The 55,562-nt window shown below is 65.4% G+C and carries 54 protein-coding genes and 1 pseudogene (1 of these 55 running past the window's edge); 30 read left to right on the top strand and 25 right to left on the bottom strand.

What is annotated here, in order from left to right; genetic code table 11:
- On the top strand, positions 1-224 hold the 3' portion of the coding sequence (gene ppnP / locus ACLMAJ_RS08060; RefSeq protein WP_412012900.1) for a pyrimidine/purine nucleoside phosphorylase. It extends 58 nt beyond the left edge of the window; 224 of the gene's 282 nt are visible here — the last part of the coding sequence; its start codon lies beyond the left edge, outside the window; the stop codon is at positions 222-224.
- A 17-nt stretch (positions 225-241) separates the two neighbouring features.
- Here ppnP and ACLMAJ_RS08055 read toward each other — a convergent pair whose 3' ends face one another.
- Positions 242-595, bottom strand: coding sequence for a winged helix-turn-helix transcriptional regulator (locus ACLMAJ_RS08055; protein WP_412012899.1), 354 nt, complete (start codon positions 593-595; stop codon positions 242-244).
- Positions 596-693: 98 nt separating this feature from the next.
- Here ACLMAJ_RS08055 and ACLMAJ_RS08050 point away from each other — a divergent pair, with 98 nt between their 5' ends.
- A complete protein-coding gene (locus tag ACLMAJ_RS08050; protein ID WP_412013253.1) occupies positions 694-1,629 on the top strand; it encodes an NAD(P)-dependent oxidoreductase in 936 nt (311 codons plus the stop codon).
- 3 nt (positions 1,630-1,632) lie between these two features.
- On the opposite strand, the gene ACLMAJ_RS08045 is transcribed toward ACLMAJ_RS08050, so the two are convergent.
- Genes ACLMAJ_RS08045 through ACLMAJ_RS08035 form a run of 3 tightly spaced genes read right to left on the bottom strand, consistent with a single transcriptional unit; the run spans position 1,633 to position 3,657 of the window.
- Positions 1,633-1,890 carry a helix-turn-helix transcriptional regulator gene (locus tag ACLMAJ_RS08045; RefSeq protein WP_412012898.1) on the bottom strand — a complete coding sequence of 86 codons (258 nt, stop codon included), beginning with the start codon at positions 1,888-1,890 and terminating at the stop codon, positions 1,633-1,635.
- Positions 1,880-2,731, bottom strand: coding sequence for an ABC transporter permease (locus ACLMAJ_RS08040; protein WP_412012897.1), 852 nt, complete (start codon positions 2,729-2,731; stop codon positions 1,880-1,882). The genes ACLMAJ_RS08045 and ACLMAJ_RS08040 overlap by 11 nt, the downstream gene beginning before the upstream one ends.
- On the bottom strand, positions 2,728-3,657 hold the full coding sequence (locus ACLMAJ_RS08035; protein WP_412012896.1) for an ABC transporter ATP-binding protein: 930 nt from the start codon (positions 3,655-3,657) through the stop codon (positions 2,728-2,730). Before ACLMAJ_RS08035 ends, ACLMAJ_RS08040 begins: the two co-directional genes overlap by 4 nt.
- A gap of 159 nt (positions 3,658-3,816) precedes the next feature.
- Between ACLMAJ_RS08035 and ACLMAJ_RS08030 the strand changes: the two genes are divergently transcribed.
- Positions 3,817-4,611, top strand: coding sequence for an ArsR/SmtB family transcription factor (locus tag ACLMAJ_RS08030; protein WP_412013252.1), 795 nt, complete (start codon positions 3,817-3,819; stop codon positions 4,609-4,611).
- Between the two features lie 26 nt (positions 4,612-4,637).
- Here the strand turns inward: ACLMAJ_RS08030 and ACLMAJ_RS08025 are convergent, their stop codons facing one another.
- Positions 4,638-5,759 (bottom strand): glycerate kinase, encoded by a 1,122-nt coding sequence (locus ACLMAJ_RS08025; protein WP_412012895.1) that lies wholly within the window; start codon positions 5,757-5,759, stop codon positions 4,638-4,640.
- A 37-nt stretch (positions 5,760-5,796) separates the two neighbouring features.
- Positions 5,797-7,386, bottom strand: coding sequence for an alpha/beta hydrolase (locus ACLMAJ_RS08020; RefSeq protein ID WP_412012894.1), 1,590 nt, complete (start codon positions 7,384-7,386; stop codon positions 5,797-5,799).
- Positions 7,387-7,543: 157 nt separating this feature from the next.
- On the opposite strand from ACLMAJ_RS08020, the gene ACLMAJ_RS08015 reads away from it, so the two are divergent.
- Entirely contained in the window at positions 7,544-7,855 is a 312-nt protein-coding gene (locus ACLMAJ_RS08015) for a GNAT family N-acetyltransferase (RefSeq protein ID WP_412012893.1), read from the top strand.
- Between the two features lie 5 nt (positions 7,856-7,860).
- Here the strand turns inward: ACLMAJ_RS08015 and ACLMAJ_RS08010 are convergent, their stop codons facing one another.
- On the bottom strand, positions 7,861-8,622 hold the full coding sequence (locus ACLMAJ_RS08010) for a lysophospholipid acyltransferase family protein (protein ID WP_412012892.1): 762 nt from the start codon (positions 8,620-8,622) through the stop codon (positions 7,861-7,863).
- Positions 8,623-8,708: 86 nt separating this feature from the next.
- Here ACLMAJ_RS08010 and ACLMAJ_RS08005 point away from each other — a divergent pair, with 86 nt between their 5' ends.
- The 3 genes from ACLMAJ_RS08005 to ACLMAJ_RS07995 all read left to right on the top strand — a co-directional run bounded on the left by ACLMAJ_RS08005 (position 8,709) and on the right by ACLMAJ_RS07995 (position 10,635).
- The gene (locus ACLMAJ_RS08005) at positions 8,709-9,353 is read left to right on the top strand and encodes a YqgE/AlgH family protein (RefSeq protein ID WP_412012891.1); all 645 of its coding nucleotides are present in this window, start codon (positions 8,709-8,711) and stop codon (positions 9,351-9,353) included.
- A 62-nt stretch (positions 9,354-9,415) separates the two neighbouring features.
- Positions 9,416-9,925, top strand: coding sequence for a sigma-70 family RNA polymerase sigma factor (locus tag ACLMAJ_RS08000; RefSeq protein ID WP_412012890.1), 510 nt, complete (start codon positions 9,416-9,418; stop codon positions 9,923-9,925).
- Positions 9,922-10,635: an anti-sigma factor family protein gene (locus ACLMAJ_RS07995; RefSeq protein WP_412012889.1), complete on the top strand. Its 714-nt coding sequence runs from the start codon at positions 9,922-9,924 to the stop codon at positions 10,633-10,635. The genes ACLMAJ_RS08000 and ACLMAJ_RS07995 overlap by 4 nt, the downstream gene beginning before the upstream one ends.
- Before the next feature lie 70 nt (positions 10,636-10,705).
- On the opposite strand, the gene ACLMAJ_RS07990 is transcribed toward ACLMAJ_RS07995, so the two are convergent.
- The 3 genes from ACLMAJ_RS07990 to ACLMAJ_RS07980 form a co-directional block, all read right to left on the bottom strand.
- The gene (locus ACLMAJ_RS07990) at positions 10,706-11,476 is read right to left on the bottom strand and encodes an ABC transporter permease (RefSeq protein ID WP_412012888.1); all 771 of its coding nucleotides are present in this window, start codon (positions 11,474-11,476) and stop codon (positions 10,706-10,708) included.
- Positions 11,473-12,450 (bottom strand): ATP-binding cassette domain-containing protein, encoded by a 978-nt coding sequence (locus ACLMAJ_RS07985; protein WP_412012887.1) that lies wholly within the window; start codon positions 12,448-12,450, stop codon positions 11,473-11,475. Before ACLMAJ_RS07985 ends, ACLMAJ_RS07990 begins: the two co-directional genes overlap by 4 nt.
- Positions 12,451-12,583: 133 nt before the next feature.
- Complete coding sequence (locus tag ACLMAJ_RS07980; protein WP_412012886.1) at positions 12,584-13,108, bottom strand: EXLDI protein; 525 nt, start codon at positions 13,106-13,108, stop codon at positions 12,584-12,586.
- Between the two features lie 191 nt (positions 13,109-13,299).
- Between ACLMAJ_RS07980 and ACLMAJ_RS07975 the strand changes: the two genes are divergently transcribed.
- The 4 genes from ACLMAJ_RS07975 to ACLMAJ_RS07960 are packed head-to-tail and all read left to right on the top strand — an operon-like array spanning position 13,300 to position 17,767.
- Positions 13,300-14,991 (top strand): thiamine pyrophosphate-binding protein, encoded by a 1,692-nt coding sequence (locus tag ACLMAJ_RS07975; RefSeq protein WP_412012885.1) that lies wholly within the window; start codon positions 13,300-13,302, stop codon positions 14,989-14,991.
- Positions 14,988-15,647, top strand: a complete 660-nt coding sequence (locus tag ACLMAJ_RS07970) for an SRPBCC family protein (protein ID WP_412012884.1) — start codon at positions 14,988-14,990, stop codon at positions 15,645-15,647. Before ACLMAJ_RS07975 ends, ACLMAJ_RS07970 begins: the two co-directional genes overlap by 4 nt.
- A 9-nt stretch (positions 15,648-15,656) precedes the next feature.
- A complete protein-coding gene (locus ACLMAJ_RS07965) occupies positions 15,657-16,706 on the top strand; it encodes a 3-oxoacyl-ACP synthase III family protein (protein WP_412012883.1) in 1,050 nt (349 codons plus the stop codon).
- Positions 16,691-17,767 (top strand): aminotransferase class I/II-fold pyridoxal phosphate-dependent enzyme, encoded by a 1,077-nt coding sequence (locus ACLMAJ_RS07960; protein ID WP_412012882.1) that lies wholly within the window; start codon positions 16,691-16,693, stop codon positions 17,765-17,767. Before ACLMAJ_RS07965 ends, ACLMAJ_RS07960 begins: the two co-directional genes overlap by 16 nt.
- Before the next feature lie 9 nt (positions 17,768-17,776).
- Here ACLMAJ_RS07960 and ACLMAJ_RS07955 read toward each other — a convergent pair whose 3' ends face one another.
- Complete coding sequence (locus ACLMAJ_RS07955; protein WP_412012881.1) at positions 17,777-18,184, bottom strand: SdpI family protein; 408 nt, start codon at positions 18,182-18,184, stop codon at positions 17,777-17,779.
- A gap of 364 nt (positions 18,185-18,548) precedes the next feature.
- On the opposite strand from ACLMAJ_RS07955, the gene leuS reads away from it, so the two are divergent.
- Complete coding sequence (gene leuS, locus ACLMAJ_RS07950; protein WP_412012880.1) at positions 18,549-21,395, top strand: leucine--tRNA ligase; 2,847 nt, start codon at positions 18,549-18,551, stop codon at positions 21,393-21,395.
- A gap of 99 nt (positions 21,396-21,494) precedes the next feature.
- Here the strand turns inward: leuS and ACLMAJ_RS07945 are convergent, their stop codons facing one another.
- A complete protein-coding gene (locus ACLMAJ_RS07945) occupies positions 21,495-22,190 on the bottom strand; it encodes an SDR family oxidoreductase (protein ID WP_412012879.1) in 696 nt (231 codons plus the stop codon).
- Positions 22,191-22,438: 248 nt separating this feature from the next.
- Between ACLMAJ_RS07945 and ggh the strand changes: the two genes are divergently transcribed.
- The gene (gene ggh / locus ACLMAJ_RS07940) at positions 22,439-23,776 is read left to right on the top strand and encodes a glucosylglycerate hydrolase (protein WP_412012878.1); all 1,338 of its coding nucleotides are present in this window, start codon (positions 22,439-22,441) and stop codon (positions 23,774-23,776) included.
- Positions 23,777-23,882: 106 nt separating this feature from the next.
- Positions 23,883-24,629: a glycoside hydrolase family 25 protein gene (locus ACLMAJ_RS07935; RefSeq protein ID WP_412012877.1), complete on the top strand. Its 747-nt coding sequence runs from the start codon at positions 23,883-23,885 to the stop codon at positions 24,627-24,629.
- A 77-nt stretch (positions 24,630-24,706) separates the two neighbouring features.
- On the opposite strand, the gene ACLMAJ_RS07930 is transcribed toward ACLMAJ_RS07935, so the two are convergent.
- From ACLMAJ_RS07930 to ACLMAJ_RS07920, 3 genes are all read right to left on the bottom strand, one after another.
- Positions 24,707-26,767 carry a PhoX family protein gene (locus tag ACLMAJ_RS07930; protein WP_412012876.1) on the bottom strand — a complete coding sequence of 687 codons (2,061 nt, stop codon included), beginning with the start codon at positions 26,765-26,767 and terminating at the stop codon, positions 24,707-24,709.
- A 193-nt stretch (positions 26,768-26,960) separates the two neighbouring features.
- Entirely contained in the window at positions 26,961-27,764 is an 804-nt protein-coding gene (locus ACLMAJ_RS07925) for a hypothetical protein (RefSeq protein WP_412012875.1), read from the bottom strand.
- 97 nt (positions 27,765-27,861) lie between these two features.
- On the bottom strand, positions 27,862-28,404 hold the full coding sequence (locus tag ACLMAJ_RS07920; protein WP_412012874.1) for a lipoprotein LpqH: 543 nt from the start codon (positions 28,402-28,404) through the stop codon (positions 27,862-27,864).
- Positions 28,405-28,549: 145 nt separating this feature from the next.
- Here ACLMAJ_RS07920 and ACLMAJ_RS07915 point away from each other — a divergent pair, with 145 nt between their 5' ends.
- Genes ACLMAJ_RS07915 through ACLMAJ_RS07900 form a run of 4 tightly spaced genes read left to right on the top strand, consistent with a single transcriptional unit; the run spans position 28,550 to position 33,828 of the window.
- The gene (locus ACLMAJ_RS07915; RefSeq protein WP_412013251.1) at positions 28,550-29,968 is read left to right on the top strand and encodes a hypothetical protein; all 1,419 of its coding nucleotides are present in this window, start codon (positions 28,550-28,552) and stop codon (positions 29,966-29,968) included.
- Positions 29,968-30,987, top strand: coding sequence for a hypothetical protein (locus tag ACLMAJ_RS07910; protein ID WP_412012873.1), 1,020 nt, complete (start codon positions 29,968-29,970; stop codon positions 30,985-30,987). Before ACLMAJ_RS07915 ends, ACLMAJ_RS07910 begins: the two co-directional genes overlap by 1 nt.
- A 1-nt stretch (position 30,988) precedes the next feature.
- Positions 30,989-32,563 (top strand): tetratricopeptide repeat protein, encoded by a 1,575-nt coding sequence (locus ACLMAJ_RS07905; protein ID WP_412012872.1) that lies wholly within the window; start codon positions 30,989-30,991, stop codon positions 32,561-32,563.
- Positions 32,560-33,828 carry a CHAT domain-containing protein gene (locus ACLMAJ_RS07900; protein WP_412012871.1) on the top strand — a complete coding sequence of 423 codons (1,269 nt, stop codon included), beginning with the start codon at positions 32,560-32,562 and terminating at the stop codon, positions 33,826-33,828. The genes ACLMAJ_RS07905 and ACLMAJ_RS07900 overlap by 4 nt, the downstream gene beginning before the upstream one ends.
- Before the next feature lie 48 nt (positions 33,829-33,876).
- On the opposite strand, the gene ACLMAJ_RS07895 is transcribed toward ACLMAJ_RS07900, so the two are convergent.
- The 5 genes from ACLMAJ_RS07895 to ACLMAJ_RS07875 form a co-directional block, all read right to left on the bottom strand.
- A complete protein-coding gene (locus ACLMAJ_RS07895; protein ID WP_412012870.1) occupies positions 33,877-34,716 on the bottom strand; it encodes an alpha/beta fold hydrolase in 840 nt (279 codons plus the stop codon).
- 93 nt (positions 34,717-34,809) lie between these two features.
- On the bottom strand, positions 34,810-35,106 hold the full coding sequence (locus ACLMAJ_RS07890) for a hypothetical protein (protein ID WP_412012869.1): 297 nt from the start codon (positions 35,104-35,106) through the stop codon (positions 34,810-34,812).
- Positions 35,107-35,216: 110 nt separating this feature from the next.
- Positions 35,217-35,942 (bottom strand): amino acid ABC transporter ATP-binding protein, encoded by a 726-nt coding sequence (locus ACLMAJ_RS07885; RefSeq protein ID WP_412012868.1) that lies wholly within the window; start codon positions 35,940-35,942, stop codon positions 35,217-35,219.
- A complete protein-coding gene (locus ACLMAJ_RS07880) occupies positions 35,943-37,733 on the bottom strand; it encodes an ABC transporter substrate-binding protein/permease (RefSeq protein WP_412012867.1) in 1,791 nt (596 codons plus the stop codon).
- A 159-nt stretch (positions 37,734-37,892) separates the two neighbouring features.
- Positions 37,893-38,687 (bottom strand): LLM class F420-dependent oxidoreductase, encoded by a 795-nt coding sequence (locus tag ACLMAJ_RS07875; protein WP_412012866.1) that lies wholly within the window; start codon positions 38,685-38,687, stop codon positions 37,893-37,895.
- A 351-nt stretch (positions 38,688-39,038) separates the two neighbouring features.
- Between ACLMAJ_RS07875 and ACLMAJ_RS07870 the strand changes: the two genes are divergently transcribed.
- The 3 genes from ACLMAJ_RS07870 to ACLMAJ_RS07860 all read left to right on the top strand — a co-directional run bounded on the left by ACLMAJ_RS07870 (position 39,039) and on the right by ACLMAJ_RS07860 (position 42,435).
- Positions 39,039-39,869, top strand: a complete 831-nt coding sequence (locus ACLMAJ_RS07870) for a hypothetical protein (RefSeq protein ID WP_412012865.1) — start codon at positions 39,039-39,041, stop codon at positions 39,867-39,869.
- A gap of 196 nt (positions 39,870-40,065) precedes the next feature.
- Positions 40,066-40,980 carry an SDR family NAD(P)-dependent oxidoreductase gene (locus ACLMAJ_RS07865; RefSeq protein ID WP_412012864.1) on the top strand — a complete coding sequence of 305 codons (915 nt, stop codon included), beginning with the start codon at positions 40,066-40,068 and terminating at the stop codon, positions 40,978-40,980.
- A 381-nt stretch (positions 40,981-41,361) separates the two neighbouring features.
- Positions 41,362-42,435 carry an ABC transporter ATP-binding protein gene (locus ACLMAJ_RS07860; RefSeq protein WP_412012863.1) on the top strand — a complete coding sequence of 358 codons (1,074 nt, stop codon included), beginning with the start codon at positions 41,362-41,364 and terminating at the stop codon, positions 42,433-42,435.
- 31 nt (positions 42,436-42,466) lie between these two features.
- Here the strand turns inward: ACLMAJ_RS07860 and ACLMAJ_RS07855 are convergent, their stop codons facing one another.
- On the bottom strand, positions 42,467-43,012 hold the full coding sequence (locus ACLMAJ_RS07855) for a winged helix-turn-helix transcriptional regulator (RefSeq protein WP_412012862.1): 546 nt from the start codon (positions 43,010-43,012) through the stop codon (positions 42,467-42,469).
- A gap of 101 nt (positions 43,013-43,113) precedes the next feature.
- Between ACLMAJ_RS07855 and ACLMAJ_RS07850 the strand changes: the two genes are divergently transcribed.
- On the top strand, positions 43,114-44,283 hold the full coding sequence (locus tag ACLMAJ_RS07850) for a thiolase family protein (RefSeq protein ID WP_412012861.1): 1,170 nt from the start codon (positions 43,114-43,116) through the stop codon (positions 44,281-44,283).
- 93 nt (positions 44,284-44,376) lie between these two features.
- On the opposite strand, the gene ACLMAJ_RS07845 is transcribed toward ACLMAJ_RS07850, so the two are convergent.
- Positions 44,377-44,700 (bottom strand): hypothetical protein, encoded by a 324-nt coding sequence (locus ACLMAJ_RS07845; protein ID WP_412012860.1) that lies wholly within the window; start codon positions 44,698-44,700, stop codon positions 44,377-44,379.
- Positions 44,701-44,866: 166 nt separating this feature from the next.
- Here ACLMAJ_RS07845 and ACLMAJ_RS07840 point away from each other — a divergent pair, with 166 nt between their 5' ends.
- On the top strand, positions 44,867-45,664 hold the full coding sequence (locus ACLMAJ_RS07840; RefSeq protein WP_412012859.1) for an SDR family oxidoreductase: 798 nt from the start codon (positions 44,867-44,869) through the stop codon (positions 45,662-45,664).
- A gap of 33 nt (positions 45,665-45,697) precedes the next feature.
- Positions 45,698-46,678 carry an o-succinylbenzoate synthase gene (locus tag ACLMAJ_RS07835; protein ID WP_412012858.1) on the top strand — a complete coding sequence of 327 codons (981 nt, stop codon included), beginning with the start codon at positions 45,698-45,700 and terminating at the stop codon, positions 46,676-46,678.
- Positions 46,679-46,687: 9 nt separating this feature from the next.
- On the opposite strand, the gene ACLMAJ_RS07830 is transcribed toward ACLMAJ_RS07835, so the two are convergent.
- Positions 46,688-47,206, bottom strand: coding sequence for a TIGR04338 family metallohydrolase (locus tag ACLMAJ_RS07830; protein WP_412012857.1), 519 nt, complete (start codon positions 47,204-47,206; stop codon positions 46,688-46,690).
- On the bottom strand, positions 47,206-48,051 hold the full coding sequence (locus tag ACLMAJ_RS07825) for a DUF2786 domain-containing protein (RefSeq protein ID WP_412012856.1): 846 nt from the start codon (positions 48,049-48,051) through the stop codon (positions 47,206-47,208). The genes ACLMAJ_RS07830 and ACLMAJ_RS07825 overlap by 1 nt, the downstream gene beginning before the upstream one ends.
- 178 nt (positions 48,052-48,229) lie before the next feature.
- Between ACLMAJ_RS07825 and ACLMAJ_RS07820 the strand changes: the two genes are divergently transcribed.
- The 6 genes from ACLMAJ_RS07820 (at position 48,230) to ACLMAJ_RS07795 (ending at position 54,954) form a co-directional block, all read left to right on the top strand.
- Positions 48,230-49,531, top strand: coding sequence for an ABC transporter substrate-binding protein (locus ACLMAJ_RS07820; RefSeq protein WP_412012855.1), 1,302 nt, complete (start codon positions 48,230-48,232; stop codon positions 49,529-49,531).
- 43 nt (positions 49,532-49,574) lie between these two features.
- Positions 49,575-50,594 carry a carbohydrate ABC transporter permease gene (locus ACLMAJ_RS07815; protein WP_412012854.1) on the top strand — a complete coding sequence of 340 codons (1,020 nt, stop codon included), beginning with the start codon at positions 49,575-49,577 and terminating at the stop codon, positions 50,592-50,594.
- Positions 50,594-51,454 (top strand): carbohydrate ABC transporter permease, encoded by an 861-nt coding sequence (locus ACLMAJ_RS07810; RefSeq protein WP_412012853.1) that lies wholly within the window; start codon positions 50,594-50,596, stop codon positions 51,452-51,454. Before ACLMAJ_RS07815 ends, ACLMAJ_RS07810 begins: the two co-directional genes overlap by 1 nt.
- 165 nt (positions 51,455-51,619) lie before the next feature.
- Positions 51,620-53,878, top strand: coding sequence for a transglycosylase domain-containing protein (locus ACLMAJ_RS07805; RefSeq protein ID WP_412012852.1), 2,259 nt, complete (start codon positions 51,620-51,622; stop codon positions 53,876-53,878).
- Positions 53,879-54,060: 182 nt separating this feature from the next.
- Positions 54,061-54,519: a GyrI-like domain-containing protein gene (locus ACLMAJ_RS07800; RefSeq protein ID WP_412012851.1), complete on the top strand. Its 459-nt coding sequence runs from the start codon at positions 54,061-54,063 to the stop codon at positions 54,517-54,519.
- 9 nt (positions 54,520-54,528) lie between these two features.
- Complete coding sequence (locus ACLMAJ_RS07795; protein ID WP_412012850.1) at positions 54,529-54,954, top strand: GyrI-like domain-containing protein; 426 nt, start codon at positions 54,529-54,531, stop codon at positions 54,952-54,954.
- A 484-nt stretch (positions 54,955-55,438) separates the two neighbouring features.
- Here ACLMAJ_RS07795 and ACLMAJ_RS07790 read toward each other — a convergent pair.
- Positions 55,439-55,562 (bottom strand): annotated as a pseudogene (locus tag ACLMAJ_RS07790) (inositol-3-phosphate synthase); the annotation flags it as partial.

Here is a 55,562-nt window from a genome sequence, read left to right as displayed (position 1 = left end):
AGGAGGGGCCAGCGACAGTCGGCGTCATGGCTGTCGGCGAGTACGAGTTCGGCACCTCACAGCTCGAGATCATGCAGGTGGTCTCCGGCGCCTTGACCGCCAAGCTGCCCGGCCGCACCGAGTGGGAAACCTTCACGGCCGGAACACAATTCACGGTGCCGGCCGATAGCAAGTTCCAAGTGAGGGCCGAGGTCGAGACGGCTTACCTGTGCGAGTACCGCTGACTGCCGCGAATCGAGCGTCAGCCGACGGAGGTCAAGAGGTTTTCGTGCAGTTCGCGGCGGTTCTTCTCGCCCCAGACCTCGAGGGGACGTAGCGCGAGGTTGAGTTCTTCGCCGAGTGGGGTGAGGGAGTATTCGACGCGTGGGGGAATTTCGGGGAAGACCTCGCGATGAACGATGCCGCTCGCCTCGAGGTGGCGCAGGTTCTCGGCGAGGACCTTCTCGCTGACCCCGACAAGCAACTGGCGGATCTGGCCGAAGCGCTGCGGGCCCGCGCCGAGGACCCACATCAGGTGCAGTTTCCATTTACCACCGACGACGTCGATCGCGAGGCTCATGCCACACACGTCTTCGTGATCTGTGTCACTGCTCATGTTCGCCGCGCTCCTTCTGACCTTATTTCGAACCTTTAGGTAAGCAACCCCACCTGAACGTTCGGTCTTCCCGACTCTACCTGCGGCGACGACTATCGATCCCGGCGCCGACAGCAACCGATCGAGAACAGAAGAGGCACACAATGTCCGAGCAGAAAACCACCCGCTCCGTATCCGTCGTCGGCCTCGGGCCCATGGGGCAGGCGATGGTGCGGGCCCTCCTCGCGGCGGGCGTCGAGGTGACGGTATGGAATCGCAGCACCGGCAAGGTGGACGCGATGGTCGAACTCGGCGCGAAGCGCGCGGCAACGGTAGCCGAGGCGCTGGACGCCAATGAGGTGACCGTGCTCAGCCTCACCCACTATGCCGCCATGTACGAGGTGCTGAGTCAGGCCACCGATCACCTTGCGGGCAAGGTCATCGCCAATCTGTCGTCGGACTCCCCGGAAAAGGCGCGAGCCGGCGCGGCATGGGTGCGTTCGCATGGCGCGCAGTTCATTTCGGGTGGCGTGATGTCGGCGGGCGACAATATCGCGCATCCGGCTTCGTACATCTTCTACAGCGGCCCACGGGATGTCTTCGAGGCACACGCCGAATTGCTGCGCCCACTGAGCCCACAGGAATATCTCGGCGAGGACGACGGCCTCGCACAGGTCTTCTACCAGGCACTGCTGACCATCTTCCATCCGTGGCTGCTCGCATTCGACCAGGCCACGGCAGTGATCGAGCGCTCGGGCCACGACATCGCCCAGTTCGTACCGTTCGCGATTCGGTCCAGTGAGGCCTTCCCCTACTTCATGACCGAGTTCTCCGCCGCCAACATGGCGGGTGGCTGGGCCGACCTCGCGAGCCTGAAGATGATGGACGCGGGCGCGCAACACATCATCGATGCCAGCGAAGAGGTCGGTGTGGACGCGACGTTCTCCCACACCGCACAGGCCTACTGGCGCAAGGCCGTTGCCGCGAGCGAGCAGGCGGGCAAAGCGGTGTCCACCTACGAACTCATCCGTGGCGCGCAGGCAGCAGAGGTGTAGTCGCTACGCCTGAGGCTCGACTCGAACGGGCGTTCCCGCGCCGAGGCGCGGGAACGGGGCGGTGGAGAAGACGAACTCCACCGCCACCTCGAAGTAGGCGGCGATCCGCAGTGCCAGGTGCAGGCTCGGGCTGTATTCGCCGCGTTCGAGATAGCCGATCGTCTGATAGTGCACGCCGAGCGCTTCGGCAAGCTCCCTGCGGGAGATGCCGCGCTCGGCGCGCAACATGGCGATGCGGTTGTAGATGACTTCAGTAGGCACGTGACATAGCCTTCTCCCGCCGTGCGGCGACCTTGGAGCCGGATTCACCTCGGGCCATCCGCCGCAAGAAGATCGGCGCGACGCTCAAACCGACAATGGCCCAAACCCCGAGCATGCCAACGGTTTCCCAGTGCCGCCACGACTGGCCGAGCTCGATGGCAACGGCTTCGCCCGGGAGCATGGCCGAACGCATGCCCAAGCCGAGCCAATATATCGGGAAGACCTGCGCGAGGCCCTGCACCCAGCCCGGCATCGAGGTGATGGGGTAAAAGATGCCGGAGACCGCGGTGAGGCCCATGATCGGCATCGATACGAATCCGATGGCGCGGGGACTGTTGAACGCCGAACCGATGACCGCGCCGAATGGCAGCGTCGCGAGCATGCCGAGCGCCAGCACCGCGATCAACGACAGCCACGCGCCCACCGTGTTCAGTGCGAGTCCGTCGGCCAGGAAAAGCCCTGGAATCAGCACGATGGTGAAGGGGATGAGGACCCACCCGGTGACGGTGACGATCTTGCCGACCAGGTATCCGACCATCCCGTTCGGAATTGCCTTGGCGCGCAACAGGGTTCCATCCTCACGTTCGAGGGTGAGGAACTGTGCCATGCCGAAGATCCCGTTCACCGCGACGAGCATGCCGAGGATGCTCGGTAGTGCGAAAGCCCCGAGTGCGACCCCGCTGGCTTCCACGGTCCCATTGCGCATGAAGAACAGCACGACAATCATCACCAAGGGCCAGAAGAGCAGGCCGAACAGGTCCGCACCATTGGTGAGCGCCTGGCGCAGTTCGGTGCTGCCGCGAACCAGTCCGGCCCGGACCGCGGTGTTCATCGGGTTCATCGTGACACTCCTTCCAGGGTGTGAACGTCGGCGCCGGCCTGGCCGGATTCGAATTGTTGGACCATTGTCATGTACGTGTCTTCGAGTGAGGCGCGCCGGACTTCCAGCTCACCGATCTCCTCGCCGTGCTGCTTGAACAGCTCATAGACGAACTTGGTCGATTCGATGGTGGTGTGGACGAATCGCTGTCCGTCCCTGGTCCAGCGGATCTCGGCCTCGCCCGCGATCCGGCGGGAGAGTTCGTCGGCGGAGCCATCGGCGATGATGCGTCCGCCCGCGAGGATCAGGATCCGATCGGCGAGTTTTTCGGCTTCGTCCAGATCGTGGGTGGTGAGCAGGATGGTGGTCTTGTGGTCGTCGGCGAGACGATGCACCAGGTCGTGGAACTCGCGTCGTGCCTCGGGGTCGAAGCCCGCCGTCGGCTCGTCGAGGAAGAGTAGTTCCGGTCGTCCGACAATGCCGATCGCCACGTCCAGCCTGCGCCGCTGGCCGCCGGACAGCGTCATGATTTTGTTGTTCGCCTGCTCGGTGAGTCCGACCGCCGCGACGAGTTCGTCTGCGTCCCATGGGCGTCGAACAAGGTCGGTGCTGTAGGGCGCGTAGTAGGAGCCCAGGTGCGCGAGCAGTTCACGCACCCGCCACTTACCGTGGTCGCGCCACGATTGCAGCACTACTCCGACGCGCGCCCGCCATGCCTCGTTGCCGTGCGCCGGATCGATGCCGAGCACCTCGACGCGCCCCGCCGAGCGCATTCGGAAACCCTCCAGGATTTCGATAGTGGTGGTCTTACCCGCGCCATTCGGCCCGAGTAGCACCAGTACTTCGCCGTGACGTGCCCGAAAGCTCACCTCGTGCAGTACATCGGTCGCGCCGTAGCGCATTCGAAGATTTTCGACGTCGAGCACGACGCCGTCGCTCACGGTCATGCCATCTCCCCATAGTGAGAACTAGATGGCCGTAGCATATCTACTACATTTCGTTATGACAATGCTCCACCGATTCAGGTTGCGCTTGACATGCAGCCGAATGGCTACCTAATGTGGCGTATATGCAGCTGAATGGCTGCCTATATCGAGAAGGTTGATATGGACGAGGTATTCAAAGCGCTTGCCGACCCCAGCCGCAGACGACTGCTCGACAGCCTCGACGCTCGCAATGGTCAGACGCTGCGCGAGTTGTGCGCGGGCCTGGACATGGCCCGCCAATCGGTCAGCAAGCACCTCACCGTCCTGGAATCCGCCAACCTCATCACCACTCGTCGCAGCGGCCGCGAAAAACTCCACTACCTCAACGCCGAACCCATCAATGCCATAGCCGACCGCTGGATCAACCGATACCACCGCGAGCGCGTCGACGCGCTCGCGGATCTGAAGACAGCACTGGAGGCAAAGCCCATGAGTGACAACGCATTCGTCTACACCACCTACATCAAGACCACCGCCGAAAAGCTGTGGCAGGCGCTGACCGATCCGGCATTTACCAACCGATACTGGGGTGCCAGCTTCGAAACCGATTGGCGCCCAGGCTCGGAAATGGTCTGGAAACAGCAGGACTGGACCAGCAAGGACCCCGAACAGCTTGTCCTGGAATCAGATCCGTATCGGAAGCTGTCCTACACCTGGCACACGTTCGATCCCGCCTTCGCCGCGGCATTCGAGATGAATCCCGACGATGTCGCGGCGTGGGCACGCGAGCCACGCTCGAAGGTCACCTTCGAGCTCGATCCGCAGGGCGAGGTCGTGAAACTGACCGTCGTGCACGACGGTTTCGAGCCGGGCAGCGCTGTGCTCGAAGGCATCGGCGGCGGGTGGCCGAGCATTCTGTCGGGTCTCAAGACGCTGCTGGAAACCGGCGAGGACATGCCGGAACCGACGGCCTAGAGCAGCGCACCGACAACACGCCACAGTCAATTCCGCAGATTATCAACAGCGATTTGTTCACCGATTCGCTCGAGCAGCGGTGCCGCGTAGGCGATCGAATCGGCGATGCTCGGTTCGAGGTCGGCGAGGGCGTAGCAGGCCGTGAACCCTCCTGCGCGGATCTCTGCGGGGGTGAGCAGCGCGCGACCCACGGCGGCGACGGTGGGAACACCGGCCTTGCGCGCCACCGCGCACACCCCGATCGGGGCTTTGCCGTGCAAGCTTTGCGTGTCGAGGGAACCTTCACCGGTGACGACGAGGGTTGCGCCGTCGAGCAGGGCCGGGAAGTCGAGTAGCTCGAGTATTACCTCGATGCCGCTGCGCACCTGGGCCCCGAGCACCGCGAGTGCCCCGAATCCGGTTCCGCCCGCGGCGCCCGCGCCAGGTGTGCCCGCGAACTCCCGACCGACGATCTTCGCCCAATTCGACAGTGCCGCTTCGAGAATAGGGAGCTCATCGGCGGTCGCGCCTTTTTGCGGCGCATACACCGCGACGGCACCGGTCGGGCCGAGTAGCGGATTGTCGACATCGCAGGCCAAGGTGAAGTCGGCGGCGGCGATGCGAGGATGCAGACCGGTTCGGTCCAGCTGCGCGGCGCGGACCAAAGTTGCTCCGCCGGTGGGCAATTCATGACCCTCATGATCGATTATTCGGGCACCGAGCGCGCGCAACATGCCCGCGCCGCCATCGGTCGAGGCGCTACCACCCAGTCCGAGCACGATATTCGTGACACCACGGTCGAGCGCATGCGCGATAACGATGCCGAGGCCCTCGGTACTCGCGCCGAGTGGATCGAGCCGTCCGCCCGGCAGTTTCACCAGTCCGACGACCGCGGCGAGCTCGATCACCGCCGTCGTACCGCGCACCGCGTAGGACGCGGGCGACCGCTCGCCGGTCGGTCCCGTCGCGGTCACCTCGACCCGTTCCCAACCCGCCGCGACGAAGGCATCGACGGTCCCGTCACCGCCGTCGGCGACCGGGACCTGACGAATCTCGGCCGTCGGCGCTACCCGCATGATGCCTGCGGCCAGCGCCGCCGCTACCTGCGGCGCGGTCAACGATCCCTTGAACTTATCGGGGGCGAGCAGTACCCGTTGCGCGGACATCATCTCGACATTGTCGCCGCACGCGCGGTGTTATCGCATGTCAGCCGGTCGGCAGCGGGGCCTGATCGGCGTGACTGATGTTGACGAGGCCGGTGCGCAGGTAGGTCATCACGGCATCGTCGACGGCGGAGTTGCCGCGCCCGAAGGTACCGTGATCGCCACCCTCGACGGTGACCAACGATCCATTGAGTGCTCGGGCCATGGCCGGGCCGCCCTCGTACTGCGTCAACGCATCGTGCCTGCTCTGCAACAGCAGCGGTGGTGTGCGCAGGTCCCGGCCCGTGATCGGCACCGGCTTCGCCACCGGTCGCCATGAGCCACAGCTCATTCCGGAGCGAACCATATCGGCCCGGGCATCCATGGCATTGCCGCCGGTGGCGATGGTGGCGACGGCAGCGCCGAGTAATTCCGGCCTGCCCGGTACGGCGTTCTCATTGCAGGTAATGGCGGCGAATACGAAGCGGCCGGTGGGATCGGTGCTGGTGGCGCCCTCGATCGCAAGCAGCTGCGCGACATTGGCCGGATCGGTGTTCGCCTCGGCCATCGCCTTGGCGAAGACCGGCCAGAAGGTGCGGGTGTAGGTAGCGACCGCGGTCGCGCCGACCAGCGGCACCTGCGCGGACGCACCGCCGGATACCAAGGTGCGCAACAGATTCTGCACCTTGCCCGACTGTTCCATGCTGCCGTTGAAGCCGTCGCGCGCGATATCGGCGAGCGGCTCGGGCAGCTTGCCTGGCAGATCGGAGACGCTCGCGGGCGGCGGGGTCAGGTTGGCGTACCAGCCGCCGCCCTGGTTGACGACCAGCCGCACCCAGTTCTGATAGACCTGAAACGCGGTGTCCCCGAGGCCATATCGCTCATGATGCTCGGCGATCCAGGCGAACAGATCGTCGAGGCGCTGCTTGCCCGCGACCTGTTGCTGTGCGAATTCCTCTGTCCACACCCAGTCGGGATCGACGTTGGAGTCCAACACCATCCGATCGACGCGTGCGGGGAACAGCGAGGCGTAGACCGCGCCGAGGTAGGTGCCGTAGGACGTACCGAGGTAGCTGATCCGCTCCACCCCGAGCGCGGCACGCACCTCGTCGAGGTCACGGGCCGTGCTCTCGGTGGTGATGGTGTCCAGGTAGCCGGGCAATGCGGCATCGCATGCCTTCTTGATGACGTCGCGATTGCCGCCGCCGAGCGAAACCTGCTCGCCCTCAGGGTTGTTCGAGTCCGCGCCGCAACGCAGCGGTGTCGCCCAGCGCAGCCCGCGCGGCTGCACGGCGACGCGATCGTAGTGGGCGCCGAGTTCGGCGGGCAGCGTATCTACGCGCTGTGCCCAATAGTCGAGAGTGTCCGCGCCGGGCCCGCCCGGGTTGGCGACGATGACGCCGAGGCGCTGCTCGGTCGCCGCGATCCGGCTGACGGTCAGGTCGATCCTCGGCCCGTCCGGGTCCGCGTAGTTCATCGGCACCGAAACCACAGCGCACCGCACACCGCGGTTCGGCAGCACCGATCCGTCCGGGCAGGCGCCGAAGGCCGCCACGGGCGCGGCGTCGGCGAATCCGGTCGCGATCGATCCGCCGAGCAGGGTCGCGGTGAACAGGGCGGTCGCCAGTCGCGATATACGCAGTGTCCTCATCATCTTCCGTACCTCCGCCGGGCCGCCGCTCCTGGCGGAGCGTTCGGCGCGACCAAGAGCATTCTGCCAGTCCGGGCCGGGTAGACAAGTCGAGGACGGATTTCACCGGACAAGTGTTGCGAAACATGGTGATTTGGGCGCATCAGAGTAGCGTCGAGCCATGTCGACTGAGGTCCGTAACAACACGGCACTGGAACGCTACGAGCTCTACGTCGACGGTGCGATCGCCGGTTACGCCGAATACCAGGACACCGCCTCCGAACGCGCGTTCGTGCACACCGAGATCTATCCGCGGCACGAGGGTCAGGGCTATGGCCGAGTGCTGGTCGAGGCCGCGCTTCGCAGCGCGCACGAAGACGGCTTCGGAGCCTTGCCGATGTGTCCGATGGTGCATCACTTCATCGAGACCAGGCCCGAGTTTCTGGTGCTGGTGCCGCACTGGGCGCGGGAGCGGCTCGGGTTGCCGCAGTAGGTGACTCAGTAAGCGGCGATGGCACCGTCGAGCGCTTGTTGCAGATCTGTCCGAACGAGCCGCGAGATCTCCGCGGGGCGTGCGGGCAGTTCTGTGATCGGCATACCGAAGTAGAAGCTGGCCCCCTTGGCCTCTTCCTTGGTCACCGGAATCGAGGGATCCGGTCGCGGACCGTAGCTCAGAGCCATACTGACAACGGCGGGCACGGCGCCGAGTTTCATCGCGCGGAACGCGATGTGTCCGATCCCGCTGCCGACCGCCTGCACCTGGGTCTGGTCGACGTCGTTGCAGGTGCCCTCGGGGAAGACCGCGATGCCGTCACCTTCCGCCATCCGCTCGGCACAGACATCCATCATGCGCTGACCGGCCGCGTTGACCGCACGGATGCCGTGGTCCTTGCCGCGGAACACCGGAATCCCGCCCATCATGTCGATCTTGCGACGCTGCTTCTCATCGATGAAAAGCTCGTCCTTGGCCAGCACCCTGACCCGGCCGATCACCCTGCGTAATTCGCTACGCCAGGCCGCGGCGGCGACGGTATACGGATCGGAATCCGAAAGATGGTTGATCGCGAGGAGCAGCGGCGTGCCCTTGACGATCAGGTCGTGAAGCACTTCCCTCGCGCCATCGGCGTAGCTGACGCGCGGATGGTATCGACGCCCGAGTACGGCGTAGGCGCCCCATGCTGTGAGCCGGCTCTGCCGGTGCTTGCGATAGAAGTCATAAACAGAGTCCGCATTGTCGAGGAGAACCTCGGGCCGTTCCATGTCGCCGACTCTAACCCGCGACTCTTCCCTGAATCGGGCAGCCCGCTTGACCGACGAATGGCCCATGCCAGTGCGATGATGGCGGGGTGGCACGCGCAGACGACCCGGATGAACGGCAAACTCGCGGCGGGCAAGGCGACCGAAAACGGCGCGATTCCCGGCACGGCGAGCAGGTCGTACGTGCGGGCACGCTGTTGGTGTCGGCGACCGAGCTGGTCGAACCAACCTTCCGGCGCACCGTCGTGTACATCATCGAGCACAACGAAGCGGGCAGCCTCGGCGTGGTGCTCAACCGCCCGAGCGAGACCGCGGTGCACGACGTGCTACCCAAGTGGACCGAAGCGACGGCCGCACCACGCACCCTGTTCATCGGTGGCCCGGTCAAGCGGGACGCGGCGCTCTGCCTCGGCACCCTGCACGTCGGCGCCTCGATCGCCGGAGTTCAAGGGCTGCGCCGGGTCGACGGCCGCGTGGTGCTCGTCGATCTCGACGCGGACCCCGCGCAGGTCGGCCCACTGATCGAGGGCCTCCGAATTTTCGCGGGCTACGCGGGCTGGACCTTCGGCCAACTCGAGGGCGAACTACAGAACGACGACTGGATCGTGCTGTCCGCACTGCCTTCGGATCCGATCAGCACCGCTCGCCCCGACCTGTGGGCGCACGTGCTCCGCCGCCAACCGATGCCCCTATCGCTGCTGGCCACGCACCCGATCGAACTAGAGCGCAATTGACGTGTGCCCCCGCGTTGAACCAAAACCCCGCCCTGTGTCGTGGGTTGAGCGGGAGGTGACAAATGCCCGACGATCAGGCCGAGCTGATGCGAGTCCTCTACCAGGAACACGCGTCGGCATTATGGAGGTACACGCTCGGGTTGGTCCGAGACCCAGGACGGGCCGAGGACATCGTGCAGGAGACGTTGTTGCGGGCATGGCAACGACCGAACGTGCTCGATCAGTCGACGATGTCGGCGCGAGCATGGTTGTTCACCGTTGCCAGGCATCTCGCCGTGGATGAGCATCGCAGTGCGCGCAACCGGCGCGAGTTCCGCACCGATAGCCCGCCGGAGCAGGCCCAACCGGACCAAGCCGATCGGGCTTTGGACGGCTGGCTGGTCGCGGACGCGCTCGGCAAGCTCAGTATCGATCATCGCGAGGTGATCGTGCGTGCCTACTATCGAGGACTTTCCACACACCAGATCGCGGCGGAGCTCGAGATTCCCGCCGGAACGGTGAAATCTCGGATGCACTACGGCATGCGGGCGCTACGGCTGGCACTACAGGAGATGGGGGTGACGAACCAATGACAGAAACCGCACACGACTACACCACGTGGGACGCCCCCTACGTGCTCGGCTCCCTGACCAGGACCGAGCGCAAAGAGTACGAGGAGCACCTGACCGAATGCCCGGCCTGCCGGGCCGAGGTCGCGGAGCTGGCCGGGATGCCCGGCATGCTCTCCCTCGTCGACACCGATACCGCGCTGCTGATGATCGCGGCACCGGAAGGCGATGTGCCGGAGGCGAATCCGCCGGTGCCAGAGCTGTTGCCTCGGCTCGCGGACGCGGCCGAACGGCGGCGACGCCGCAGCAAGTGGGTGACCGTCGGAGCTGCGGTGGCCGCGGCCGCCGCTGCGGTGGCCATCGTGGTCCCTGTGGTCTATTCGGTCACCTCATCGAGCAATCCGTCCTCCTCCGAGCAGGTGGTCGCGGAACGCAGCATGCAGCCTTTGCAGCCGACGCCGATCTCGGCCAGCTTCAAACTCGTTGCAGCCGAAGGCAAGACCAGGATCGTCATGACGTGCAGCTACGGTGCGAGCGACCAGAAGTACACCTGGAAGTACGCATTGTTCGTCCTCGGTAACGACGGCAAGCAGACCGAGCTCGATCAGTGGCCCGCCGGACCTGGCACCGAGCTGACCATCGACCGCACCATCGACGCCGCCCCCGACCAGATCCACAGTGTGGAAATCAGGTCCGTCGCCACCGGCGAGCGGGTGCTCGTCGCGACGGTCTGACGACGCACCGATCCCCCGCCGGCAGCGGCGGGGGATCGGAACTGTCGTATCGGAAGTGGCGCAGCCGAATTCAGCGAGACTGCTTGCGGAATACCGAGGACGACCAGAGGTAGCCCACCAGCGCGAGACCGACGCACCAGGCGACCGAGATAATGCCGCTGTTGCCGATCTCGGTGCCCATCAGCAGGCCGCGCACCGTCTCGGTGATAGGCGTGAACGGCTGATACTCGGCGAACTGGCGCATGCCGACCGGCATGGTGTCGGTGGCGACCAGGCCGCTGCCGAGGAACGGCAGCATGATCAGCGGAAAGGGCATATTGCTCGCACTCTCCGGACTCGACGCGACCAGGCCCATCCCCACCGCGAGCCAGATGAGCGCGAAGGTCAACATGGCGAGCAGCCCGAACGCGGCGACCCACTCGACGGCACTCGCCGACGGCCGGAATCCGATGAGCAATGCGAACCCGGTCATGGCAACGACACCGAGCATGGCCGTGATAAGCGCGCCGATCACCTCACCGGTCAGCACCGAAGACGGTGCGATCGCCATGACGCGAAACCTGTTGATGATGCCCTTGGTCTTGTCGGTGGCGATGAACACCGCCACCGATGCCGTGATGTATGCCGGAATCATCAACAGCATGCCCGGGGTGAGGTAGTCGATGTACTTACCGCCCGATGACTTCTCCAGTGCGCCACCGAACACGAAATTGAAGACCGACAATAGGACGATCGGCATGATGATGACGCTGAAGGTCATGCTCGGGTAGCGCCTGGCATGAAGTAGGTTGCGCCGCAACATCGTTGCCGAGTCGGTCAGTGCAAGCGACATAGTGGTCATCGCGCAGTCTCCATTTCCGCGGTGGGCTGGCCGGTGAGGGTGAGGAAAACGTCATCGAGGTCCGGGGTGTGCACCGAAAGCCCCTCGACTTCGATCTGTTCGAGGTCGAGCCGGTCGAGCACCGCTCGCAGCGACTTGACGCCGCCGTCGCTGGGAACCAGCAGCACGAAGCCGTCGTCCCCGGCATCCTCGACAACACGCGCGGCGGGATCGAGTACGCGAGCGGCGGTGTCGCGTCCGGACCGGTCGGCGAACTGCAGTCGGATGTGACCGCCGGGAACCAGTCGCTTCAGTTCCGCCGCAGTGCCTTCGGCAACGATCTTGCCGTGGTCGAGAACCGCGATCCGATCGGCGAGCTGATCGGCTTCCTCCAGGTACTGGGTGGTGAGGAAGACGGTGACGTTGAAGTCCTTGACCAGGCTGCGAATGATGTCCCACATCATTCGCCTGCTGCGCGGGTCGAGGCCGGTGGTCGGCTCGTCGAGGAAGATGATGCGCGGATCGCCGACCAGGGTCATCGCCAGGTCCAGTCGCCTTGTCATGCCGCCGGAGTAGGTGGAGGCGATCTTGTCCCCCGCTTCGACGAGGTCGAAGCGCTCGAGTAGATCGGCCGCGAGGCGCTTGGTCTCGCGCCGGGGCAGATGGTGCAGATCGCCCATCAGGATCAGATTCTCGCGGCCGGTCATCAGCTCGTCGACCGCCGAGAACTGCCCGGTCACGCCGATCGCGCCACGCACCTTGTCGACTTCGGACGTCAGATCGTGGCCATCGACCCTGAGCTCGCCACCGTCGGCGCGGATCAGGGTGGTCAGGATCTGCACCGTCGTGGTCTTGCCCGCCCCGTTGGGACCGAGCATCGAGTAGACCGTTCCCTGCGGGACCGTGATGTCGATGCCGTCGAGCACCACGTGCTCGCCGAACGATTTACGCAGACCCAGCGCCGAAATGGCGGGGATGCGGTGACCATTCGTCATGGCCTTCCTTTCGAGTTGATTCATCAATCAGTGCGAATATATGCATGACTCATCTGCACCGCTCCCGGAGATCCGGGGCGGCGAAGGGGCCTATCGAGGGATATGTATTTTGTTGTACTGGTGAATTATTCGGCTAGATATCGAGCTCCTCGACCGGCGGACGGTCGGCGATCTGCGCGACCCGCTCGTAGAGCTTGTCCGGAATCTTCCCCTCGAGTTCACCGAGCGTATCGACGATCTCGAAGATGAAATCGCCCCAGTCCTGATCGCCGACTCCGAGCATGCGCCGCCAGTTGGTCAGATCCTTGACCCAGCTGGTGCCCGCCACGGCCTGTGGATAGTCTTCCCAGTTCGAATACTGCGCGTGCATCACGAACTTGCCTTTACGGGTGCGATACACCCTGATGTGTTCGATACGCTCCTCGTTCGTATCGCGGTACTCGCCCAACATCGCGCCGGAGAATCGGACCTGGCGCACGCCGTTGTGGCCGACCCGTAGAACTACCTCGTCGTAGCCCTCCAGCCTGCCCTCTTCCAGCTCGATGAACCGACGCAGCGCCGTGGTCACCGCCCCGGAAAGATTGCCGCCGACCAGCTCCTGCGCTCGTTGGAACAGCGCCAGATCATCATCGGAAACATAGATCGTCTTGTTGGGCATGATTCGACTATACGTAGATGTATACGTACACGCAAGAGCCGCGCCAATCTTTGCGCCGAGCATCTCGAGCCCGACTACATCTTGCACGAGGGATTGAACCGCCGAGTGCCCTCACCCGTAGTTCTCGTGTACGCGGTGTGAGAAGGCGGGTGTGCTCGGCACACTTCCGGTCGCTGCGAGAAGGAGTGCTGATGCCAAGCAGGGTCGTGGACTATTTGGTGCGGGCGGTTTCGACCCTCGGGGTAAAACATATTTTCGGAGTCGACGGAGCGAACATCGAAGACCTGTACGACGCCATCTTCGATGCGCCGTACGACCTCACCGGAGTAGTCGCCAAACACGAATTCTCCGCGGCGACGATGGCCGACGGCTACGCCCGCTCCACCGGCGGGCTCGGCGTAGTCTGCGCCACCTCCGGTGGCGGCGCGATGAATCTCGTTGCGGGGCTTGCCGAATCGTTCGCGTCCAGGGTGCCGGTGCTGGCGCTGATCGGCCAGCCGCCGACCGGGCTCGAGGGGCACGGCGCATTCCAGGACACCAGCGGCCACGCGGGCACCATCGACGCGGTCCGGATGTTCGGTGAGATCTCGCAGTACTGCGCACGCGTAGAGACCGGCGCCGACCTGCCCGAACACCTGGCCAGGGCGGTCGCCGCCGCCCGGCGCGGCGGACCCGCGGTGCTGTTGCTGCCCAAGGACGTGCAGCAGTCGAGCATGGACGACATACCGCCGTTCGGGTGGGAACCGAGGGGCGGCCGCGCCGATGAGAACGGCATCGCGGCGGTGCGCGCCGCACTCACCACCGCGCGACGGACCGGGAAGATCGTGATCATCGCGGGCGACCAGGTGGCGCGCGATGATGCGCGCGGCGAACTCGCTCGGCTGGCAACCGCATTGGATGCCACCGTCGGCGTGGCACCGGACGCCAAAGACGTATACGACAACACCGATCCCGGTTTCTGCGGAGTCGCGGGCAGCATGGGACATCCCGAGCTCTCCGCGGCGATCCGCTCGGCGGCGCTGTGCGTGCTCGTCGGCACCCCGATGCCGATCACCGCGCGAACCGGGGTGGACGAACTGCTCGGTGCGTGCCCTGTCGCGAGTATCGGCGTCAACGCGCCGCACCTGCCGGCGATCCATGCGACCAGCACCGACCTTGCCCTCACTCTATCCGAGCTCGCGGACGTATTCCGCGGCACCGCGACGGCTACCAACGGAGCCCGGACCGTCCCGAATTCGCTGACGCCACTGCGTGTTCCCGAGGCGAGCGGGCCGGGCCTGCGCTACCGGGAGGTCGTCGAGACGATCGGTGCGACGCTGCGGGAAGGCACCGATGTCTTCGCCGACGCGGGCAATACCGGCGCGGCGGTGGTGCACCACCTAAGGGTGCCGCGCGGCGGCCGGTTCGTCGTCGCCCTCGGCATGGGCGGCATGGGTTATGCATTCGGCGCGGGCATCGGCTCGGCGTTCGCCCGCCATCGCGGGCAGGACGGATCTCGGCGCACGGTCGTTATCGCGGGCGACGGCGCGTTCTACATGCATGGCATGGAGGTGCACACCGCGATCGAGCACGCGCTACCGATCACCTTCGTCGTCCTCAACAACAACGCACACGCCATGTGCCTCACCAGAGAGCAGCTCTACTACCGAGATCGCTACAGCTTCAACAGATTCCGGCCCACCCATATCGGAGCGGGCATCGCCGCCATGTTCCCCGACCTGCCCGCCTACTCAGCGCGGACCCTCGACGAACTGACTTCCGCACTCGGCCCGTGCACCGAAACCGAAGGGCCGTCGTTCGTTTCGATCGACTGCGACCCCGACGAAGTTCCGCCCTTTATTCCGTTCCTGTCGACATTGGAAACTTCCAGGAGTACACCGTGACCACTAGCGCCTTGCCCGCTCTCAGCGATATTCCGGAGAAGGTCATCCCCGGCGTCCTTCGCATCGAGAACTCCGATAAGGACACGACAACGCCGATCATCATGGATATGTTGCGGTCGGTCTATCCGCACGATCAGATCTTCGGTGAATACTGCCCGGTGCAGGCGTATATCGACGCACCGCCGCAGGAGGTGTTCGAGTACCTCGCCGACAGCAGGTCACTCGAGGAGTGGACCTATAGCCTGCGCGGCTTCGTGGAGACCGAGGAACCCGGGCTGTGGCTGGCCTACGACCGCCTCGGCGACGCCACCAAGATCTTCACACGCACCGTGGCGCACCAGGACGGCATGACAGTCGATTACCACTGCGCATGGGACCAGGGTCAGCACCTGTGGATGGTTTATCTACTGCGGGTGATCGACGCACAGGTGGTGTTCAACAAGCCGGGATCGGTTGTCCTGTGGGTCAATTGCAAACACCCCTTCTACGACGTAAATCCCTACCCCGAGACGGCGCCGCCGAAACGGCCGGTGTGGGTGGGCGATTTCTGGGAAATGTTCTCCGCTGGGCATCAGCTGGAAATGGACAACCTCAAGGCGATCTGTGAATACCGCGCGGCCAACGGCCTGCCGATCAAGCCCGACTGGATGAAGTGAGGCATACCGATGGCTACCGCGAACAATCTCAACCGTGACTCTCCGCGCTTGCCGGCCGTCAGCCTGGTGGACGTGGCGAGCTACCTGCCCGGCGAGCCGGTCGGTACCGAATACTTCACGCAGTACAGCCGATCGGACCGGATGGCGAAGAATGTCATGTTCCGCTCACCGAAGGCCCGTCATCATGTGGACAGGGACGAGACGGCGGTCGATATGGTCGAGCGCGCTGTCGCACCGCTCATCGAACGCCATGGCGCGCGATTTATTTCGGACATCGACGTGCTGATCACGCACACTCAGCTCCCGGACAATCCGGTGATGGGATGTGGCCCTGAGGTCGCGCGCCGGCTCGGCGCGAGACCCGGGTTCGTCTATGACGTGCACAACGGCGGCTGCGCGGCCTTCGTGCACATGATGGCTATGGCGCGAATGATCTTGCAGACCACCGACGCTCGCACTGCCCTCATCGCGACATCACAGAACTGTGCGGGCCCGGTATTCACCCAGCCCGATATCCGCAAGCTCGCACAGGCACCGGTGCCCGGTGACGGATGCGGCGTCGGCCTGCTCGTGAAGGACGACAGCGCGCCGATCCTCGACATCGAATGCCGCACCTATCCCGAGTTCGCGGGGGATATGTCGTTCTCCACCAATGGCGACCGCAAGTATTGGGAGCCCGGCGAGGGTGCGGGCTGCGTCAGCTTCACCGAATCGAAGATCACCAAGGTGTTCGCGCGCGGCAACCGTCTTGTCCCCGAGGTCGCGCTGGCGGTGTGCGACCGGATCGGGGTGAAGGGGCGTGATATCGATACCTTCGTCACCAATCAGCCGAACCGGCTGTTCCTTCGCAACTGGCACGACGCGCTCGAACTGCCCGCCGAGCGACATCCCGACACCTTCGAGCAGTGCGGAAACCTGTTCGCCGCGGGTATTCCGGTCACCCTCGATGTGGAGAACCGGGCAGGCAGGCTGCGCAATGGGTCAGTGGTGCTGATGTCGGCATTCGCGCACGCGGGTGACTTCGCCGGCGCGGCGGCCGTACGATGGGGCGCGGCGTGATCAGCATCCGACTTGCCGACGAAACACGACCGTCGCGATTGCACCAGCCGGAGCGGGCGACGACTCGTTTCGATCTGAGCTTGAGCGAGAACCCGTTTCCGCCACTGCCTTCGGTGCTGGCAGCGGTGAACGGCGTACTGGCGCAGGCTAATCGCTATCCGGAGTTCCTGCCGCGCCGGTTGCCGAAACTGATCGCCGCCCACCTCGGCCTGCACCCCGATCAGGTCGTGGTCGGGTCGGGCGCGACGGGGGTCGCCATGCAGATCATCCAAACGCTGACGACGCCGGGCGCCGGGATCGTCTACGGGGCGCCGACCTTCGACGGTTATCCGATCATGGCCGAGATGGCCGGGCTCGACATCGTCCCGGTGCCGCTCGACGCGGGCGGTAACCAGGATCTGCCCGCCATCGCCAGGGCCGTCGACCAGCGCACCGGTCTCGTGGTGGTGTGCCGTCCACACAATCCGACCGGCACCGTTGTTCCGGTCGGACTGTTGGAGGCGTTCCTGTATGCCGTGCCGCGGCGGGTGCCGGTCATCCTCGATGAGGCCTATGTCGAATTCTTGGGCGCCGCCGACCGGATCGACACCTCGGCGCTGCTACATCGGCACCCGAATCTCTTGGTACTGCGTACTTTCTCGAAGGCGTACGGGCTGGCGGGCCTGCGCATCGGATACGTCATCGGGAACGGGGAGCTGATCAACCGAGTACGCAGACTGCAGCTGCCATTCGGAGTGAGTTCGGCGGCGGTGGCCGCGGTAGCCGCGTCATACGCCGCCGAACCCGAGCTTGCCGCGCGCATCGTGCGCATCACCGCCGAGCGGGAGGCACTGCGGAATGCGCTGTGCCACCGCGGTATCCCGGTCCCGCGTAGCCACGCCAATTTCCTCTATCTACCGGGACCGGGCGCCGCGACCACGCTGCGGCGGGCCGGTATCTCGGCGAAGGCTTATCTCGATGGGAGCGCCCGCATCACGGTCGGAGATCATGAGGCCGACAACGCCGTATTGCACGCTTTCTCGCCGCGCGGTGATTTCGCTCCGATACCGGAGGCCTCCTAGAAGACGAAATCAGCCAGCGGGTTGGCAGGCGTCGCGCAACGAGCAGGCGCCACAGGACTGGCCGCAGCCGCCGACTTCCTCGGCGGGAACCAGACCGGCGACCGACTGCGCGGCGGCGTTGGCGCCCGCACCGAGGGTGAACAGGGCGACGACGGCGGTGCCGGCGGCCACGATGAGCGCGGGGACCGTGGCCGCGGCCACTGCGACGAGACCACCGGCGAAGAGCAGGGCCCCTGCCGCTACCGAGGTGGGGGCGGCGACGCGGTTGGCGATACGGAAGGTCTCGTCGTCGTAGAGGGCGGCGTCGGTATGTACCCCGACGAAGCGATTGCGCGGGAGCTTGCCGGTCAGTCCGAGCACGCCGGTTGCGATGGCGACAATGGCCAGCACGAACAGGACTAGGGCGACAACGAGCACCCAGTGAGGCTAGCGCACCGCCACTCGGCCGCGCACGGCCGCTCCCCCCGCAACTGTCCAGCACCCGACTCGGAACCACCCCGGACAAGCGCGTTCCACATGGCCGACCCGTCACAGGTGAACACAGCAACCATCCGAGTCCGCCGAGTGCGCGGCGCTGAAGCCGACCGGTGTGAAAGTCCGGAAACCAGTGCGGCACAAGCGCGCCAACGCATCGGATGGACCGTGGCACAGTGCACCCGGCAGGCTCATCCACGCGTCGCGCGAAATTCCGGCCCGGCCCGATTTTCGGTACTACGACCCGGACGTTCTACCCTGATAGAGGTAGTTATGTCGGGGATCGGCGAAACAAGAAGGCAGGACCGTGCAGGACACTCGTGCAACCGAAAGTGATGTACCGGAGCACAGGTATAACGCTGGCCTCGCCGTGCGTATCGAAGACCGGTGGCAACGGGCGTGGGAGGAGCGAGGAACCTTCCATGCGCCGAACCCGGTCGGCCCGCTCGCGGGCGAAGTCCCGGTGGACAAACTCTTCGTCCAGGATATGTTCCCGTACCCCTCCGGTGCCGGCCTGCACGTCGGGCATCCGCTCGGCTACATCGCCACCGACGTCTTCGCGCGCTATCACCGGATGCGTGGGCGCAACGTGCTGCACGCGCTCGGCTACGACGCGTTCGGCCTGCCCGCCGAGCAGTACGCGGTGCAGACCGGCGCGCACCCTCGGGTGACGACCGAGTCGAACATCGCAACCATGCAGCGTCAGCTGGACCGGCTCGGGCTCGGGCACGACCGGCGGCGCTCCTTCGCGACCACCGATCCGGAGTACTACCGCTGGACACAGTGGATCTTCCTGCGCATCTACAACGCCTGGTACGACCTGGAGATGGATCGAGCCCGCCCCATCTCGGAGCTGGCGGACCAATTCGCCTCCGGTGCGCGACCGACAACGGACGGCCGCGCGTGGGACGCGCTGAACGCCGCCGAGCGCGCGGCGCTGCTGGACTCCTACCGCCTGGTGTATCAGACCGATTCGATGGTCAACTGGTGCCCCGGCCTCGGCACGGTGCTGTCCAACGAGGAGGTCACCGCGGAGGGCCGCAGCGAGCGTGGCAACTTCCCGGTATTCCGTAAGCGCCTGTGGCAGTGGATGATGCGCATCACCGCCTACGCCGACCGGCTTGTCGACGATCTCGATCGGCTGGACTGGCCGGAGAACGTGAAGTCCATGCAGCGCAACTGGATCGGGCGATCGCGTGGCGCGCAGGTGAAGTTCGACGCCGCGGGCGAACAGATCGAGGTCTTCACCACCAGGCCCGACACCCTGTTCGGCGCGACGTATGTGGTGCTGGCTCCCGAGCACGAGCTGGTCGACAAACTGACCGCGACCGCATGGCCCGCGGGCACCGATCCGCGCTGGACCAACGAGAACGCCCCGACACCGGCGGAAGCCGTTGCGGCCTACCGCAAGTCGATCGCGGCGAAGTCGGATCTGGAGCGCCAGGAGAACAAGGAGAAGACCGGCGTCTTCCTCGGCACCTACGCGACCAATCCGGCCGACGGCGCACTGGTGCCGGTCTTCATCGCCGACTACGTGCTGAGCGGCTACGGCACCGGCGCGATCATGGCCGTCCCCGGTCACGACCAGCGGGACTGGGATTTCGCCACGGCGCTCGGCCTGCCCATCGTCGAGGTCATCGCGGGCGGCGACATCACCATCGCGGCGCACAACGGCGATGGCGCACTGGTGAACTCCGGCTACCTCGACGGGCTGACAGTCGAGGAGGCCAAGGCCACCATTGTCGCGAAGCTGGAGACCGAGGGGCACGGCAAGGGCACTATCCAATACAAGCTGCGCGACTGGCTTTTCGCGCGACAGCGGTATTGGGGCGAACCGTTCCCGATCGTCTACGACGCGGACGGCGCACCGCATCCACTGCCGGATTCCATGCTGCCGGTGCGGCTCCCCGAATTCGACGACTTCGCCCCGGTCACCTTCGACCCCGACGACGCCGACTCCGAGCCGTCCCCGCCGCTGGCAAAGGCCGCCGACTGGGTCAATGTCGAACTCGATCTCGGCGACGGCCCCAAGATGTACCGGCGCGACACCAACGTCATGCCGAACTGGGCGGGCAGCTCGTGGTACCAGCTGCGCTACGCCGACCCGACCAACACCGACGCGTTCTGCGCCGAGGAGAACGAGCAGTACTGGCTCGGTCCGCGCACGGGTGAGCACGGTGCGGACGATCCCGGCGGCGTCGACCTGTACGTCGGCGGCGTCGAGCACGCGGTGCTGCATCTGCTGTACGCGCGGTTCTGGCAGAAGGTGCTCTTCGACCTCGGCGATGTGACCGGGTACGAGCCCTACCGTCGACTGTTCAACCAGGGCTACATCCAGGCCCACGCCTACACCGACGAGCGCGGCGCGTACGTGCCCGCGGCCGAAATCGTCGAGCGCGATGGCAAGTTCTTCTGGACCGACGACACCGGCACCGAGATCGAGGCTTTCCAGGAGTACGGCAAGATCGGGAAGTCGTTGAAGAACGCCATCTCTCCCGATGAGATGTGCGATCTGTACGGTGCCGATACCTTCCGCTTCTACGAGATGTCGATGGGGCCGCTGGACACATCCCGGCCGTGGGCGACCAAGGATGTCGTCGGCGCGCACCGCTTCCTGCAGCGCGTGTGGCGACTGGTCATCGACGAGGAGACCGGCGGGCTTCGGGTCACCGACGCCGCACCCACCGATGCGACGCTGCGTCTTGTGCACAAGACGATCGCCGGTGTCGACGAGGATCTGGCCGCACTGCGCGACAACACCGCAGGCGCCAAACTCATCGAGCTGACCAACCACCTCACCAAGACCTATCCCGCTGGTGCGCCGCGTTCGGCGGTGGAGCCGGTGGTGCTGATGCTCGCACCGATGGCGCCGCACATCGCCGAGGAACTGTGGGAACGCCTGGGCCACAACCAGTCGCTCGCGCACGGTCCGTTCCCGATCGCCGATCCCGCCCTGCTCGTCGACGACTCGATCGAGTACCCGATCCAGGTGAACGGCAAGGTGCGCAGCCGAATTCAGGTGCCCGCCGACGCCGATAACGCGACGATCGAGGCGGCCGCGCTCACCGACGAGAAGATCGCGGCACTGCTCGACGGCAAACCACCGCGCAAGCTCATCGTGGTGCCAGGGCGTCTGGTGAACATCGTCGCGTAGCCGCCGGCGACCCGCGCAGTCTCGACTACCGTTCCGGACTGCGCGGGAAGGTCGGCACTACGTCCATCGCCCGCGGTTGGTGGCACGGATAGCCGAAACTCAGTAGGGCCGCAGCACGATCTCTGTCGGATGACCGTCGCGCGGAGTGTCGATGGCATTGCGCACCGTGCCCGCGACGGTCTGGGCGGTGAGAAATTCCTCGGGCTGATACTCGCGCCCCTCCCCCGCGATAATCTCGCGCTGCATGTCGGTATCGATCCGACCGGGATGGATCGAGGTCACCCGCAAGGTGGGTTCCTCCAGACGCAATGCGTCACCGAAGGCGCGCATCGCGAACTTGCTCGCGGCATACGAAGCCCAGCCCGCGTTCGCCCGCAGCCCCGCGCCCGAATTGATCAGTACTACATGGCCATTGGCCGCACGCAATGCGGGAAGCAGCAATCTGGTCAGCTCGGCTACCGCAATCACGTTGGCCTCCAACGTATGTCGCCACTGCGCTACCGAGGATTCGGCAATGACGCCCAGATCGGCGACACCGGCGTTGTGCACCAACACATCCAGCCGCTGGATCGGCGCGACCGCTTCGGCCACCGCGGGATAGTCGGTCAATTCGACGGGCCAGCCTGTCGCGCAGGGCAGTTCACCGAGAATGTCGTGCAGCGCCTGCGCCGAGCGGGCGCCGAGCAACAGATCGTGCGTCGGCGCGAGCTCGCGCGCGATGGCGGCGCCGAGACCGCGGCTGGCGCCGGTGATCAGCGCGGTCGGCTTCGGGATACTGGTCACGGCGGAGGTCATGGGCTCACCGTAGTAGTTTCGCCGAAACTCGCCGGGGAACACGTAGCACTGTCCGCATGCGTCGCGATGCACGCATACGCGGTACAACAATCTCCACGGACGGGGCACGGGTGCGATCAACTGAATACGAGCCGGTCACCAGCGGGCGACTCGAGGCTGAGTCGAACTTGCGACAGAACGCTGTGTCGAACGCAACGTCGGACCCCGCCCAGCGGGCGTACCTACAGGTGTCATCGCAGAATAGAGGGATGGCACACTCCGGTTTCACCCCGACACAGCTCGCGGCGCGTGCTGCCTATCTGCTGCGGGGCAATGACCTGGGCACCATGACCAGCGCCGCGCCAAGGCTGTACCCGCACATGTGGAGTTGGGACGCCGCTTTCGTCGCGGTCGGCCTTGCCCCGTTGAGCGTCGAACGCGCGGTCATCGAGCTGGATACGCTGCTCTCGGCGCAGTGGAAGAACGGGATGATCCCGCACATCGTCTTCGCCAACGGCGTCGACGGCTACTTCCCTGGTCCGTCCCGCTGGGAGTGCAAGAAACTCGCCGTCAACGCGCCGGAAGGCGCCGATACCTCCGGGATAACCCAGCCGCCCGTGCACGCCATCGCGGTGCAGCGCATTCTCGATCATTCGCGCAGGCACGGTCGCAGTACGAGGGCGGTGGCCGAGGAATTCCTCAATCGCAGGTGGCCGGATCTGGTGCGCTGGCACCGCTGGATGGCGCACGCGCGCGATCCCAAGGAAACCGGCCGGATCACGCTGTATCACGGCTGGGAATCGGGGATGGACAATTCGCCGCGCTGGGACCGGGCCTATCAAAACGTGGTGGTCGGCGACCTGCCGCCGTATCGACGGGAAGACGTCCTTGTGGTCGCCGACCGGTCGCAGCGACCGAGCGACCGCGAATACGACCGCTACCTCTGGCTGGTCGAACAGATGCGCAGGGCCGGATACGACGACTACCAGCTGGCTTCGACGATGAGTTTCGCGGTGGAGGATGTCTTCGTCACCGCGATCTTCTCGCTGGCCTGCGAGGTGCTCGCTAATATCGGCGAGGAGTACAAACAGCCGCACGCCGATGTGCGCGACCTCTACAGCTGGGCCGACCGGTTCCGCACCGGCGTGGTCGAGACCGCCGACGCGCGCACGGGTGCGGCAAGGGATTTCGATGTGCGGCTCAACCGCAGGATCGACACCGAGACGCTGTCGATGTTCGCGCCACTGCTGTGCGGCGGCCTCCCGCGCGATACCGAACGCAGCCTGCTGCGCCTTTTCGAGGGTCCGCGCTTCTGCGGGCACCCTGATCTGCGCTACGCGCTGCCGCCCTCGACGTCACCGGTGTCGAAGGACTTCCGCCCGCGCGAGTATTGGCGCGGCCCGGTCTGGCCGGTGATGAGCTGGCTGTTCTCCTGGGTCTTCGCCCGCCGCGGCTGGGCGGAACGCTCGTTCATGCTCCGCGCCGAGGGGCTGCGTCAGGCCAGCGACGGCAGTTTCGCCGAGTACTACGAGCCGTTCACCGGCGAACCGCTCGGCAGTATGCAGCAGTCATGGACGGCGGCATCGGTCCTCGACTGGCTCGGCTGATATCGACCACTTCATGGATGGCCGGCGCGGCAGCCGGTAAATATTGTGCAAATGCCCCAATTGTCACGCTGGTCACATCAACCATGAGTGGCTATCGTCGAACACCATGGACAACACTCGTTGGAGATCGACCCACGCTCTCGCGTTGTCTGCGATCGCCATGGGCGGCATCCTCACCGCTACCGTTCCGGGCACCGCCGTCGCCGCACCGAGGGGACCGGATGTGTCGTCCTGGCAGCATGTCGACGGCCGGTTCATCGACTGGTTCGCGGTCCGGCGCTCGGGCCACGACTTCGCGATGGTGAAGGCCACCGAGGGTTTGGACTATGTCAACCCGTACTTCGTCCAGGACAGCCTGCTGATGCGCGCGGCAGGCGTCGCGCGCGGGACCTATCACTACGCACGGCCGAACCTGCCGCCCGAGCCGCAGGCAATGCTGTACGCGGCCACGGTGCTGGGCCAGAACGGGCCGCTGGACCTGCCGCCCGTTCTCGATATGGAGAACGCGGGTGGGCTCGACCCCGCCGGGTTGATCAACTGGACCCACCGCTATCTGAATACCGTGCGGGCGCTGACCGGCCGGGTTCCGATCATCTACACCTATCCGAACTTCTGGAAATCGGCCATGGCCGACACCAACGAGTTCACGCACTACCCGCTCTGGATCGCCGACTATCGCGGCAACGATCAACCCGAGGTGCCCGGCGGCTGGCCGACGTGGACGTTCTGGCAGACCACCGACAGCGCCAGTGTCCCCGGCATCGCGGGCGGCACCGACGTGAACGTATACAGCGGCGCCCAGGGGGATTTCGCGCGTTACGCGAACAGCGGCGGCATGCTCGGCAGCAGCTGAGAAAAAAGAAGAGACCGCTACTCCCTGCAGGATGAGTAGCGGTCTCTGTTCTGTTATCGCGGGTGGCCCGCCGAGCGTTACACCCCGATCCGGCCACCATCTTTCTTCCATACCACCGCGACCGAGGGGCGCGGCTGCTTGTCACCGCCATCGGGCCAGTGCGACAGCGGGTTCTCCGGGGTGGCGTCGTCGGCCTCGCCCGGGTGCTGCACGCACACTATGACCCGGGATTCGGTGACGATCGGACCGCAGGTCTCGGCGCCACGTGGCACCGTGAGGAACTGTTTGGTCGCACCGCGATTCGGGCCTTCGAGCACCACGGAGAACAGGCCGTCGTTCGACTTCAACGCATTGCCGTCGGTGGAGATCCACAGGTTGCCGTAGGGATCGAACGCGAGGTTGTCCGGGCAGGAGATCGGGCTGACCTTGGTCTTGTCGAAACCGGCGAAGTAGGTGTCGGCGGCGGCCGGGTCACCACAGACCAGCAGCAGCGACCAGGTGAACTCGGTCCCGGCGTGATCGTCGTCGATCTCGAGGATCTGGCCGTTCTTGTTCAGGTTGCGCGGGTTGGCCTCGTCGGCCCCCTGCTTGCCGTCCTTGCCGCGGTTGTCGTTATTGGTCAGCGCGACGTACACCTTGCCGGTATACGGGTTCGCCTCGAAGTCCTCGGGGCGATCCATCTTGGTCGCGCCGACCTTGTCGGCGGCCAGCCGAGTGAACACCGCGACCTCGGCCGCGCTCATGCCATCGACGAGCGATTTGCCCTTGCCGTCGTCTCCCGTCTCGAGCAGCGGAAGCCACTTGCCGGTGCCGGTGAAACCCTTGTCCGATGGCACCGCGCCGTTGCCGTCGATCTTGTCCGCGTGGTTGCCTGCCAGCTGGGCGACGTACAGCGTGCCCGCGTCCAGGATGGTCAGGTTGTGCCGCATGCTGGCCTGGCCGGTACCGGACTGGATCTTGCGGGAAGACACGAATTTGTACATGTAGTCGAATTTTTCGTCGTCGCCGGTGTAGGAGACGACGTCGCCGTTCTTCGTGACGTAGATGGTGGCGCCCTCGTGCTTGAGCCGGCCCATCGCGCTGTGCTTGATCGGGGTGGAGGTGGGATCCCACGGGTCGACCTCCACGACGTAGCCGAATCGGTTGGCCTCGTTCGGTTCCTGCGCCATGTCGAACCGCTTGTCGGCGCGCTCCCACTGATTGAGGGTCTTGCCCGCGGTGAATCCGTAGCGCTTGACCCGCTTTTCCGCGGTCTCGGTCACCTTGTCGCCGTTGGCGAAGTAGCCGTGGAAGTTCTCCTCGCCGGAAAGCACCGTGCCCCATGGAGTTACGCCACCGGAGCAGTTGGCGAAGGTGCCGAGGACCTTGGTGCCGGTCTGGTCGGCGGAGGTCTTGACGAATTCGCTGCCCGCGGCGGGACCGATCAGTGTGAACTCGGTTGTGGCGGTGATCCTGCGGTTGTACTTACCGAAGGCCGTTGTCAGCTTGCCGGTACCCGACTCGCCCTCGACCTGCACGACGGTGAGGCCGTGCGCGGCCATCGTGATCGCGATCTGCTCGTCGGTCGGCACGTCTTTGTTGTAGCCACGGAACATGTGCGGACCGGTGGTGTACTCGTGATTGACCACGAGCAGGGAGCTATTGGCATGCCCCTCGATCGGCAACAGCGCGGCGAAGTCGTTGTTGTAACCGAATTGCTTCGCCTGAGCGGCGGGCGTCTGCTTCTCGAAGTCGAAGGCCGGTGCGTCCGCGAAAAGCGGGTCGCCCCAGCGGATCACGACAGACTGCTCGTAACCGTCGGGGATCGTGATCGCGTCTTGTTTGTTCGGCGCGACGGCGGTGAAGGCGGTGCCGGTGCCCGCAGGCCCCACAGGCGTGTTGGTCGGGATGACCGTACCGGTGGCGGCATCGTCGCCGCAGGCAGCGAGCACGCTGCCCGCACCGACCGCGAGCACCGCGGCGGCGCCGCCCTTGATCAGCCCACGACGATTCAGCGAGCTGATGATGTCACCGAAGTACTCACCGTCGGAGGTGTTGGGCACCTCATGGAAGCACGCGTTCGCGCATTTGTATTCACAGGTGACCGAAGCGCGCGACGACTGGCCGTCATGCTTCACGAAGAGAGCGAGGGGTTTCACGGCGACTCCTGGATTGGTCCGACGCGCCGCACGATAAACGCCCCAAACCAGTCACAGGAAACAATCAGATGAACGAACGACCAATTAGGTAACCCTCAGTTTGCCGAGCAAACCGAACGCCACAACATGCTGCGAAAAACGAATATCGCTCTCGCACTCCAGGTTGAAGCGAGAGCGACATTCGTCGCCGGGGTCAGGCATTGACTTGCAGGGCGATCACGACCTCTTGCTCGTTCTCCGGCAGGTAGTGGACCTGAAGGATGCGGCCGACCTGAACCTGGGCGACACTGGCCGGGGGCAGAAACTTTTCGACGCGGGTGGCGAATGTTGTGCCATCGGGGCGGGTTACGACCAGGCCCAGCTCGATCTTGGAGTGACCGTCGCGGATTTCGCCCGGGACCGACAGCGATTGCACTACGGCCTGCGCGGTGCTGCCACGAGCGGCGATATCGAGTTTCCCCTTGGTGGTGAAACCTTTTCGGATCATGGACTCGTTCATCGCCTGCTGCGCGGCCGACATATCGCCCGAGCGATCCACCTCGACCTTGTCGGTTCGACCGGGCAGATAGCGCACCGGCAGCACAACACCGGGTTGCAGCAGGGCGAGTTCGGTGAGCGGGACGATCATCTTCGCCGCCGAGTCGAAGATCTTGCCGTCGAAGCCTTCGACGCTGAACTCGATGCGCACCTGCGGCTGATCGTTGACACTGAGCCCGGTCTGGCGGAACGACTTGACGGTTCCGATGCCGACGAGACCATGCCGGAAAGTCGAGCTGTTGCCTCCGGTGAACGCCTCCAGGATGCCTTCGCCGGTGAAGGCGAAAACGATGGGGACCACGGTGAGCGCGATGATCGGCAGCACCATCTGTGGACCGACCCAGGCGAGCACGCTGTTGTCGTATTCGCTGGCGGGAGCCCAGGTGAGACCGTGCCAGAGGTAGAAGCCGAAGGAGAGGACGCCGAATGCGGCGGCGAGGGAGCGAGCAATGGTTTTCATGACGTTCCTTTGAGAATTGGCTGTGCGGAGAACTCGGAACCCGCTCGCGCCCATGCACAGTGGCAGGGCGCGAGCGGGTTCGAGGTGTTGCCCGGGATCAGCCGCCGACGACGGTCGAGCAGGCGAAGGTGATATCGAATTTCGCCGATGTAGGGCCCGCGAGCGGGTTGGTCATGTCGGGGGCGCCGATGCCTTCACCGGTGACCTTGTAGGTGTTGCCGTCCTTGACGACCTTCGCCGAGCCGCCTGGCATGCCGTTGCCGAAGCCCAGCGCGTATGGCAGGCCATTCGAGCCGCCCTTGGTGCCCGCCACCGCGACGGCCTGGACGGAGTCGGCGCCGGTGATGGAGGCGCTGACACTCAAGGTGCCGTAGGTCGCATTGCTGGTGTCGCTCAGTGCGAGTGCCAATGTGGCGCCCTGCTTGGCGCAGGTGGTGTCGAACTTTCCGTCGAGCGCCTTACCGTCGACCGAGGCCACCGACTTACCCGAAGGTGCCGGGGTAGCAGGTGCGGCCGCGCTCGGCTTCGCCGACGAGGTGGATGAGCCGCTCGAGTCGTCGCTGCAACCGGTGACGAACAAGGCGAGGGCGGCGGCGGCGGTGAGGGCGGCGGCGTAGATGCGGACCGGCTTGGTGGTCATGATTTCGTTCCTTTGCTTCATCCGGCCCCGGTGTGGAGCCGATACGAGAAAGGTAGAAACCGATCGCGCCCTACCGATCCCAGTTTTTCACCGTCTGAAATGGCCGATATTCCGATAACCTGGTCGAATGCGACGGCCGCGCGCGATGGTGCTCGACGAGGTTTGGCGGCGACTCGATGGCGTCGAGGCCCTCAGTGGGCCGCACGGTGGGCCACTGAGCCGCACCGTCAAGCTCATCCTCGATCCACTGGTCATACGCCCGGTACAGAACCCGCTCTGTGCGGGCTCGATACTCAGCGCGGACGGCGCGACCCTGCTCGCCACCCGAATGCATGCCGCCGCGGACGTTCTGCGCGCGACGGCAGCGTGGTTCACGCTGATCAAACAGGTCCGGCGGTCGCTGCGGATCACCGAGGGCAACCCCCAGGACCTATATTTCCAACGGTGTTTCGAGCTCGCGACGACGTCGGGCACACCGGATCCCGGACGGGACAGGGCGCTTGCCGAAACCGCGCTGCGTGATATTCACGAATTCACCGCGGGCCGCACGACGCAGGCTTTGAAGGAGTACCTCGCCGATGTGGCGCGGATCAGCGAACTCACCGCGCTGATCGAAGTGGCATGGCGGCGCCGGCCGGTGGGCGTGCCGACGAGCGAGGACCCCCTGCTCGTGCTGTCCCTCTTGGAGACGTGCGCTGCGGCCCGGCTCGGCCGTACCCGCGAGAACGGACAGGCGACCTTCGACGCCCTTGTCGCTACCCATGTAGGTACCCATGGCGGAATGCGGCTCTGGGACAATGGATCCGAGCCGACCGCACACAAACTCGGGCTGACAACGAGGCCCGCCCTCCAGCCGCCCGAGCTCGGCGCATCGGCCTCGAAAGCCAACCTCGGCCTGCCGTTCGATCGCACCATCTACGAGCGCGTCTTCACCGTGCTGCAAGCATCGAGCGAGCGCGCCGAGCTGCCGCCGATTCCGGAACTGGTGACGAAGGAGATCGCCCGAAGCTGTTCCCCCTGGGCGCTTCTCGATGAATCACTGCGAGTCGCCGCGACCGCGGGAATCGCGCTCGCGCTCGGCATGCGCCCTATCGCCGCGGCGGCGCAACGCAGCGAGGGCAATGGGTCCGACGGCCAGGGACACGCCCGCGCGCAGGTTATCGGTACCGCCCAGCTCACAGGTCAACGCCGGGTGGTCGGCGAGTCGCAGGATGCGCAGACGACGGCGCATCGAGTGATCAACGGGCGCTGGCAGCGTGAGGCGTACGTCCTACAGGCGCGTCGGCTCGCGGTGCGAGATGACGGCGAAGCGACCGATGGCCCACTGGCCGCCATCGCCGCCGAACTGCGCACACCATGGCGGCCCTACCTTCGGCGACTATGGGTTCGGCTGCACGGCCGTGATGTCAGGGAGTTCGGTGTCTACCAGCCCGACGAGCTGTGGGATCTGCTCGATGGCGTGGCCCGCTCGGTCATGCTCGACCACCGAATGCGGGTCAGGCAGGCACTGAGTGTGAGTTCCCCTGTGAAAGAGCCGGACTCGGCGGAATCGAAGGCGAGCTGATGACCGCGAAGGTGACCGTCCGACAGGCCGAGGGCGGTGAGTGGATCATCGCACCCGAGGGCGCACCGACCGTGCTGGACAGTGCGGCAGCGGTCGACACCTTGGTGCTCGAGGTGTTCGGCGGTCACCTCACCTGGAGCCTGCTCGCCGCACAGCCGATTCCGGCCGCCGTCATCGATGACATGGAACTCGCCCAAGAGTGGATTTGGGCGATCTACGGCGAGCGCATCGCGCTGGCCCTCGAAGAATTCGACAGTGCGGCAACCGAACTCACGGTGCAACCGGCACTACCCGGACTCGTGGCGATTGCGTGGCGGCTCGGATACGCGCATTGGGCGCGACGGTGGTGGCCCGCCTCGACCATCGACGACATCGCATCGCTCGACGAACGGCTGCTCGACAAGGAAATCGCCGCGCTGCGCGAAGAGTGCGAGCTGATCGTCGACGGCAATGCCGAGCCCATTGCGGGCGACGAGATGTCGGCAATCGAAATCCCCTCTCGCGCAGAGGACTACGCATTGGCGGCGGGATCCGCGTCCGAAACGCAGCCGAGCGCCCTCGTCCTCGCGCGAGGCAGTGGCGGATGGGACTGGCACCGGTGCCCACCAGGTCTCATCGATGCCTCCGAGCATGCGGTGTCCTGGCAGGTGGTCCGGGCTCTCGGCACAACGACTGTCCGGGTGGATGCTGTTGCCGCGCCGCAATTGGGCGCGAATGTCCCGCCGTACCTGCGCCCGCGAGCGCTCGTCGCCATCGGCGCCGAAATCATCGACGCAGAGCTGAAACTGGTCGGTGACACCTGGACCGGCCGGACGGCCATCGCATCGGAGGCCATCGGATCGGTGGACCTCTATGTGCCCGGCGTCGGCACTCCCGGACTCGGTAGCTCCGATATCCGGCGGCGGGTACGAGACGTCGCGACAGCGCGACTGCGGCGCGCGGCAAGCGACGACGACGCGGCCTTCGACTCCCCGCTTCTCGCCGAGCTTGCCGCCGCCGCTTCGCAATCGGACTTCTGACATGAACGACGAAAGCGCGGTTGACGACGGGAGTGAGCTGCTTGCCGAGGGAGCCGCGGCCTACAGCCGCGGTGCGGTCGCCGAGGCGCGGCGACTGTTCGAGAAGATCGCCGCCACCAGCACGGGTGGCCTGCGTGTGAGTGCGCTCGTCAACGCCGCGAGCATGTGCGATGAGCTCGGCGATCACGCGGGCGCCGTCGTCATGTTTCGCGAAGCCCTCGCCGAGATGCCCGCGGACGCGTTCGAGAAACGTCCTGCCGCGCTTGTCAATCTGTCCCAGGCGCTACAGCATGTCGGCGACCTCGACGGCGCCCAAGAGGCGCTGGAACAGGCGCGGACAATGCTCACCGAGCACAACGGCGAGAGCCATCTGCGCGTGGCCTGCCTGCTGTCGTTGACCGCGGTTGCCTACCACCGCCAGGACTGGGCGTACGCGATCGAGCTGGCCACCGAATCACTGGACGCGGCAGTGCGTTTCGCGCCGCATCTGGCCGGACATCCGCTCTCGACCCTCGGCGGCATCTATTTCGAAACCGGACACCGCGAGCTCGCCCTGGATTTCGCGCAGCAGGCGCTCGCGGCCTTCGACGGCGCGGGCGACCAGAATGCGGTCGCCGAGACACAACAGAATCTAGCCGTCATGTACGTCCGGTTGGACCGCTTCGACCAGGCGGAACAACCCCTACTGGCAAGCCAGGAGTATTTCGAGCAGACCGAACTCGGGTATCGCGCCGGCGTCGGCCTCAAGACCATGGGTTTCCTCGCCGAGGGCCGCGCCGATACCGATCGGGCCTACGAGCTCTACAGCCGCAGCCTGGCCTACTTCCGCGAGTCCGGTGCGGTGCTCGACGCGGCCGATGTGCAGGTACGTCTGGCGACCGTGGACTACGCATCCGGTCGATACGACGACGGCGAGGCACTTATCGCCGAGGCCTTCGCCGCCTATGCCGAGCGCGGGCTTGGATTGCACTGCGCCCAAATCGACTACTGGCACGCGGCTCTACTGGAGACCGCACTCGAGCACGCGAAGGCACCTGATGCCGAGATGCTCTCGCGGGCAGTTGATCTCGCCATCTCTTCGGCCCTCGCGATCGATGCGGTGCGCTATACGCTCCCCAACGGCAACCAACGTGAGCAATGGAATCGGCAGATCGCGGACCCCGCGATGCGCATGGCCTTCCGGTTCGCCTACCTATCGGGCGACGGTCCACTGCTCGTCGACCTCATCGAAACACAATGCGCTGGTACGGCATTGAATGCCAGTACTACCGGCGGCACCGAATACGAAGTCGGCGGCCAATTTCCACTCGAGCTCTTCGATCCACAGGTGGCCTACGACGAGCCGCCCGCCGCGGCGCGCCTGCCCATGCAGCTGGGCACCGGCATTCGATCCGGCGGCGCGCCGCAACTCGGGACGGCGCTGGCGGCGGTCGCCGCAAGTGCGGGACTTCCGGTCGCGCCACCACCGCGTTTGGCCCTCGCCCCGGATGGACACATCGCGCTCGCCGCCCACATCGCCGCCGCAGAGCAACGTTACGGCCGACCGGTTCGCGACAGTAGGGTGCTGCCCGCATGACAATCACCTCGCGACAACCGACAGTCATCGTGCGCATGGCCGATGCGGGTGATCTCTACATGTCATGGCGGTGGATCGGCAACGACTACAGCCAGGGCGCGAGCATGCTGCCCGAGGCTCCGATCACCGACGCCATCCGGCAGTTGAGCGGCGCATTGCCGAACCCCGCCGACCCGGACGCACTCGAACGTGCCATGACGACCGGGGCCTTCACCTCCTACGATTCGGAATATCTGGTCGCACAGGCACTTTCACGTGCGCTGCTGCCATCCGGACTTGGCACGCAGTTGTACGACCTGCACATACACGGCGTACGTCCGCATATTCGGTTACAGCCGTCGCCGCGGCTGGCTCAGGTTCCATGGGAGATCATCGCGCCGAGTCCTGAGCTGCGCCTTGTCGATATCGCGGATGTCAGCCTGCTCGCCCCGGCCAGCATCGTGCACAGCCCGGGACGGACGGCCCGATCCTGGACCGATACGCGCGACCAACCCGTTGTGGCCGTGCTCGACCCGCGAATTCCGGGATACCGCGCCGATTCCATGCTCGGATCGGTGCTCGGCCGAATGGACGCCGATGCACCGTTGTCTCGACGCGTGGCCGAATACAGCACCCAACACCGCCTCGTCCCCGCTGTCGACGACCCGACCGAAGCATTCCGCCGTACCGATATCGACCGCCGCTGGCTCGGAAAGTCCTTGCGAGAAGGCGCGAGCCGGTTGGTTTACGTGGGTCACGTCACCGCGGCAGCGCCGGAATCCGGCCGAAGCGAAGACGCCGAACTACATTTGGCCTGCGCGGCCGACACCGTCGGCTTCGCCACTCCCACCCGCGCGCACCGCCCGCTTTCGGCCAAGGATCTACTGCTTGGCACACACACCCTCACCCCGGATCCCCTCGACGGATCACAACTCTGGCCGATCCCGAGCCGAGTCGCCCTCATCGCCTGCGAAAGCGGCGGCGACCTGCGCTTCACCGAAGCCCTCGGCCTCGTCGCCGCCATGATCAACGGCGGCGCCGAACTCATCACCGCCAGCAGATGGCCCCTCCCAACAGATTTCGCCTTCCAACGCCTGGCAGCCGCATCCGCCACCGCCCACCCACTACAAGACGCCATCTGCGCCATAGACTCCGCCCACGAACAACCCGACCCGATAACCACCCTCGCCGAATGGCAACGAACCCGCCTGACCCAATGGCGCACAGAACAATCCATCGAGCACTCCCCCATCCTCTGGGCAGCCTTCGCGACAGTCCAGACCTGACTCAGCGGCGTGCGAGGGACACCATCGCGGAACTTCTCGTGATCGGGGTCAGGTCCGGTGGGCGAGTAGGTGTTCCATGATCAGGCGGGTGAGGGCTTCCGGCGCCTGCTCGGGGATCCAGTGCGAGATGTCCTCGAGCATTTCGAAGCGGTAGGGGCCGGTGACGTAGCGCTCGGTGGCCATAGCCGCGGTGGAGCCGATGGCGGTGTCTTCGGTGCTCCATACGTAGAGGGTCGGGACGGTCACGGCGGCGGTGGGGCCTGCGTGGTGCATTGCCCGGTACCAATTCAGGGCCGCGGTCATGGCCCCCGGCTGGGTGAAGCGGTCGACGTAGTCGTCGACGCGTTCCTCGGGGATCTTCCATTCGAAGATCTGGCGCAGCGCGGTCGCGCCGTCCGCGAGCAGCAGGCGCTCGGCGACGCGGGGGCGGCGCAGGAGCTCGAAGTAGTGCGAGCGTTGGGCCTGGTCTTCATCTTCGGTGAGGGCGCGAAGGAAGGCGGTGGGGTGCGGGTGCGATACCGCGGTCAAGGTGCGAATCCGCTCCGGCATGGCTGCCGCGGCCGCCCAGCTCACTTGTGCGCCCCAGTCGTGACCGACCAGATCGAATCGTTGCCAGCCGAGCTCGTCGGCGATCGCGGCGACATCGCCGACCAGCTCGTCGAGCCGGTAGTCGAGGACCTGTTCGGGACGCACACCGGGCGAATAGCCACGCTGATCCGGGGCGACGGCGTGGCAGCCACCGCCGCCGAGCGCGTCGAGCTGGAACTCCCACTCGATGGCGGCTTCCGGGAAACCGTGCAGGAACATGACTTCGCGGCCCCCGGTTTCCCCGCAGGACAGCGCGTCGAATGTGCCCGCTTCGGTAGGAATCTCGAGTGCCTCGATCACCCGGTCGACTCTAGAGGCCGACACCGACTCCATCAGGTATCACTCGGCGAGCAACCTATCGCCGTGCCCGAAGGCACGGCGATTCAACAGGTTTCAGTGTTCGTCGTAGTGCCCGTCGTGGGCGGCGTGGCGGTGGCCGTCGTGCAGGTAGTCGACGTGGTCGCCGTGCTGGACCGCGTCGTGGCCGCAGCCCTCGCCGTGCACATGGTCGTGGGCGGCGTGCTCGAGGTGGGCCGCAGGCTCGCATTCGTCCCAATGGCCGTCGTGTTCGCGGTGCAGGTGGCCGTCATGGGCATAGTCCACATGGTCGCCGTGGGTGACCTCGGCGTGGCCACAACCCGGGCCGTGGGCGTGCTCGTGTTCGGTGTGCTCCAGATGTGCGGTGGTCATCAGACTTCCTTCCATATGGCTGGACAGGTGGATCCGATAGCGCCGAACACATTAACAGGTGCGCATCTATACAGTTCGCTCAGGGTGTGCTACAAGTCACAACCTCGGGGTTAGAGCACCTCGGAGAGGAAACGCTGTAGGCGTGGGGTCTGCGGGTCGTCGAACACCGACTGGGGGGTCCCGATCTCGATGACCTGCCCCGCGTCCATGAACATCACGCTGTCGGAGACGCTGCGGGCGAAACCCATTTCGTGGGTGACCACGATCATCGACATGCCGCCGGAGGCCAGGTCGGCCATCACCGCGAGGATGCCCTTCACCAGTTCGGGGTCCAGCGCCGATGTGGCCTCGTCGAAGAACATGATCTCCGGCTTCATGGCGAGCGCGCGGGCGATCGCCACCCGCTGCTGCTGACCACCCGAGAGGTTCCCCGGACGCGAATCGGCCTTTTCGGCAAGACCGACGATTTGCAGCTGCTCGATAGCCAGCGCCCTCGCCTGGTCCTTGGACAGTCCGCGCAGCTTGCGCGGGCCGAGGGCGATATTGTCGGCGACCGTCTTGTGCGGGAACAGGTTGAAGTGCTGGAACACCATGCCGATGCGCTGGCGCAACAGGTCGGGGTCCTCGGTCAGCACCGAGGCCCCATCGAGCAGCACATCACCCTGGTCCGGCTCGTGCAGCCGGTTGAGCACGCGCAGCAGGGTGGACTTGCCGGAACCGGACGGGCCGATGACGGTGGTGGTCTTGCCCGCATCGACGTGGACGTTGATACCGCGCAGCACATGGTTGCGTCCGAGGGTCAGATGCAGGCCGGTACCGGTGAGGGAAGCACTCATCTATCCGCGCCCTTCCGTGATCGTGGCCACCTCGACCTGATCGATGGGTTGATCGGGCCCGCCGGTGCGCATGCGGCGGTCGACGTAGTTGACCAGGTGGGTGAGCGGGATGGTCAGCAGCAGATAGACCAGACCCGCCGCGACCAGCGGCGAGAGATTTCCGGTCTGCGCGTTGAGGTCTCGGCCGACGGCGAACAGCTCCCGCTGCGTGGCGAGCAGGCCGAGGAAGTAGATCAGCGAGGAATCCTTGATCAGCGCGATGAACTGATTCATCAGCGCGGGCAGCACCCGCCGGATGCCCTGCGGTATCACCACCAGTGTCATCGACTGGCGGTAGCCGAAGCCGATAGCGCGGGCCGCTTCCAGCTGACCCGGCTCCACGGACTGGATACCGGACCGGAAAATCTCACCGATGTAGGCCGAGGCAAGCAAGGCGAGCGCGATCGCGCCGAGCCAATAGGGGTTGCTGCCGGTGACGCCGCGGACCACAGGGCCGATGCCGAGACCGATGATCAGAATGATCACCACCGCTGGCAGGCCGCGGAAGATATCGGTGTAGACCCGGGCGGGCCAGCGCAGCCAGCGGGTTCTGGAAATCCCGGCGACCGCGAGAAGCATGCCGAGCACCGTGCCGAGCACACCCGAAACCAGTGCCAGGATCAGCGTATTCGGCAGTCCGGTCTTGAACAGATCGGGAAAAGCCTTGCGGTACAAAGACCAGTCGAAAAATGTGTCCTTCAACTGCTGCATCGTCGATTTGGGCGCGCTCTGCGCGGTGTCGGTCGGTTGCTTCTCGGCCGCGATGGCGGCGAAATCCGGGAGCTGCGGCATGGGTGCGGCCTTCGAGCCCGGCTTCCAGCCCGGTGGCAGCTGCCTCGGCACCCAATCGGTGTAGAGCTTCGCGTAGGTGCCGTCGGCGATCACCGCGTCGAGACCGCTGTTGAGCGCGTCGATGAGCGGCTGGTTCTCCTTGGCGACCGCATAGCCGACGAAGTTGTCCAGGCTGAAGGTGTTCTGGATGATCGAGGTTCCGTCACCCGGCTGCACCTGCCCCTCGGCCTGCGCCGACGGCGCGACCCACGCGTCGACCTGACCGGACTTCAAATTCGCGTACGCGGTGGCGTAGTCCGGAAACTTCACCGGATCCAGGTGCAGCTGATTGACCACGTAATCGTCTTGCACGGTGCCCTGGACGACGGCGATCCTGGTGCCGCGCCCCAGGTCCGAGAAGCCCTTGATGGCGCCGCCGTTCGCGACGACAAGGGAGAAGTAGCCGAAGTCGTAACCGTTGGTGAACCCGACGCGCTCGCGGCGCTCCGCGGTGGTGGTGATGTTCGACGACCCGACATCGAAGCGCCCGCCGGATACCTGTGACAGCAGGGGTGCGAACTCGGTACCGGAGAACTCCACTTGCAGACCGAGTTTCGCGCCGATCGCACGCAACAGCTCATTGTCGAAGCCGGTGAAAGTACCGGAGGAGTTCAAGCAGATGCTCGGCGGCGCGTCCGAGAGTGTGCCGACGCTGAGCTTGCCCGGCGTACTCAGGCGCAGCTTGCTGGTGTCGATCGAGCCGAGAGGGGCGGTATTCGCCGTGGTGTAGCGGTCTTCTCCGGCAGCCGACGCCGACCCCAAGTTCGTCGGCGCCGCGGACGCGGCACTCACACCCGGCGGTGAACATTGGTTGCGGTCGGACGAATCGTCGCCGGAACCACACGCCGTCGCCGCGAGGCCGACGGCGAGCAGCAGCACCGCGATCAATGAACGAGACCGCACAGCGGGCAGACCAGCCATGGTCCAGACCCTAGACCGGAACGAACGCAATTCCACAGTTACACCCGCGGCCAGGCGCCGCCCTTTGCCCGGCGTTATCGGCGTCAGCGCGTGCTACCGAGTTCGGATCACCGTGATCCGAACTCGGTGCCGCCGTGGATCTCCCTACCCGGCAATCGCTCAGGCGAGCCCGCTGACCGGCTCCGGGTTGACCTCGTCACGCCAGCGCACCGCACGCTCGACCTCGCTCAGGGAATAGCTCGGGCCGCTGATGCCGATGGTGAACAACGTCACGCCCGCTTCGAGGAACGCGGGGGCGCTCTCGATACCCGGCCACTGCACCGAACGCTCGATGCGCGACTCATCGGTGCCGACGGCCGCGGCATGCTCGGCGAGCACCTTGTTCTTATGGGTGAGCACGTCGAGGTCGGCGAAACTGTGCCAGATGTCGGCGTACTCGGCGACCAGCCGCAGCGTCTTCTTCTCGCCACCGCCCCCGATGAGGATCGGGATATCGCGAACGGGCTGCGGGTTCAGCTTCTTCAAGCGGGCAGCGATGCGGGCCATGTTCTCCTTCAGGAGATCGAGCCGGGTTCCCGCTGAGCCGAATTCGTAGCCGTACTCGTCGTAGTCCCTCTCGAACCAGCCCCCGCCGATCCCGAGGATCAGTCGCCCCTCGCTGATGTGGTCGACGGTGCGTGCCATATCGGCGAGCAGGTCCGGATTGCGGTAGCCGCCGCCGGTGACCAACGCACCCAGCTCGACCCGCTCGGTCTGCTCGGCGACCGCGCCGAGCATCGTCCAACACTCGAAGTGCGCACCGTCCGGATCACCGGTGAGTGGGTAGAAGTGGTCCCAGTTGAAAACAATGTCGACGCCCGCGTCCTCCGACCGGAGGACGGCGTCGCGGATGAGTCCATAGTCCGGTGCGTGCTGCGGCTGTAGCTGAACTCCGATACGAACTGGTCGGGTCATTATTCATGCTCCTTGTCGTTCGATTTTGCTCCCTGATCGAGGCTACCGGCGACGAGTTCACCGGGCTCGCTCGTAGTCCGGTCCGTCGCAACGTTCGAGCCACCACCATCCGCCCGCCAGCTCCATTTTCCGGTCGAGAGCCGAGTCCACAGATTAGCTACATATTTGCCATGCTTGGCGTAGCCTGATCGGCCAGGGAATGAGGTCCTGCGATCGAGGAAGGGAAATGATGGAAACGCACCAGACCCGGCCTGCTACCGACGGGCGAATTCCAGGCTCTCGTCGACGCCGTTCATTGTCATAACACACCAAATTCAACAATGGCGATACATCATCGAAAAAGGAATCGTCATGTTTTTCTACAATTACTCCGGAGCTGCCGCAACAGGGAAACTCGATGCCTCAGGTAACTATATAAATCTGAAGGATTATCCGGCCGGTCAATTCGGGCAGTGGCATCATATTGTTTCCGTCGACGGTCGGCGGCTGTTTTTCCACAACTATCAGAGTACGCAGTCCGCATCGGGCGAGATCGATGCTGCCGGCAACTACATCAACCTGAAGGACTTTCCGCCGGGCCAATTCGGGCAGTGGGCGGTCGTGCCCCTCGGCGACGGCCGGCTCTTCTTCTACACCGCGAAAACGGGAGCCGGTGCGGTGGGGAGACTCGATGCCACCGGTGACTACATCAACCTGAGGGACTTTCCGTCCGGACAATTCGGGTATTGGACCCACATCGTTCCCGTCGGCGGCGGGAAACTCTTCTTCTACAACGTCCAGAGCAGGGCAGCTGCTACGGGTGAGATCGATGGCTCGAGTGACTACATCAATCTGAAGGACTTCCCGCCCGGGCACTTTGGGCCCTGGTGGTGCATCGCGCCCGGCGGTGGCGGTCGGCTCTTCTTCTACAACGGGTACCTGGAACCTTGGGCCGCGTCTGGTGAGATCAATGCTGCCGGTGACTACATCAACCTGAAGGACTTTCCGCCCGGACAATTCGGGCACTGGACCCAGGTTGTTCCCGTCGACGGCAACCGGCTCTTCTTCTACAACAACGGCAATTCTGATCAGCAGCTACAAGGGGCCGGCGCATCCGGCGAGCTCGACGCCGCCGGTGACTACGTCAATCTGCAGAACTTCCCTCCCGGACACTTCGGGAAGTGGAACTTGATCGTCGGCTGAGAATCGTCGTGTGGCCGGCCGATTGCAGCGAGCATGCCATCGCCGCGAACTGGAATCGAGATTGCTCTGATGACCGTATCCGCCGAGCAGCGCCCCTTGCGCAACCGCGGCGCGAGCGCGACGGTGTGACTATCAGTCTTACCCCGCCGGGCTCGTCGGACGAACCGACGGACCGACCGATCCTTGGGAGGAAAATATGGCGAACAGGTGGACGGAGCAAGATATACCAGCCCAGAATGGCCGATTGGCGGTCGTCACCGGCGCCAACAGCGGACTCGGTTTCGAGACCGCCCGCGCACTCGCGGCGCGCGGCGCGTCGGTGGTGTTGGCGGTGCGCGATATGGATAAGGGTAAACATGCCGCGGGCCGTATAGCCGATGCTGTCCCAGGCGCGGACACCACTGTTCAACAGCTCGATCTGACCTCGCTGGAATCCGTACGCAATGCCGCCGAACAGCTCAGGTCCGCATATTCGACGATCGATCTGCTGGTCAACAACGCCGGGGTGATGTACACGCCGAGGCAGACCACCAGCGACGGCTTCGAGCTGCAATTCGGCACGAACCATTTGGGACACTTCGCGCTCACCGGCCTGTTGCTCGACAGAATGCTGCCGGTGCCGGGCTCGCGGGTGGTCACGGTCAGCAGCGTCGGCCATCGGATCCGGGCGCGGATCGACTTCGACGATCTCCAGGGGGAACGGTCCTACAACCGGGTGGCGGCGTACGGGCAGTCCAAGCTGGCGAATCTGATGTTCACCTACGAGCTGCAACGTCGCCTGTCCGGCGCCGGCGACACGATCGCGGTCGCGGCTCACCCAGGTGCTGCCAACACCGACTTGATGCGCAACATGCCTGCGGCGCTGCGGGCGCTGGTGCCTGTCATCGCACCCATCGCTACCCAGAGCCCAGCGATGGGTGCCTTGTCGATACTTCGCGCGGCCACCGACCCCGACGTGCTCGGCGGTCAGTACTACGGGCCGGGTGGATTCTTGGAGACCCGCGGCTACCCGAAAATCGTCGAATCGAGTCCACGATCGCATGACACGACGATTCAACAACGTTTGTGGTCGGTGTCGGAGCAATTGACCGGAGTCGAGTTCCCCGTCTGATCACCGCTGCGCGGAACGTTGTCGACGAAGAAACACCAGGCGATGGTTTCGCGGCGCATGTGACAAGGCTGTCGCAGCGTGCGGCCGTGCCGGCGCTGTCTCTGTGGATGACAGCGCCGGCACGGGTTGCTGCCTACATCCAGCACATAGCCCGGCGTGCGCGCGAACTCGAGCATTTCGAGCACAAATCGAGCAGATCCAGTAATATCGCCGCTCAACCCCTTACTCGGATCGTCCGGCACGTTCCTGCCGGTGAGAGGACAACATGAACTACTTCCGTCATGCGCGAGCAGGAGCGGTAGCCTTCGACTCCATGACCACCCCGCTGTTGCGAAATCGCACCGCTTCACGTGTTCCAACCCGTGAAGGGAAGTGATTGCCGTGGCTACGGTGACCTTCGAAAGCGCTACTCGGCTCTATCCCGGCGGCACCAAACCTGCCGTCGACGCACTGAATCTCGAGATCGCGGACGGGGAATTCCTCGTCCTTGTCGGCCCTTCCGGCTGTGGCAAGTCGACATCGTTGCGGATGCTCGCCGGACTCGAAGAGGTCGATGGCGGGCGCATCCTGATCGGAGCCAACGACGTCACGCACGCGGAGCCCAAGGAACGCGATATCGCGATGGTGTTCCAGAACTACGCGCTGTACCCGCATATGACCGTCGCCGAGAATATGGGCTTCGCGCTCAAGCTCGCCAAGGTCGCCAAGGCGGACAAGGAAAAGCGGGTGCTGGAGGCGGCGAAGCTGCTCGACCTCGAGCCGTATCTCGATCGCAAGCCGAAGGCGCTTTCCGGTGGTCAGCGCCAGCGCGTCGCGATGGGTAGGGCGATCGTGCGCCAGCCGCAGGTGTTCCTGATGGACGAGCCGCTGTCTAACCTGGACGCGAAGCTGCGGGTGCAGACCCGCACCCAGATCGCGCAGTTGCAGCGCCGCCTCGGCACCACCACCGTGTACGTCACCCATGACCAGGTCGAGGCGATGACGATGGGCGACCGGGTCGCGGTGCTCAAGGACGGCCTGTTGCAGCAGTGCGCCACACCGCGCGACCTGTACCGGGAGCCGGCGAACGTCTTCGTCGCTGGCTTCATGGGCTCACCCGCCATGAACCTGTTCACGCTGCCGGTCGCCGACGGCGAGGTTTCCCTCGGCGGGCACCCGCTGCCGGTGCCGCGCTCGGTCGCCGACGCGGCCGAGGGCTCGGTGGTCGTCGGTATCCGCCCGGAACACTTCGACCTCGGCGGAAGCACCGGGATCGAGCTGGAGATCGACGTGGTGGAGGAGCTCGGCTCCGACGCCTACGTCTACGGCCGCGCCGTGGACGGCGATCATGCGGAAACCATTGTGGCGCGCGCGGATTGGCGCAACCCGCCGAAGAAGGGTGACCGGTTGCGGTTGTCCACCTCCGCCGAGCACACCTATTTCTTCTCCACCTCGGACGGCCGCCGCCTCAGCTGAGCGGTACCGAACAGGAAGTCCCGCCCTCGAATCACGAATGAGGGCGGGACTTTTGGCGTTCGGAGTCCGAACGATTTCGAATTGTCCGCGCGTAGTCCGGATTGAGCCGAATGCCGAGCTCCTCGAGTGCGATCTCGTTGCCCGCATCGCTGCTGACCCGGACGCGGACCGGAGCTCCGCTCGACTCCTCGACCAGCAGCAGGGGCGCTGGGCCGGGCTGTAGGTATGTGTCACCCCATTGCATGAGCGCGAGTACCGCGGGGAGCAGGTCGCGGCCCATGTCGGTCAACACGTACTCGTGGCGGGTGCGGCTGCCCTCTTCTCGATAGGGCTGCTTGGCCAGCAGACCCGCCTCGGTGAGTTTCCGGAGTTGACCGGCCGCCGCCGCATCGGTGATGCCGACCCGTGCGGCGAAACCGTCGAAGCGTCGGGTGCCGTAGTAGGCCTCGCGCAGGATCAGGACGGCCGAGCGGGTGCCGATGAGATCCATCGCCTTGGCGATCGAGCACTCCTCGGGTTTCCACGCGCTCAGATCGGCCAACGGTCCTTCCATTACGGCTGCCATGACGAACATCATAGCCATATCTGACTTGAGTCGACTATACCCAGGCGTTATTCTGACTATAAGACAATAGAGCCAGGCGAAGAAGCCCCGCTCGCGGTCCGAAGGGAACCACCATGAGAGACGCAGTGATCGTCGAGGCGGTACGTACACCGATCGGCAAGGGCAAGCCGAACGGGGCGCTGCACAACGTGAACGCAGTGGATCTGCTCGCGCACAGCCTGCGCGAAGTGGTGGCGCGCAGCGGCATCGATCCGGTGCTCATCGACGACGTGATCGGCGGCATCGTCACCCAGGTCGGCGAACAGGGCGCCAATATGACCCGGCGCGCCGCGCTGGCGGCGGGATATCCGGAGTCGGTGCCCGCGACCACAGTCGATCGGCAATGCGGCAGCAGCCAGCAGGCCATTCACTTCGCCGCACAGGGCGTCATCGCGGGGGCCTACGACATCGTGGTCGCCGCGGGTGTGGAATCGATGGGTCGAATTCCCATGGGCGCTAACCTGATGGGATCCGAAGATCTATCCGGTGTCGGTTTCGCCGCGCGCTATCCCGATGGCCTTGTCCCCCAGGGCATCAGCGCCGAGCTGATCGCGGCCGAATGGGGACTGACCCGCACCCAGCTGGACGAGTTCGCGCTCGCCAGCCACGAAAAGGCCGCACTCGCCACGAAGAACGGCCTGTTCACCAGGGAACTGGCACCGATCAACGGACTGAGCACCGACGAGGGCATCCGCGTCGGCAGTACCGTGGAGACCCTCGGCAAGCTGCGTCCCGCCTACTACGACGAGGCCATGGCGGCCCGCTTCCCGCAGATCGGCTGGGAGATCACCGCGGCGACCGCGAGCCAGGTCAGCGACGGCAGCGCGGCGGTGCTGATCATGACGAGCGAACGCGCACGTGAGCTCGGCCTTACCCCGCTGGCGCGGCTGCACAGCTTCGCCGTCGCGGGTGATGATCCGTTGCTCATGCTCACCGCGGTAATCCCGGCCACCCGAAAGGTGTTGCAGCGTGCTGGTCTCCAGCTCTCCGATATGGATCTGATCGAGATCAACGAGGCGTTCTCACCCGTGGTCCTGGCCTGGGCGCATGATACGGGCGCGGACCTGAGCAAGGTGAACGTCAATGGCGGCGCCATCGCCATCGGCCACCCGCTCGGCGCTTCCGGCGCCCGGCTGATGACCACTCTGGTCCACGCCATGCAGGACCGTGGCGCTCGCTACGGCCTGCAAACCATGTGCGAGGCAGGCGGTCTGGCCAACGCCACCATCCTCGAGCGGCTCTAGATATCGAACGCTTCGATATCTGACGGCCCCCGTCGGAGAACACCGCGCCCGCCGCATCCACTCGGTGCGGCGGGCATTCACGCCTGCGCGTGTTCAGCCAGAGACAACGATCGCGACCAGGAAACCGGCGACCCACGATCCGATCAGCAGCGGCACCGCGACGAGCGGCGTCCAGCCGATAGACCTGCGCGTCCACACCGCTTGCGACAGCAGGATCACCGTGTAGGCCAACGACATTACGATCCCCGCCCAGGCGACCACATACGCCACCGGTAGCCGATTCGTGTCACGCTCGTCGGCCGCGAGTTCGTACAGCGGCACGAAACAGGCGATCACATAGGCGAATCCGACGCTGATCGACGAACCGATCACGGCACGCACGAGATCCAGCGACCGGTGCCCTCGATCCCACGCCATATCTCCAGCATGACGCGCACAGTGCGTTCCGGGCCACCCGCTGAATCATCCATATGTCTGAATTCTGGATCGATCCGCAGACAACGGAATTCGAGCAGCTCTACGGTGAGCAATTGCGCCGCATCCTCGCCCATCTCACCGAACCACATTTCGAAGGAGACCCCCAATGACCTACCTCGTCACCGGAGCTCGCGGCAGCGTCGGCCGCTCCGTCATCGATCAGCTGCTCGCCGCGGGAAAGTCGGTGCGGGCGGCCAGTTCCGATCCGACCGCGATCACCGTGCCCGAAGGTGTCGAGCTGGTCGGCCTCGACATGACCGACCCCGCCTCCGTGGCCGCCGCACTCGACGGCGTCGACCGGGTCTTCCTCTACGCGACGCGCGCAGGCATCGAGAACTTTGTCGACGCCGCACAGGAGGTCGCGCATGTCGCGCTGCTGTCATCGATCGCAGCCGAAAGCGACGACAATCCGATCGGCGCAAGCCATCTCGCCGTCGAGCGGCCGCTCCAGGACTCCGGCCTGCCGCTGACCGTGCTGCGGCCCGGCGCGTTCGCGACCAACTCCCGCGCGTGGGCGCCCGCGATCAAGTCGGAACGGGTTGCGCGCGTGCCCTTTCCCGATATTCACATGAACCCCATCCACGAGGCCGACATCGCGGCCGCGGCCGTCGCCGCGCTCACCGAGCAGGGACATGCGGGCAAGATCTATCCGCTGACCGGCCCCGAATCGCTGTCCCAGCGCAGCATGGTCGAGCTCATCGCGGCGACCATCGGCGAACCGGTGGAACTGGCGGAACTGACCTACGAGCAGGCCGCCGAGTTCCTGTACAAGCCGGTGCTCGACGCGTGGTCCGAGCTCGGGACCGAGCCGATGCGAGTCGGCCCCACCTCGGAGTCGGTTACCGGCGTACCCGCGCGGACGTACGCGCAGTGGGTGGCCGACCACATCGCCGACTTCCGCTGACCTCTGTTCGGCCCCGTCCGTAAGGTGTCGGTGGTGATCAGCACCGACACCGACCCCATCACCGAGACCGTCGTGTACGCGGTTCCGCTGCGGAACCGCTTCCGCGGTATCACGGTGCGTGAGGGGATGCTGGTGCGTGGGCCACTGGGCTGGGGTGAGTTCTGTCCCTTCCCCGAGTACGACGATCGGGAAGCGGCAGGCTGGCTGGCCACCGCGATAGAACAGGTGACGACCGGCTGGCCGGAACCGGTGCGTGAACTGATCCCGATCAATTGCACCGTGCCTGCGGTCGATCCCGAGCGCGCGCACGACATCGTCGCCCGGTCCGGGTGCCGAACGGCCAAGGTGAAGATCGCCGACCATCCGGAATCGCTCGACGAGGACCTCGCGCGCGTGGCGGCGGTGCGTGCCGCGCTCGGGCCCGGCGGCGCGATCCGGGTGGACGCCAACGCGGTATGGGATGTGGATACCGCGATCGCCCATATCGCCAGGATCGACCGGGCGGCAGGCGGTTTGGAGTACGTCGAACAGCCGTGCCGGACCATCGAGGAACTCGCGGCGGTGCGGCGAAAGGTCGATGTGCGCATCGCCGCCGACGAATCCATCCGCCGGGCCGAGGATCCACTGCGGGTCGCGGTCGCCGGTGCCGCCGACATCGCGGTACTCAAGTGCACCCCGCTCGGTGGTGTCCGGCGCGCGATGCGGGTCGCCGCGGCCGCGGGCCTGCCGTGCGTGGTGTCCTCCGCCTTGGAAACCAGCGTCGGCCTCGCCGCCCAACTCGCTCTCGCCGGTGCGCTGCCCGAGCTCGACTTCGCCTGCGGGCTCGGCACGATTTCGCTGTTCGAGGGCGATGTGGTCACCGAATCACTGCGCCAGGTCGACGGGTACCTTGCCGTACCGCGCACCCCGCCCGAACCGGACCTCGCACTGCTCGAACGCTACCGTCATCCCGATCCGGACCGAATCACGTGGTGGAACAACCGCTTCGACCGAGTAAGGAAACTGCTGCGCTGAGTCGGCGCGTCAGCCCGATCCGAGCCGCACACCACAACCCACCATGGTCGCTCGCAACACCAGCGCCGCTTCCGGCCCGATGACACCGTCGACCAGATCCAGATAGCGACCACAGAATTCCGGGCCATGGGACGCGACGTCCGCGGGCGCGGGTTCCAGATGGTGGGTGAGTTCGTGCAATACGACGAGTTCACGCAGCGCCCACGCGGTACCGCTGACGTGTAGCGGCACCGCGAGGACCGCGTCTTCGACTTCATAGTGCGCGGCGGCGGTTCCGGCCCGTGACCGGACGCGCACCGGCACCACAGCCCGACCCCATTGCGTACGAACCCAATTGAGTCCGAGCACCTTGTCCGCGTAGGTCTGCACCGAATCGACAGAGGCGAAGCGGCGCTCGATCGGCAGGGTGAGATGCGATCCGTAGAGCTCCACCGTGCGATTGCCGTGTTCGTCCGCCCTGTCGAACACCCCGCGTACCAGCTGCTCGGCGTCATACACCTTGGCGCGCTGGCTGTCTCGCGGGCTCACTACGACGCGCCGTCGCCTCGGGCCAGTTGCCCTCGGGCGGCGTCGAGTTCAGGCGAGGCGCCCAGCCGGGCCGCCCGCCCGGCCCGGTCACCCGCGCGGCGCGCCGCCGCCGAGTGACCGGCGGAGGTTTGTGGGCCACGCCAGGTGCCGCGCGCCTCGGAGGTGTGCGAATAGAAATCGGTGAGCTCGATCTCCTTATCGCGCAGGGCCAACACGGTGCCCGCGGCCGCGGCGTCCGGCACGACCTCCGCCACGACCTCCGCCTTCACCGAGGCGAGCCTGCGCCCGATCCGCGCGGCGAAGGCCATCTGAAAGTTCAGCCGCGCCGTCACCGCGGCGACGGGGGCCTGCACTCGGCGCTGAACCTGTCGCCCCCAACGTTTTTCGGTGACAATCTTCTCTACCGTCGCGGTTCGATACTGTCCGGATTTGATGTACAGATCCGCGGCACGCACCATCTGCACGACCAGGCTGGAGTACAGGGCCGCACAGGTATCAATGTCGGAATCGAAGCCATAGGCATAGACCTGGGTCGAGGTGCGTGCAACATCACAGCGCACGTCGTTGGCGGCCGCGATCGCGACGAAGAGTTGCACGTAGGTGCGCAGCCCCTTTTTGCCGGGCTCACCGATCGGGATGATCCGCTGCATCGGCGTCGGCCTGCGTTCACGCCCCGCGACGTGCGACCGAGCCACCGTCAGGTCGATCGAGGATTTGGTCGCCAGCCGTTGGGCCGCGGCCAGGAACGCCTCGGCCTCGTGTTCGTTGTCGGTGGATTCGGCCTTGCGCAGCAGCCCACCGATCCGCGTGAGCATTCGGTCGGGAACCGCGTTCGGCGAAGTCATCGCCACAAGCCTAATGGGCGATTCCAACCGTGCTACGACCGCGGACCTGCACTCGGGCGAACGCATACTCGACAACAGCAGAACTGGACAAACGGTAGACGTAATCCGGCGTGTCACATGAACACCATGTATCTTGCGTTGTGCTGCTGCTCACGTCTCGACCTTTGGAGTGTTCGCGATGGCTTTGAAGAACGTTTCGTCCCTACGGACGTCGCTCATGCCCCGAGCGGCGCTGGCTGCTGCCTCCGTGGCGCTGCTGACGGCGACGTTCACTGCCGCGTGCTCCAGCGACAGCGGCGGCAATCCGACCGGCCAGAACCTCGATGGGCGCGGCCCGATCACCTACGTCGAAGGCAAGGACACCACCGAGACCGGTGCGGTCAAGCAGCTGATCGAGCGCTGGAACGCCTCGCATCCCGACGAGCAGGTGACGTTCAAGGAGCAGTCGAACGACGCCTCGCAGCAGTACGACGACCTCGTCGAGCACATGCGCTCCAAGCAGGCCAGCTACGACGTCTTCGCGATGGACGTGCCGTGGACCGCCGAGTTCGCCGCGAAGGGCTGGATCCAGCCGCTGAAGGACTCCTTCGCCATCGACACCTCCGCGCTGCTCTCGCCGCCGGTCGCCAGCGCCACCTATAACAACGTCCTGTACGCGGCGCCCCGGAACACCAACGGCGGCCTGCTGTTCTACCGCAAGGACCTGGTGCCCACCCCGCCGAAGACCTGGACCGAAATGCTGGCGCAGTGCCCGATCGCCAAGCAGAACAACATCGGTTGCTACGCGGGCCAGTTGGCACCGTACGAGGGTCTGACGGTGAACTCCGCCGAGGTGATCAACGCGTTCGGCGGTACCTTCGTCGGCGCCGACGGCAAGACGCCGACGGTGAACACCCCGCAGGCCCGTGCCGGGCTGAAGCAGCTGGTCGACGCGTACAAGAACGGCGATATCCCCAAGGAAGCCATCACTTTCAAGGAGCCCGAGAGCGGCGCCGCCTTCAACCAGGGCAAGTTGATGTTCCTGCGCAGCTGGCCCTCGACCTACGGTGACGCCGGTTCCGAATCCTCGGCCGTGAAGGACAAGTTCGCGGTCGCGCCGCTGCCGGGGGAAAACGGCGTCGGCGCCTCGACCCTCGGCGGCTACAACGCGGCCATCAGCGCGTTCTCCAAGAACAAGGCCACCTCACTCGACTTCCTTCGCTTCCTGATCAGCGAGGACGCCCAGCACATCGTCGCCGCGGGCGCGCTGCCGTCGGTGCGCGCGTCCATGTACGACGATCCGGCGCTGATCGCGAAGATGCCGTACCTGCCCGCACTCAAGGATTCGATCGCCAGCGCAGTGCCGCGCCCGGTGACTCCCTTCTATCCCGCGGTGTCGAAGGCCATCCAGGACAACGCCTATGCCGCGCTGAACGGGAACAAGTCTGTCGACGACGCGATTACCGGTATGCAAAAGGGCATCGAGACGGCCGGTTCGTAGCAGCTGCGAATCAGCCCTGCCCACCTTGTAGGAGAGAGAGACGGTGTCGGATCCTTCGGGAACGACCACCCGCGTGACGAGCGGCGATCTGCCGCCCGAACGCGGGTTCGGTGGAACATTGGCCTTGCAACTTCGAAGTTCCGGTAAAGCGTGGCTGTTCGTCACGCCGGTACTGATAACGCTCGCCGTTGTCGTCGGCTATCCGGTATTCCGGGCGATCTACATGTCGTTCCAGAAGGACGCCGGGCTCGACCCTGCGACCGGCATGTTCGTCGAAGGCGGCAGCGCCGGGTTCTCGAACTACACGCACTGGTTGTTCCAGCAGTGTCAGGCCGGCGGCGAGACGGTGTCGTGCCCGACCGGCAACCTCGGCTCGCAGTTCTGGCTCGCCATCGGTGTGACGCTGTTCTTCACGGTGGTCACCGTGACCATCGAAGCGACTCTCGGCCTCGGCATGGCCATGGTGATGGGCAAGACCTTCCGTGGCAGGGCCCTGCTGCGCGCCGCGGTGCTCGTTCCGTGGGCGATCCCGACCGCGGTGACCGCGCGTCTGTGGGAGTTCATGTTCCAGTACGACGGTGTGGTGAACAGGTTGCTCGGCACCCACATCCTGTGGACCTCCGAGGCGTGGCCCGCACGGTTCGCGGTGATCGCCGCCGACGTGTGGAAGACCACACCGTTCATGGCGTTGCTGCTGCTTGCCGGGCTCCAGGTGATCCCGGCCGATGTCTACGAGGCCGCCAAGGTCGACGGCGCTTCGGCGTGGCAACGTTTCACCCAGATCACGCTGCCGCTGCTCAAGCCCGCGTTGCTGGTCGCGGTGCTGTTCCGCACCATGGACGGGCTTCGCCTCTACGACCTGCCCGCGATCATGACGCTCGGCAACCCGGCCACGCGCCCGATTTCGGCACTGGTGGTCGAACAGGTCCGACAAGGCCCGAACAGCGCGGCCGCGTTGTCGACGATCACCTTCCTGCTCATCTTCGCGGTGGCGTTCTTGTTGGTGAAAGTCCTCGGCGCCAATGCCGTTCGGACCCAAGAAGAACAGCGGGAGGCGCACTGATGGCCACCACGACGCCCACGATCTCGTGGACCAAGCGGCTCGGTTCGGTACGGCTGTATCTTGGCGCGCTGATCGTGCTGCTGTGGGGACTCGGCCCGTTCTATTGGATGGCCGTCACGGCGTTACGCGACCCGGAATACACCTTCGACAACACTCCGTGGCCGACCCACGTCACGTTCGAGAACTTCCGCAACGCCTTCGACACCAGCCGCGGCAACGACTTCGGCAAGGCACTGATCAACAGCCTGGTCATCGGCGCCGCCACCACCGTGTTCGCACTCGTGCTCGGCGTCATGGCCGCCTACGCGCTGGCCAGGCTCACCTTCAAGGGCAAGTACCTGGTGTCAGGGCTGATCCTGAGCGCCTCGATGTTCCCAGTGGTCGTGCTGGTCACGCCGCTGTTCCAGCTGTTCACCAACCTGGGCTGGATCGGCGAGTACCAGGCGATGATCATCCCGAACATTTCGTTTGTGCTGCCGATGACCGTCTACATCCTCGCGTCGTTCTTTTCGGAGCTGCCGTGGGAGCTCGAGGAAGCGGCGCGCATCGACGGAGCGACGAAGTTTCAGGCGTTCCGACTGGTGATGCTGCCGCTGGCCGCGCCGGCGGTTTTCACAACCGCCATCCTCGCGTTCATCGCCTCGGTCAACGAATACCTTTTGGCGCGACTGCTTTCCAGCGATAAAACCGAACCGGTGACCGTCGCGATCGCGCGCTTCTCCGGCAACAATCCCCTCGTGCAGCCCTATGCCGCAATCATGGCCGCGGGCACGATGGTCACCATCCCGCTCGTCATCATGGTGCTACTTTTCCAGCGTCGCATCATCTCCGGCCTCACCGCGGGTGGCGTCAAGAGCTGATCCACGATCGGTCTTCGCGTAGCCTCGGCCGAAGCCGGGGCTACGCCCATATCCGGGTCGCCTGAGCTACGCCCATATCCAAGTCTTCGCCCGGATGGCGGTGATAACATCCCGGTTTCCTATCGTTGTCCGTGCAGGTGAGTTTTACCGACGCTCCGGGAGGAGATGCTCGTGAGCTCGTTCGGCAAGCGGCGAAAACGCGGTAATCTCCGGCGCGCACGAGGCAAACGGGCGGCCGTGCCCTATGCCTCCGTCGCCGGATGGAAAGAGCGCAAGACCACCCCCTCCCACACCCGGTCCGCTCGGCCCGAGAAATCTCGCCGCACGCCGAACAAGCCGGTTTCCGCACCGGCCGATCGGCCGCAACGCACCCGCGGCGAACGCTTCCGGCGGCTGCTGCTCGCACTGTTCATCATCTTTGTCGCGGTGCCGTCGGTGCTCTGTGTGCTTGTCTACTGGAGCGCGGAGATTCCCGATCCGACCTCGGTTCAGACCAACCAGATCGCCACCATCCTCGCTACGGACGGCACCACTGTCATCGCCAAAGTTGTTCCTCCCGAAGGTAATCGGACTCCGGTTCCGCTGAGCGACGTGCCGAAATCGATGCGCGACGCCGTGCTGTCGGCCGAAGACCGCAACTTCTACAGCAACCCCGGATACTCGACATCGGGATTCCTGCGTGCCGCCCGTGACAACCTGCTCGGGCGCGATGACGCGGGCGGCGGTTCCACCATTACCCAGCAGTATGTGAAGAACGCCTTCCTCGGCTCCGAGCGCACCCTCAACAGGAAGATGCGCGAGCTGGTCATCGCGGCGAAGATGGCGCGGCAGTGGAGTAAGGACGACATCCTCGCCGCCTACCTCAACACCATCTACTACGGTCGCGGCGCCTACGGTGTCGCGGCGGCGGCGAAGGCCTATTTCGACAAGCCGGTACCGCGGCTGACCCTGGCCGAGGGCGCGGTGCTCGCCTCGGTCGTTCGCACCCCCTCGATCCTGGATCCGGAGACCCATCTCACCGAGCTGAAAGCGCGCTGGAAGTACGTGCTCGACGGCATGGTGGAGATGGGAGTGCTCGCACCGGGCGACCGCGATGCGACGGTGTTCCCGCAGATCGTCCCGATTTCCCAGATCCCCGACGAGAACGTGGCCCGTGGTCCGGAGGGCCTCATCCGCGCGCAGGTATTGCGCGAGCTGCGCTCCTCCGGGATCGGCGAACGCGAGCTGAATACCGGTGCGCTACAGATCACCAGCACCATCGACGCGCGGGCCCAGCAGTCCGCGCTCGGCGCCGTACACGACCGGCTCGATCCGCAGCCGCCCGAGCTGCGCAGTGCGGTGGTGTCGATCGACCCACGCTCCGGGGCGGTGCGCGCGTACTACGGCGGCAATGACGGCGTCGGCTACGACTTCGCGCTCGCGCCACTACAGACCGGGTCGGCATTCAAGGTGTTCGCGGCGATTGCCGCACAGCAGCAGAGCATCCCGCTCTCGCGCGTGCTCGATAGTTCCCCGGTGACCGATCGCGGCGTCAAGATCACCAATGTCGACGGCGAGTCTTGCGGACGGTGCACCATGGCCGAGGCATTGAAGCGCTCGCTGAACACCAGCTTCTACCGGCTGACGATGATGATGTTCGACGGACCGAAAGCCATCGCGGACGCGGCCCATCAGGCGGGCATCCCGGAGGAGATCCCCGGCGTGGCGGGCAAGTCGCTCACCGAGGACGGCGGGCCGCCGCTGAATGGAATCGTGTTGGGGCAGTATTTGGTTCGCCCGATCGATATGGCGTCGGCGTATGCGACGATCGCCAATTCCGGCGTCTATCACCCGCCGTATTTCGTGCAGCGGGTGGTGGCCGGCGACGGCAGGGTGCTGCTCGATCGCGGCGCTCCCGACCAGCAGGTCGGCAAGCAGCAGCCGCCCGGACAGCAGCGCATCCCGCGCACGATCGCCGAGAACACCACCCAGGCGATGACGCCGATCGCGGCCTATTCGAACGGCCACAATCTGGCCGGTGGCCGCCCATCGGCCATCAAGACCGGCACCACCCAGCTCAACGACACGCAGTCGAACAAGGACGCGTGGACGATCGGCTTCACCCCGTCGCTGTCGACAGCGGTGTGGATCGGCACCGCACAGTCCGAACCGATCCGGACGGCACGAGGCGGCGACATCTACGGCTCCGGGCTGCCCGCCGACGTCTGGAAACAGATGATGGACGGCGCGCTCGACGACACCCCTGTCGAGCAGTTCCCCTCGGCGGGCGGCCAAGAGCCGAGCAAGCCCTCCGGCGGTAGCTACGACATCCTGAATCCGCCGAAGGCACCGCCGCAGGGGCCCGTCATCGAGTTTCCACCCGCGCCGCAGGAACCCAAGCAGGTCGAGATTTTCCCAGGATTGAGCATCCCGGTACCGGGATGATGTCGAATATGCGCCCAGATCCCATCGGGAACGGATGACGTGGCAGCATCGTTTGCCAGAGTGAGAGCGAAAGCGAGGGCGACGACCCGGAACGGAACTGGGCCGACGCCGATGCCGCGGGAACGATGCGGAAGGATATGCGCTCGAGCGACGACGAAAGACTAGACATAGGGGCTACGCCGGTGGATTTCAATGTCGTTGACCGTCCCGAGACGCTGGTGGCGGGAACAGTACTTCGCAGCCCGGCGCTCGCGGTCGAAGGACCGCGCCGCACGAGGGTCGAAGAGGCGTGGAAGCGCAATCTGGCTCGCTCGCTGCCCGGGCCGCCGACGACCGCGTATGTCGACCATGCGCCCGAGATCAATTCGTATCTGACCCACATCGTCGGCTACCGCTGCCGGACCCTCGCCGACCTACTGCCCGGTGATGTGCTCGCGCGGGTGCCTGCGGGCAGGTTCGCCCGATTCACGGCGAGCGGTGACGACCTCGGGGACACGATCGTGTCGATCTGGCGCGCGGTGTGGGACGCGGAGGCCGCCGGTCGGTTCGTGCGTTCCTACACCGGCGATTCGGAGCACTATCCGGACGCGCGGACGGTCGAAGTCTTCGTGGCACTGGCAGACGATCAGGTCGACGAGTAGGGACGAGCTGTGGACTTCGAGATAGTCACATTGGATGAAAGCCTGGTCGCCGGGCTCACCGTGCCGCTGACCGGGCGCGAGGTCTCGGCACGCGACCTGGACCTGGTGAACTTCACCTGGGACCGATATCTGGCACGGGAGAAGAACGTGTCGCGCGTCGCGGCCTATATCGGCCAGAACGATCACGCGGTGGCCGTGCTCGGTTACGAGGTCGCCACGATGGAGCAAATGGACGCGGGTGACGTGGTGACCCGCGTGCCCAAGGGCCGCTACGCGAAGTTCGTAGTCTCCGATAAGCCCTACGACCTGCTGCGCACCGCGTGGGCCCAGGTCCGCAAGGCCGAGAACGCAGGAACCATCACCCGATCGCACACCGCCGAGATCGAGCGCTACACCGGCCCGACCTCGGTAGAGGTATACGTCTCACTGGATTGAGTACGGAAAGCAAAAGAGGGCCGGGCTACGGATATCCATAGCCCGGCCCTCGATCATTCGCCGCCAACCCACACACGACGCAGACGCAGACGCAACCACGAGATCGCGACCATCCCTACCAAAGGGCCCACTCGCCACGAGCCCGTCTTCCGAGCGAAGCGAGACCGAGCCCTAGAGTTCGCAGCCCGTCTCACCCTCGAGGCGGACACAACGCATCCGCCGAAACCGCGGAAGCGAGGCCCATACCCGGCAACTCCACATCCGACTGGCCAAACATGTCCACAAGGTCACGACCCATCGCCACCGCCGCCCTCAATAGGCACGACAACGTATTCCGAGCGAAGCGAGACCGAGCCCTAGAGTTCGCGGCCCGTCTCGCGTCCGAGTAGTCGAAGCGCATGCGCCGAAGGCGCGAGTCTCGACTGCTCGGACGCGAGACCAAGGGGGCCGCGAACACGCAATGCCGCAGGCGTCGCCAAACTACTCAGCCGATGATGAATTCCTCGAGCTGGGTGCGGGCGATGTCGTCGGCCAGCTGCTTGGGCGGAGACTTCATCAGGTACGCCGATGCCGGGATGACCGGTCCGCCGATACCACGATCGAGAGCG

Source organism: Nocardia arseniciresistens (assembly GCF_046764875.1).
Lineage (GTDB): Bacteria > Actinomycetota > Actinomycetes > Mycobacteriales > Mycobacteriaceae > Nocardia > Nocardia arseniciresistens.
This window is presented reverse-complemented; position numbering and strand designations above follow the sequence as displayed.

What these genes read in the sequence shown, in the direction of transcription:
- ACLMAJ_RS08055 (WP_412012899.1), bottom strand. Translation starts at nt 595, where the DNA reads ATGAGCAGTGACACAGATCACGAAGACGTGTGTGGCATGAGCCTCGCG.
- ACLMAJ_RS08040 (WP_412012897.1), bottom strand. Translation starts at nt 2,731, where the DNA reads ATGAACCCGATGAACACCGCGGTCCGGGCCGGACTGGTTCGCGGCAGC.
- ACLMAJ_RS08035 (WP_412012896.1), bottom strand. Translation starts at nt 3,657, where the DNA reads ATGACCGTGAGCGACGGCGTCGTGCTCGACGTCGAAAATCTTCGAATG.
- ACLMAJ_RS08030 (WP_412013252.1), top strand. Translation starts at nt 3,817, where the DNA reads ATGGACGAGGTATTCAAAGCGCTTGCCGACCCCAGCCGCAGACGACTG.
- ACLMAJ_RS08025 (WP_412012895.1), bottom strand. Translation starts at nt 5,759, where the DNA reads ATGATGTCCGCGCAACGGGTACTGCTCGCCCCCGATAAGTTCAAGGGA.
- ACLMAJ_RS08020 (WP_412012894.1), bottom strand. Translation starts at nt 7,386, where the DNA reads ATGATGAGGACACTGCGTATATCGCGACTGGCGACCGCCCTGTTCACC.
- ACLMAJ_RS08015 (WP_412012893.1), top strand. Translation starts at nt 7,544, where the DNA reads ATGTCGACTGAGGTCCGTAACAACACGGCACTGGAACGCTACGAGCTC.
- ACLMAJ_RS08010 (WP_412012892.1), bottom strand. Translation starts at nt 8,622, where the DNA reads ATGGAACGGCCCGAGGTTCTCCTCGACAATGCGGACTCTGTTTATGAC.
- ACLMAJ_RS08000 (WP_412012890.1), top strand. Translation starts at nt 9,416, where the DNA reads ATGCCCGACGATCAGGCCGAGCTGATGCGAGTCCTCTACCAGGAACAC.
- ACLMAJ_RS07995 (WP_412012889.1), top strand. Translation starts at nt 9,922, where the DNA reads ATGACAGAAACCGCACACGACTACACCACGTGGGACGCCCCCTACGTG.
- ACLMAJ_RS07990 (WP_412012888.1), bottom strand. Translation starts at nt 11,476, where the DNA reads ATGACCACTATGTCGCTTGCACTGACCGACTCGGCAACGATGTTGCGG.
- ACLMAJ_RS07985 (WP_412012887.1), bottom strand. Translation starts at nt 12,450, where the DNA reads ATGACGAATGGTCACCGCATCCCCGCCATTTCGGCGCTGGGTCTGCGT.
- ACLMAJ_RS07980 (WP_412012886.1), bottom strand. Translation starts at nt 13,108, where the DNA reads ATGCCCAACAAGACGATCTATGTTTCCGATGATGATCTGGCGCTGTTC.
- ACLMAJ_RS07975 (WP_412012885.1), top strand. Translation starts at nt 13,300, where the DNA reads ATGCCAAGCAGGGTCGTGGACTATTTGGTGCGGGCGGTTTCGACCCTC.
- ACLMAJ_RS07965 (WP_412012883.1), top strand. Translation starts at nt 15,657, where the DNA reads ATGGCTACCGCGAACAATCTCAACCGTGACTCTCCGCGCTTGCCGGCC.
- ACLMAJ_RS07960 (WP_412012882.1), top strand. Translation starts at nt 16,691, where the DNA reads ATGGGGCGCGGCGTGATCAGCATCCGACTTGCCGACGAAACACGACCG.
- ACLMAJ_RS07945 (WP_412012879.1), bottom strand. Translation starts at nt 22,190, where the DNA reads ATGACCTCCGCCGTGACCAGTATCCCGAAGCCGACCGCGCTGATCACC.
- ggh (WP_412012878.1), top strand. Translation starts at nt 22,439, where the DNA reads ATGGCACACTCCGGTTTCACCCCGACACAGCTCGCGGCGCGTGCTGCC.
- ACLMAJ_RS07935 (WP_412012877.1), top strand. Translation starts at nt 23,883, where the DNA reads ATGGACAACACTCGTTGGAGATCGACCCACGCTCTCGCGTTGTCTGCG.
- ACLMAJ_RS07925 (WP_412012875.1), bottom strand. Translation starts at nt 27,764, where the DNA reads ATGAAAACCATTGCTCGCTCCCTCGCCGCCGCATTCGGCGTCCTCTCC.
- ACLMAJ_RS07920 (WP_412012874.1), bottom strand. Translation starts at nt 28,404, where the DNA reads ATGACCACCAAGCCGGTCCGCATCTACGCCGCCGCCCTCACCGCCGCC.
- ACLMAJ_RS07915 (WP_412013251.1), top strand. Translation starts at nt 28,550, where the DNA reads ATGGTGCTCGACGAGGTTTGGCGGCGACTCGATGGCGTCGAGGCCCTC.
- ACLMAJ_RS07910 (WP_412012873.1), top strand. Translation starts at nt 29,968, where the DNA reads ATGACCGCGAAGGTGACCGTCCGACAGGCCGAGGGCGGTGAGTGGATC.
- ACLMAJ_RS07905 (WP_412012872.1), top strand. Translation starts at nt 30,989, where the DNA reads ATGAACGACGAAAGCGCGGTTGACGACGGGAGTGAGCTGCTTGCCGAG.
- ACLMAJ_RS07900 (WP_412012871.1), top strand. Translation starts at nt 32,560, where the DNA reads ATGACAATCACCTCGCGACAACCGACAGTCATCGTGCGCATGGCCGAT.
- ACLMAJ_RS07890 (WP_412012869.1), bottom strand. Translation starts at nt 35,106, where the DNA reads ATGACCACCGCACATCTGGAGCACACCGAACACGAGCACGCCCACGGC.
- ACLMAJ_RS07885 (WP_412012868.1), bottom strand. Translation starts at nt 35,942, where the DNA reads ATGAGTGCTTCCCTCACCGGTACCGGCCTGCATCTGACCCTCGGACGC.
- ACLMAJ_RS07880 (WP_412012867.1), bottom strand. Translation starts at nt 37,733, where the DNA reads ATGGCTGGTCTGCCCGCTGTGCGGTCTCGTTCATTGATCGCGGTGCTG.
- ACLMAJ_RS07875 (WP_412012866.1), bottom strand. Translation starts at nt 38,687, where the DNA reads ATGACCCGACCAGTTCGTATCGGAGTTCAGCTACAGCCGCAGCACGCA.
- ACLMAJ_RS07870 (WP_412012865.1), top strand. Translation starts at nt 39,039, where the DNA reads ATGTTTTTCTACAATTACTCCGGAGCTGCCGCAACAGGGAAACTCGAT.
- ACLMAJ_RS07865 (WP_412012864.1), top strand. Translation starts at nt 40,066, where the DNA reads ATGGCGAACAGGTGGACGGAGCAAGATATACCAGCCCAGAATGGCCGA.
- ACLMAJ_RS07855 (WP_412012862.1), bottom strand. Translation starts at nt 43,012, where the DNA reads ATGATGTTCGTCATGGCAGCCGTAATGGAAGGACCGTTGGCCGATCTG.
- ACLMAJ_RS07850 (WP_412012861.1), top strand. Translation starts at nt 43,114, where the DNA reads ATGAGAGACGCAGTGATCGTCGAGGCGGTACGTACACCGATCGGCAAG.
- ACLMAJ_RS07845 (WP_412012860.1), bottom strand. Translation starts at nt 44,700, where the DNA reads ATGGCGTGGGATCGAGGGCACCGGTCGCTGGATCTCGTGCGTGCCGTG.
- ACLMAJ_RS07840 (WP_412012859.1), top strand. Translation starts at nt 44,867, where the DNA reads ATGACCTACCTCGTCACCGGAGCTCGCGGCAGCGTCGGCCGCTCCGTC.
- ACLMAJ_RS07825 (WP_412012856.1), bottom strand. Translation starts at nt 48,051, where the DNA reads ATGACTTCGCCGAACGCGGTTCCCGACCGAATGCTCACGCGGATCGGT.
- ACLMAJ_RS07820 (WP_412012855.1), top strand. Translation starts at nt 48,230, where the DNA reads ATGGCTTTGAAGAACGTTTCGTCCCTACGGACGTCGCTCATGCCCCGA.
- ACLMAJ_RS07810 (WP_412012853.1), top strand. Translation starts at nt 50,594, where the DNA reads ATGGCCACCACGACGCCCACGATCTCGTGGACCAAGCGGCTCGGTTCG.
- ACLMAJ_RS07805 (WP_412012852.1), top strand. Translation starts at nt 51,620, where the DNA reads ATGCTCGTGAGCTCGTTCGGCAAGCGGCGAAAACGCGGTAATCTCCGG.